The organism is Mixta mediterraneensis, from assembly GCF_014946725.1.
In the GTDB taxonomy this organism is placed as follows: Bacteria; Pseudomonadota; Gammaproteobacteria; order Enterobacterales; family Enterobacteriaceae; genus Pantoea; species Pantoea mediterraneensis.
The window spans coordinates 228,853-286,523 of the sequence record NZ_JACFXY010000004.1; the positions used below are offsets into that span (position 1 = coordinate 228,853).

At 48.8% G+C, this 57,671-nt stretch carries 55 protein-coding genes, 3 pseudogenes and 1 other annotated feature (2 of these 59 only partly in view); of the genes and pseudogenes, 34 read left to right on the forward strand and 24 right to left on the reverse strand.

Going from position 1 to position 57,671, the window contains the following annotated elements:
* A protein-coding gene (locus H2P46_RS09735; RefSeq protein WP_193404889.1) for a phosphatase PAP2 family protein crosses the window boundary here: on the reverse strand, nt 1–91 show its start. The gene continues 524 nt to the left of window position 1, outside the view; only the first 91 of its 615 coding nucleotides appear in the window; it begins with the start codon at nt 89–91; its stop codon lies off the left edge, out of view.
* Between the two features lie 284 nt (nt 92–375).
* Here H2P46_RS09735 and udk point away from each other — a divergent pair, with 284 nt between their 5' ends.
* The 3 genes from udk (at nt 376) to asmA (ending at nt 3,516) form a co-directional block, all read left to right on the forward strand.
* Nucleotides 376–1,017, forward strand: coding sequence for a uridine kinase (gene udk, locus H2P46_RS09740; protein ID WP_193404890.1), 642 nt, complete (start codon nt 376–378; stop codon nt 1,015–1,017).
* 77 nt (nt 1,018–1,094) lie between these two features.
* Complete coding sequence (gene dcd / locus H2P46_RS09745) at nt 1,095–1,676, forward strand: dCTP deaminase (protein ID WP_193404891.1); 582 nt, start codon at nt 1,095–1,097, stop codon at nt 1,674–1,676.
* Nucleotides 1,677–1,692: 16 nt separating this feature from the next.
* Nucleotides 1,693–3,516, forward strand: a complete 1,824-nt coding sequence (gene asmA / locus H2P46_RS09750; protein WP_193404892.1) for an outer membrane assembly protein AsmA — start codon at nt 1,693–1,695, stop codon at nt 3,514–3,516.
* Nucleotides 3,517–3,528: 12 nt separating this feature from the next.
* Here the strand turns inward: asmA and H2P46_RS09755 are convergent, their stop codons facing one another.
* Together H2P46_RS09755 and H2P46_RS09760 are read right to left on the reverse strand one after the other, a co-directional pair.
* On the reverse strand, nt 3,529–5,094 hold the full coding sequence (locus H2P46_RS09755) for a TerC family protein (RefSeq protein ID WP_193404893.1): 1,566 nt from the start codon (nt 5,092–5,094) through the stop codon (nt 3,529–3,531).
* Nucleotides 5,095–5,208: 114 nt separating this feature from the next.
* The gene (locus H2P46_RS09760; RefSeq protein WP_238938981.1) at nt 5,209–5,451 is read right to left on the reverse strand and encodes a hypothetical protein; all 243 of its coding nucleotides are present in this window, start codon (nt 5,449–5,451) and stop codon (nt 5,209–5,211) included.
* On the opposite strand from H2P46_RS09760, the gene H2P46_RS09765 reads away from it, so the two are divergent.
* From H2P46_RS09765 to gndA, 24 genes are all read left to right on the forward strand, one after another.
* Nucleotides 5,371–6,068 (forward strand): IS1 family transposase gene (locus H2P46_RS09765; RefSeq protein ID WP_239952247.1). Its coding sequence is split into 2 segments (ribosomal slippage): nt 5,371–5,620 and nt 5,620–6,068, totalling 699 coding nucleotides; the frame shifts between segments, so codons are not numbered across the junction. The two genes, H2P46_RS09760 and H2P46_RS09765, sit on opposite strands and share 81 nt — an antisense overlap.
* A 587-nt stretch (nt 6,069–6,655) precedes the next feature.
* Nucleotides 6,656–8,089 carry an undecaprenyl-phosphate galactose phosphotransferase WbaP gene (gene wbaP / locus H2P46_RS09770; RefSeq protein WP_193404894.1) on the forward strand — a complete coding sequence of 478 codons (1,434 nt, stop codon included), beginning with the start codon at nt 6,656–6,658 and terminating at the stop codon, nt 8,087–8,089.
* Between the two features lie 286 nt (nt 8,090–8,375).
* Nucleotides 8,376–9,515: a polysaccharide export protein gene (locus H2P46_RS09775; RefSeq protein WP_193404895.1), complete on the forward strand. Its 1,140-nt coding sequence runs from the start codon at nt 8,376–8,378 to the stop codon at nt 9,513–9,515.
* Between the two features lie 8 nt (nt 9,516–9,523).
* A complete protein-coding gene (locus H2P46_RS09780) occupies nt 9,524–9,958 on the forward strand; it encodes an arsenate reductase/protein-tyrosine-phosphatase family protein (protein ID WP_193404896.1) in 435 nt (144 codons plus the stop codon).
* 12 nt (nt 9,959–9,970) lie between these two features.
* Nucleotides 9,971–12,148, forward strand: a complete 2,178-nt coding sequence (wzc, locus tag H2P46_RS09785; RefSeq protein WP_193404897.1) for a tyrosine-protein kinase Wzc — start codon at nt 9,971–9,973, stop codon at nt 12,146–12,148.
* 417 nt (nt 12,149–12,565) lie between these two features.
* Complete coding sequence (locus tag H2P46_RS09790; protein WP_193404898.1) at nt 12,566–13,705, forward strand: EpsG family protein; 1,140 nt, start codon at nt 12,566–12,568, stop codon at nt 13,703–13,705.
* A 342-nt stretch (nt 13,706–14,047) separates the two neighbouring features.
* Nucleotides 14,048–14,965 carry a glycosyltransferase family 2 protein gene (locus H2P46_RS09795; RefSeq protein WP_193404899.1) on the forward strand — a complete coding sequence of 306 codons (918 nt, stop codon included), beginning with the start codon at nt 14,048–14,050 and terminating at the stop codon, nt 14,963–14,965.
* 76 nt (nt 14,966–15,041) lie between these two features.
* Entirely contained in the window at nt 15,042–15,794 is a 753-nt protein-coding gene (locus H2P46_RS09800) for a glycosyltransferase family 2 protein (RefSeq protein WP_193404900.1), read from the forward strand.
* 49 nt (nt 15,795–15,843) lie between these two features.
* A complete protein-coding gene (locus H2P46_RS09805) occupies nt 15,844–16,878 on the forward strand; it encodes a glycosyltransferase (RefSeq protein WP_193404901.1) in 1,035 nt (344 codons plus the stop codon).
* Nucleotides 16,879–16,967: 89 nt separating this feature from the next.
* Nucleotides 16,968–19,184, forward strand: coding sequence for a phage tailspike protein (locus H2P46_RS09810; RefSeq protein ID WP_193404902.1), 2,217 nt, complete (start codon nt 16,968–16,970; stop codon nt 19,182–19,184).
* 151 nt (nt 19,185–19,335) lie between these two features.
* Nucleotides 19,336–20,604: a colanic acid biosynthesis pyruvyl transferase WcaK gene (wcaK, locus tag H2P46_RS09815; protein ID WP_193404903.1), complete on the forward strand. Its 1,269-nt coding sequence runs from the start codon at nt 19,336–19,338 to the stop codon at nt 20,602–20,604.
* A 4-nt stretch (nt 20,605–20,608) separates the two neighbouring features.
* Complete coding sequence (locus H2P46_RS09820) at nt 20,609–21,832, forward strand: glycosyltransferase (RefSeq protein WP_193404904.1); 1,224 nt, start codon at nt 20,609–20,611, stop codon at nt 21,830–21,832.
* On the forward strand, nt 21,829–23,169 hold the full coding sequence (locus H2P46_RS09825) for an oligosaccharide flippase family protein (RefSeq protein WP_193404905.1): 1,341 nt from the start codon (nt 21,829–21,831) through the stop codon (nt 23,167–23,169). Before H2P46_RS09820 ends, H2P46_RS09825 begins: the two co-directional genes overlap by 4 nt.
* A 279-nt stretch (nt 23,170–23,448) precedes the next feature.
* Complete coding sequence (gene galF, locus H2P46_RS09830) at nt 23,449–24,345, forward strand: UTP--glucose-1-phosphate uridylyltransferase GalF (protein ID WP_193404906.1); 897 nt, start codon at nt 23,449–23,451, stop codon at nt 24,343–24,345.
* Nucleotides 24,346–24,393: 48 nt separating this feature from the next.
* Nucleotides 24,394–25,407, forward strand: coding sequence for a UDP-glucose 4-epimerase GalE (gene galE / locus H2P46_RS09835; protein ID WP_193404907.1), 1,014 nt, complete (start codon nt 24,394–24,396; stop codon nt 25,405–25,407).
* A gap of 434 nt (nt 25,408–25,841) precedes the next feature.
* Nucleotides 25,842–26,921: a dTDP-glucose 4,6-dehydratase gene (gene rfbB / locus H2P46_RS09840; RefSeq protein WP_193405010.1), complete on the forward strand. Its 1,080-nt coding sequence runs from the start codon at nt 25,842–25,844 to the stop codon at nt 26,919–26,921.
* Complete coding sequence (gene rfbD, locus H2P46_RS09845) at nt 26,921–27,808, forward strand: dTDP-4-dehydrorhamnose reductase (protein ID WP_193404908.1); 888 nt, start codon at nt 26,921–26,923, stop codon at nt 27,806–27,808. The genes rfbB and rfbD overlap by 1 nt, the downstream gene beginning before the upstream one ends.
* A 43-nt stretch (nt 27,809–27,851) precedes the next feature.
* Complete coding sequence (gene rfbA / locus H2P46_RS09850) at nt 27,852–28,733, forward strand: glucose-1-phosphate thymidylyltransferase RfbA (RefSeq protein ID WP_193404909.1); 882 nt, start codon at nt 27,852–27,854, stop codon at nt 28,731–28,733.
* The gene (gene rfbC / locus H2P46_RS09855; RefSeq protein ID WP_193404910.1) at nt 28,733–29,281 is read left to right on the forward strand and encodes a dTDP-4-dehydrorhamnose 3,5-epimerase; all 549 of its coding nucleotides are present in this window, start codon (nt 28,733–28,735) and stop codon (nt 29,279–29,281) included. Before rfbA ends, rfbC begins: the two co-directional genes overlap by 1 nt.
* A 60-nt stretch (nt 29,282–29,341) precedes the next feature.
* Nucleotides 29,342–30,319: a glycosyltransferase family 2 protein gene (locus H2P46_RS09860; RefSeq protein ID WP_193404911.1), complete on the forward strand. Its 978-nt coding sequence runs from the start codon at nt 29,342–29,344 to the stop codon at nt 30,317–30,319.
* Between the two features lie 21 nt (nt 30,320–30,340).
* On the forward strand, nt 30,341–31,606 hold the full coding sequence (locus H2P46_RS09865; protein ID WP_193404912.1) for a rhamnan synthesis F family protein: 1,266 nt from the start codon (nt 30,341–30,343) through the stop codon (nt 31,604–31,606).
* Nucleotides 31,606–32,406: an ABC transporter permease gene (locus tag H2P46_RS09870; protein ID WP_193404913.1), complete on the forward strand. Its 801-nt coding sequence runs from the start codon at nt 31,606–31,608 to the stop codon at nt 32,404–32,406. Before H2P46_RS09865 ends, H2P46_RS09870 begins: the two co-directional genes overlap by 1 nt.
* An 8-nt stretch (nt 32,407–32,414) precedes the next feature.
* On the forward strand, nt 32,415–33,191 hold the full coding sequence (locus H2P46_RS09875; protein ID WP_193404914.1) for an ABC transporter ATP-binding protein: 777 nt from the start codon (nt 32,415–32,417) through the stop codon (nt 33,189–33,191).
* A gap of 142 nt (nt 33,192–33,333) precedes the next feature.
* Complete coding sequence (gene gndA / locus H2P46_RS09880) at nt 33,334–34,740, forward strand: NADP-dependent phosphogluconate dehydrogenase (protein WP_193404915.1); 1,407 nt, start codon at nt 33,334–33,336, stop codon at nt 34,738–34,740.
* A gap of 34 nt (nt 34,741–34,774) precedes the next feature.
* Here gndA and H2P46_RS09885 read toward each other — a convergent pair whose 3' ends face one another.
* The 3 genes from H2P46_RS09885 to H2P46_RS09895 are packed head-to-tail and all read right to left on the reverse strand — an operon-like array spanning nt 34,775 to nt 37,565.
* Nucleotides 34,775–35,713: a glycosyltransferase family 2 protein gene (locus tag H2P46_RS09885; RefSeq protein WP_193404916.1), complete on the reverse strand. Its 939-nt coding sequence runs from the start codon at nt 35,711–35,713 to the stop codon at nt 34,775–34,777.
* Nucleotides 35,700–36,080: a GtrA family protein gene (locus tag H2P46_RS23395; RefSeq protein ID WP_193404917.1), complete on the reverse strand. Its 381-nt coding sequence runs from the start codon at nt 36,078–36,080 to the stop codon at nt 35,700–35,702. The genes H2P46_RS09885 and H2P46_RS23395 overlap by 14 nt, the downstream gene beginning before the upstream one ends.
* Nucleotides 36,081–36,083: 3 nt before the next feature.
* The gene (locus H2P46_RS09895; RefSeq protein ID WP_193404918.1) at nt 36,084–37,565 is read right to left on the reverse strand and encodes a glucosyltransferase domain-containing protein; all 1,482 of its coding nucleotides are present in this window, start codon (nt 37,563–37,565) and stop codon (nt 36,084–36,086) included.
* A 625-nt stretch (nt 37,566–38,190) separates the two neighbouring features.
* On the opposite strand from H2P46_RS09895, the gene H2P46_RS09900 reads away from it, so the two are divergent.
* Nucleotides 38,191–38,888, forward strand: a protein-coding gene (locus tag H2P46_RS09900) for an IS1 family transposase (protein WP_239952247.1) whose coding sequence is annotated in 2 segments (ribosomal slippage) — nt 38,191–38,440 and nt 38,440–38,888 — 699 coding nt in all. Because the reading frame shifts where the segments join, the coding sequence is not laid out codon by codon here.
* Between the two features lie 119 nt (nt 38,889–39,007).
* Here the strand turns inward: H2P46_RS09900 and H2P46_RS09905 are convergent.
* The 12 genes from H2P46_RS09905 to hisL all read right to left on the reverse strand — a co-directional run bounded on the left by H2P46_RS09905 (nt 39,008) and on the right by hisL (nt 49,382).
* Nucleotides 39,008–40,306, reverse strand: a complete 1,299-nt coding sequence (locus H2P46_RS09905; RefSeq protein ID WP_193404919.1) for a succinylglutamate desuccinylase/aspartoacylase family protein — start codon at nt 40,304–40,306, stop codon at nt 39,008–39,010.
* A gap of 115 nt (nt 40,307–40,421) precedes the next feature.
* Nucleotides 40,422–41,219, reverse strand: a complete 798-nt coding sequence (locus H2P46_RS09910) for an ABC transporter substrate-binding protein (RefSeq protein WP_420846539.1) — start codon at nt 41,217–41,219, stop codon at nt 40,422–40,424.
* Nucleotides 41,220–41,286: 67 nt separating this feature from the next.
* Nucleotides 41,287–41,778 carry a YbaK/prolyl-tRNA synthetase associated domain-containing protein gene (locus H2P46_RS09915; protein ID WP_193404921.1) on the reverse strand — a complete coding sequence of 164 codons (492 nt, stop codon included), beginning with the start codon at nt 41,776–41,778 and terminating at the stop codon, nt 41,287–41,289.
* A gap of 370 nt (nt 41,779–42,148) precedes the next feature.
* Nucleotides 42,149–42,760, reverse strand: a complete 612-nt coding sequence (hisIE, locus tag H2P46_RS09920) for a bifunctional phosphoribosyl-AMP cyclohydrolase/phosphoribosyl-ATP diphosphatase HisIE (protein WP_193404922.1) — start codon at nt 42,758–42,760, stop codon at nt 42,149–42,151.
* Nucleotides 42,754–43,530 (reverse strand): imidazole glycerol phosphate synthase subunit HisF, encoded by a 777-nt coding sequence (gene hisF, locus H2P46_RS09925; RefSeq protein ID WP_193404923.1) that lies wholly within the window; start codon nt 43,528–43,530, stop codon nt 42,754–42,756. Before hisF ends, hisIE begins: the two co-directional genes overlap by 7 nt.
* Nucleotides 43,512–44,249 carry a 1-(5-phosphoribosyl)-5-[(5-phosphoribosylamino)methylideneamino]imidazole-4-carboxamide isomerase gene (gene hisA, locus H2P46_RS09930; protein ID WP_193404924.1) on the reverse strand — a complete coding sequence of 246 codons (738 nt, stop codon included), beginning with the start codon at nt 44,247–44,249 and terminating at the stop codon, nt 43,512–43,514. Before hisA ends, hisF begins: the two co-directional genes overlap by 19 nt.
* Nucleotides 44,249–44,839 (reverse strand): imidazole glycerol phosphate synthase subunit HisH, encoded by a 591-nt coding sequence (gene hisH, locus H2P46_RS09935; RefSeq protein WP_193404925.1) that lies wholly within the window; start codon nt 44,837–44,839, stop codon nt 44,249–44,251. Before hisH ends, hisA begins: the two co-directional genes overlap by 1 nt.
* Nucleotides 44,839–45,906, reverse strand: a complete 1,068-nt coding sequence (hisB, locus tag H2P46_RS09940; protein WP_193404926.1) for a bifunctional histidinol-phosphatase/imidazoleglycerol-phosphate dehydratase HisB — start codon at nt 45,904–45,906, stop codon at nt 44,839–44,841. Before hisB ends, hisH begins: the two co-directional genes overlap by 1 nt.
* The gene (gene hisC, locus H2P46_RS09945) at nt 45,903–46,979 is read right to left on the reverse strand and encodes a histidinol-phosphate transaminase (RefSeq protein WP_193404927.1); all 1,077 of its coding nucleotides are present in this window, start codon (nt 46,977–46,979) and stop codon (nt 45,903–45,905) included. Before hisC ends, hisB begins: the two co-directional genes overlap by 4 nt.
* Nucleotides 46,976–48,280 (reverse strand): histidinol dehydrogenase, encoded by a 1,305-nt coding sequence (gene hisD / locus H2P46_RS09950; RefSeq protein WP_193404928.1) that lies wholly within the window; start codon nt 48,278–48,280, stop codon nt 46,976–46,978. The genes hisC and hisD overlap by 4 nt, the downstream gene beginning before the upstream one ends.
* A 3-nt stretch (nt 48,281–48,283) precedes the next feature.
* The gene (hisG, locus tag H2P46_RS09955) at nt 48,284–49,183 is read right to left on the reverse strand and encodes an ATP phosphoribosyltransferase (RefSeq protein ID WP_193404929.1); all 900 of its coding nucleotides are present in this window, start codon (nt 49,181–49,183) and stop codon (nt 48,284–48,286) included.
* 55 nt (nt 49,184–49,238) lie between these two features.
* Nucleotides 49,239–49,359: a sequence feature (His leader region), on the reverse strand.
* Complete coding sequence (gene hisL, locus H2P46_RS09960) at nt 49,335–49,382, reverse strand: his operon leader peptide (RefSeq protein ID WP_100396937.1); 48 nt, start codon at nt 49,380–49,382, stop codon at nt 49,335–49,337. Its footprint overlaps the feature before it by 25 nt.
* A 180-nt stretch (nt 49,383–49,562) precedes the next feature.
* Between hisL and H2P46_RS09965 the strand changes: the two genes are divergently transcribed.
* Nucleotides 49,563–50,390 (forward strand): SDR family oxidoreductase, encoded by an 828-nt coding sequence (locus H2P46_RS09965; protein WP_193404930.1) that lies wholly within the window; start codon nt 49,563–49,565, stop codon nt 50,388–50,390.
* Between the two features lie 60 nt (nt 50,391–50,450).
* Here H2P46_RS09965 and H2P46_RS09970 read toward each other — a convergent pair.
* The 3 genes and pseudogenes from H2P46_RS09970 to H2P46_RS09975 all read right to left on the reverse strand — a co-directional run.
* Nucleotides 50,451–50,642: pseudogene (locus tag H2P46_RS09970) on the reverse strand (DODA-type extradiol aromatic ring-opening family dioxygenase); the annotation flags it as partial.
* A complete protein-coding gene (locus tag H2P46_RS23400; RefSeq protein ID WP_420846540.1) occupies nt 50,615–50,779 on the reverse strand; it encodes a type 2 periplasmic-binding domain-containing protein in 165 nt (54 codons plus the stop codon). The pseudogene H2P46_RS09970 and the gene H2P46_RS23400, both read right to left, overlap by 28 nt.
* A gap of 3 nt (nt 50,780–50,782) precedes the next feature.
* Nucleotides 50,783–51,262: a LysR family transcriptional regulator gene (locus tag H2P46_RS09975; protein WP_420846541.1), complete on the reverse strand. Its 480-nt coding sequence runs from the start codon at nt 51,260–51,262 to the stop codon at nt 50,783–50,785.
* A gap of 131 nt (nt 51,263–51,393) precedes the next feature.
* Here H2P46_RS09975 and H2P46_RS09980 point away from each other — a divergent pair, with 131 nt between their 5' ends.
* From H2P46_RS09980 to H2P46_RS09995, 4 genes and pseudogenes are all read left to right on the forward strand, one after another.
* Nucleotides 51,394–52,128, forward strand: coding sequence for a PIG-L deacetylase family protein (locus H2P46_RS09980; RefSeq protein WP_193404931.1), 735 nt, complete (start codon nt 51,394–51,396; stop codon nt 52,126–52,128).
* Nucleotides 52,125–52,841: a 4-carboxy-4-hydroxy-2-oxoadipate aldolase/oxaloacetate decarboxylase gene (locus tag H2P46_RS09985; RefSeq protein WP_193404932.1), complete on the forward strand. Its 717-nt coding sequence runs from the start codon at nt 52,125–52,127 to the stop codon at nt 52,839–52,841. Before H2P46_RS09980 ends, H2P46_RS09985 begins: the two co-directional genes overlap by 4 nt.
* Nucleotides 52,841–53,748: pseudogene (locus H2P46_RS09990) on the forward strand (PrpF domain-containing protein). Before H2P46_RS09985 ends, H2P46_RS09990 begins: the two are co-directional and overlap by 1 nt.
* A gap of 10 nt (nt 53,749–53,758) precedes the next feature.
* Nucleotides 53,759–54,631 carry a DUF1932 domain-containing protein gene (locus H2P46_RS09995; RefSeq protein ID WP_193404933.1) on the forward strand — a complete coding sequence of 291 codons (873 nt, stop codon included), beginning with the start codon at nt 53,759–53,761 and terminating at the stop codon, nt 54,629–54,631.
* Nucleotides 54,632–54,661: 30 nt separating this feature from the next.
* On the opposite strand, the pseudogene H2P46_RS10000 reads toward H2P46_RS09995, so the two are convergent.
* From H2P46_RS10000 to puuD, 3 genes and pseudogenes are all read right to left on the reverse strand, one after another.
* Nucleotides 54,662–55,939, reverse strand: a pseudogene (locus tag H2P46_RS10000) (NAD(P)/FAD-dependent oxidoreductase).
* Nucleotides 55,940–55,966: 27 nt separating this feature from the next.
* Nucleotides 55,967–56,521 (reverse strand): HTH-type transcriptional regulator PuuR, encoded by a 555-nt coding sequence (gene puuR / locus H2P46_RS10005; RefSeq protein ID WP_193404934.1) that lies wholly within the window; start codon nt 56,519–56,521, stop codon nt 55,967–55,969.
* Complete coding sequence (gene puuD, locus H2P46_RS10010; protein WP_193404935.1) at nt 56,518–57,279, reverse strand: gamma-glutamyl-gamma-aminobutyrate hydrolase; 762 nt, start codon at nt 57,277–57,279, stop codon at nt 56,518–56,520. Before puuD ends, puuR begins: the two co-directional genes overlap by 4 nt.
* Before the next feature lie 199 nt (nt 57,280–57,478).
* On the opposite strand from puuD, the gene H2P46_RS10015 reads away from it, so the two are divergent.
* Nucleotides 57,479–57,671, forward strand: partial view of a glutamine synthetase gene (locus H2P46_RS10015; protein WP_193405011.1) — the 5' end (the start) only. 1,226 nt of this gene lie beyond the right edge of the window; 193 of the gene's 1,419 nt are visible here — the first part of the coding sequence; it begins with the start codon at nt 57,479–57,481; its stop codon lies off the right edge, out of view.

The window sequence follows — 57,671 nt, forward strand, 5'->3', positions numbered from 1 at the left end:
CGCTTTTCCACGGCAGAATCAGCGCGATGATCACCGCCGTCGGGATCAACAGCATACTGTCGCCAAAGTAGGTCAAGGTTTTCCAGAGCATACGACTCCTTGTGAATACTGGCGGACACGATGATTCCCGCCATCATGCGGCAAAAAGGGTGTTGCCACGGCCGCTTTGTGCAGATCGAAACTGGCCGCTAGTTTATCCATGAAATGATTAGCTTCCAAAGGGGAAATTCTGAAAAGCCGCTGGCGCCATTTCTCTGGCATCAAAACGCCGAAATCCCTATACTTAGCGCCAACTCACCCTCTCCATTTAGGCCCGCAGGCTGGGCGCGTAATCCGTGTACAGTCGCTGGCTCCAGTTATCAGGTCTTTAAAAGTATGACTGACAAGTCTCATCAGTGCGTGATTGTTGGCATTGCCGGTGCGTCCGCATCCGGTAAAAGTTTAATTGCCAGTACGCTCTATCGTGAAATCCGTGATCAGGTTGGTGACGAGCATATCGGGGTGATCCCTGAAGATGCTTATTACAAAGATCAAAGTCACCTCACCATGGAAGAGAGGGTTAAAACCAATTATGACCATCCCAGCGCGATGGATCATGATTTGTTACTGCAACATTTGCGTGCGGTTAAAGCCGGCCAGGATATTCATCTGCCGGTTTACAGCTATGTTGAACACACGCGCACTCAGGAATCTATTCATCTCAAACCGAAAAAAGTTATTATTCTGGAAGGTATTCTGTTACTGACCGACTCGCGCCTGCGCCAGGAACTTAACTTCTCCATTTTTGTCGATACACCACTCGATATTTGTTTAATGCGGCGCATGAAGCGTGACGTTAATGAGCGTGGTCGTTCGATGGATTCGGTCATGAGTCAGTATCAAAAAACGGTGCGTCCGATGTTCCTGCAATTCATCGAACCCTCTAAGCAGTATGCCGATATTATTGTGCCGCGTGGTGGAAAAAACCGCATCGCTATTGATATTCTCAAAGCCAAAATCAATCAGTTTTTTGAATAATCTGCGTCTGACAGGACGTGACGCGAACGGTACGTCATGCTGACCGTTCGCTACACTTAATTCATGGAGTTACGTCAATGAGATTATGCGACCGCGATATTGAAGCCTGGCTGGATACCGGCAAGCTGGCGATTACGCCGCGCCCGCCGATGGAACGCATTAATGGGGCCACGGTCGATGTGCGCCTGGGCAATCAGTTCCGTACTTTCAGTGGCCACACGGCGGCATTTATTGACCTGAGCGGACCGAAACATGAAGTCAGCGCCGCGCTGGATCGCGTCATGAGCGATGAAATTGTCCTGCCGGAAGGCGAAGCCTTCTTTTTGCATCCGGGCGAGCTAGCGCTGGCGGTGACGCTGGAATCGGTGACGCTGCCTGACGATTTAGTCGGCTGGCTGGATGGCCGATCTTCACTGGCCCGCCTGGGTTTGATGGTACACGTCACCGCGCACCGTATCGATCCCGGCTGGCAGGGTCGCATTGTGCTCGAATTTTACAACTCCGGTAAATTACCGCTGGCGCTGCGTCCTGGCATGTTGATTGGCGCGCTGAGCTTTGAGCCGCTCTCTGGCCCAGCCGCGCGCCCTTATAACCGTCGTGAAGATGCGAAGTATCGCGGACAGCAGGGTGCCGACGCCAGCCGTATCGACAAAGACTGAATTTACTGAGGACGTCATGAGAAGAGTGATACCCACGCTGGCCATCCTGTTAGTGGTGGTCGTAGCGGGAATGACCGCATTAGTATTACTGGTGAATCCCAACGACTTCCGTGCCTATATGGTGCAACAGGTTGAACAACGTAGTGGGTATCGGCTCGACCTGCATGGCGATTTGCGTTGGCACGTTTGGCCGCAGATGAGCATTCTTTCAGGCCGCATGAGCTTAACCGCGCCGGGTGCTGCACAGCCTGTGGTCTCAGCGGAAAACATGCGGCTTGATGTTAATCTGTGGCCCTTGCTATCGCATCAGTTAAGTGTCAGCCAGGTCATGCTGAAAAACGCTGTGGTGCGCGTCACGCCAGACAGCGCAGAAAAAAGGCCGCAGAATGTGCCGCAGGGGCCGCGTAATGCAGAGCCGCCATCTCCTTCTGACGGCTGGTCATTTAATATCGGCCAGCTTAAAGTCGCCGACAGTTTAGTCATCTGGCAACAAGCGGGTGGCGACGAATATAACTTCCGCGACTTCAATCTCAATCTTGAACAGGACGATCATAAACAAGCCACGATCACCTTAAGTACCAACCTGACGCGCAATCAACGCAACGCGACGGTGAAGGTAAAAGGTGCGCTGGATGCATCGCAGTACCCGCATCGCCTGAGCGGGCAGATTGATCAGCTTGATTACACGCTGGCGGGTGCCGATATTCAGCCGCAGGGTATTAAAGGCTCGCTGAGTTTTCAGGGAAGCTGGAACGGCGATAAACAGCAGTTTGCCGTTACTGGCCTGCAACTGACTGCCAATGACAGTTCGCTGTCCGGTGAGGCGGAAGGCAGTCTGGCAGAGCCGCCGCGCTTAGCGCTCAATCTTCATGCCACTTCGCTAAACCTTGATAACTTAATGGCGAACGCAGCAAAGCGTATTGGTGAAGGTGAGCAACACGCGACCGTTGCCCGCGCGCCGGTAATTGCCGAGGCGCGAGAGCAAAGTAACGCCGATTCGCCGCTTAAGACGCTCGATCTGGCTTTAAAACTGCGTGCCGACAGCGCGGAGTGGCGCGGGTTAACCCTCAATAATTTACAGCTTGATGCCAGTAATCAGCAGGGCCTGATGCAGCTGAACACGCTGAAAGGCGCGCTCGGCGCAGGCAGTTTTTCTGTTCCGGGTACGGTTGATATTCGACAACCTGAAACACGGGTAACTTTGCAGCCAGAATTGCAGCAGGTAGCGATTCAACCGCTCCTTAATGCGCTGGGGCTGCCAGAATCGTTACAGGGCACGGTGAGCTTATCTGGACAACTGTCAGGTGAAAATCTGTCCGTTGAGGCGGCGAAAAAAGACTGGCAGGGCAGGGCAGCCATTAGCGCCGAGAATCTCAGGCTGGCGCAGATTAATCTGCAACAAATGGTGCGCCGCGCCGTCGCGCGGGTCAGTAACCGCGTCAGCAGCGAAGAAGATGATGAACAAGGTATTAAGCAGATCGCAGGGCAGGTAGCGCTGAATCACGGCGAGCTGACGTTCGACGACCTGAACGGCCACGGCACACATCTGGCGCTACAAGGTAAAGGCAAGGTGGACCTGCAGCAGCAGCAGCTGGATGTCACCCTTGGTTTGAAACTCAGCGGCTGGAGCGGTGACGATAAGCTGGTTGCCGCGCTGACCGATCAGGCTATTCCGTTGCGCATGTTTGGCAACTGGAATAACGTACAATATACATTACCTGTCGATGAGGTCCTGCGTAACCGACTGCAAAATGAAGCCAAATCACGCTTGAATGAGTGGATTGATCGTCAGCAGGAAATGGACAGTCGCCGTGACATGAAAACGTTGCTGCGCCCGTAACGGGCGCAGGTTTCACGCTTCATGACTGGCCTGTTCAGTTATTTCAACTTTTTGCACCCGATGGTTTTCAACCTGTAGGGTGCGTAACAGATAACGGCCAACCTGGAGTTCCTCCCCTTCCTGCGGAATATGTTGCAGGCTGTCCATTAATAGCCCCGCCAGCGTATGATAATTGCGCTTCTCATCCAGCGGCAATTTCACATACATCGCCAGATCCTCCAGCGGCATATGCCCGTTAGCAATCCAGCCGCCAGCGCCGTTAGGTTGAATATCATAACGCGCATCAATTTCAGCCGCTTCATTCGGTAAATTTCCGGCGATAGTTTCCATCACATCGCTTAATGTCATTACGCCCTCCACAGAGCCAAATTCATCAACGACAAAAGCGAAATGCGTATGGGCCTTGCGAAACTGCTCAAGCGCCAGCAGCAAGGTTAAGCGTTCTGGAAAAATCAGCGGTTGACGGATCAGGGCGCGTAAATCAAGGGAATCCTGATGTAAGGATTGATGCAGTAAATCGATAACGTGCACCACACCCAGTGGCTCGTTGGTTTTATCGGTAACCAGCAAGCGGGTGTGCTGATTACGGTCGAGGCGAGCCATGATTTCAGCCGGGTCGTCGCTAAGATCGATATGTTCAACGTCATGACGTGAGGTCATAACGCTATTCACATGGCGCTGCCCTAAGCCCAGTACATGTGCAATCATCACGCGTTCCTGGCGATTAAACAGGACATTTGACTCGCTGTCGGCGATCAATGAAGATGTTTTGGCATCCAGTTCGGCACGTTCAGCTTCGCCGCGTAATAAACGCAGCACCGCCTCGGCGGTACGCTGGCGTAAAGGACGACCCGCGGAAAGTACGCGACGACGATTAAACTGTGCCAGCTGATTCAGCGCCTCGATCACCACCGAGAAGCCAATCGCGGCATACAGATACCCTTTAGGGATGACAAAGCCAAACCCTTCCGCCACCAGACTGAAGCCGATCATCAGCAGAAAGCTCAGGCAAAGAATGACAATAGTGGGATGACTGTTGACGAAACGGGTCAGCGGCTTGCTGGCGAGTAACATTAACAAGATGGCGATAGTTACTGCGGTCATCATAACCGGCAGGTCATTAACCATGCCGACAGCAGTAATCACTGCATCCAGCGAGAAAATAGCATCCAGCACCACGATTTGAGCGACCACGGGCCAGAATTTAGCACCGCTTTTTTGTTGACCCTGATCGTCATCGCTACCTTCAAGGCGCGCATTCAGCTCTGTCGTAGCCTTAAATAACAGAAAAATCCCTCCCACCAGCAGAATCAGATCCCGTGCGCTAAAGGGGTGATGCCACAGCGTCAGCAGCGGCTGGGTCAGCGTAACCAGCCACGAAAGCGAGGCAAGCAGCAACAGGCGACAAACTAACGCAAGCAATAATCCAATAACGCGTGCGCGGTCCCGAAGCGTTTCGGGAAGTTTTTCGACCAGGATAGCGATGAATACTAAATTATCAATCCCCAGCACCAACTCAAGAACGATAAGCGTGACTAATCCTGCCCAAATCGAGGGATCACTAATGACCTCCAACATGCTTTATTCACCTGAATGTTTATAAATGCGTTTAATCTGATGATAGTGGAGGGCAAAGCAGGCGACAAATAGCGCCTCGCCAGATGATTACATCCTGTACGTAAGATTGCTCTGTTATTGAACAACATCGGAAAAATCATATTGTATTAAAAACGTAAGCAAGTCGCGCTGCATAGCAGGAGAAATAATTGACATAAGAAGAGTAATGACATGCAATTCTGGGTAATGCTCCCAACTTACTGATTTAGTGTATGATGGTGATTTTGAGGTGCTTGCGTGGCTTCCATTTCCATCAGATGTCCTTCCTGCTCCGCTACTGAAGGCGTGGTGCGTAACGGCAAAAGCACTGCCGGACATCAGCGCTATCTCTGCTCTCATTGCCGTAAAACATGGCAACTACAGTTCACTTACACCGCCTCTCAGCCCGGTACGCACCAGACAATCATTGATATGGCCATGAATGGCGTCGGATGTCGCGCCAGTGCACGCATTATGGGCATTGGCCTCAACACGGTTTTACGTCACTTAAAAAACTCAGGCCGCAGTCGGTAACCTCGCGCATACAACCGGGCAGTGATGTGATTGTCTGCGCTGAAATGGACGAACAGTGGGGCTACGTCGGTGCTAAATCACGTCAGCGCTGGCTGTTTTACGCGTATGACAGGATACGGAGGACGGTTGTGGCACACGTCTTCGGTGAACGCACTCTGGCCACACTGGAGCGTCTTCTGAGCCTGCTGTCGGCCTTTGAGGTCGTGGTATGGATGACGGATGGCTGGCCGCTGTATGAATCACGCCTGAAGGGAAAGCTGCACGTTATCAGCAAGCGTTACACTCAGCGCATTGAGCGACATAACCTGAATCTGAGACAACATCTGGCAAGGCTGGGACGGAAGTCACTGTCGTTCTCAAAATCGGTGGAGCTGCATGACAAGGTCATCGGACATTATCTGAACATAAAACACTATCAGTAAGTTGGAGTCATTACCCAATTCTAATGCAATTTCCTGAGTTGATGAGTATGGAATAAATCTGAAATTTAAAGATAGCGTACCCGTCATGACTGGCATCAATACTAATTACTGGTAGTCTTTTTCCTAAAATAGTGCAGGGAAGGCAGGGCCTACTTGTAAACAAGCCAGTAATAACTAGTATAGCAACGAGTTAGTAAATGTCTGCGCTAAAGTCGTTATTCGTACAGTGAAACAGCATTGAAAGTTATGAATTGTGATCACGCCCGATAAAGTGGCAATTTGCATGTCATTTATCGGACAACCGGCAAGGAAATATGACGAATAACGGTATTGGCAGCGACAGCCAAGGGCGGTAGCGTGCCTGAATCGCTTTTTTGCTTATTAAACGCACGGTGATTATCTGAGCAAAAGTCAGAGTAATCTGTTGGTATTTATCACGATTTTTTTGGTTTTATTGATAAGGGCATTGGCGTAAACGCCGCAGGAGCTCCCCTCAGCAACGGTTCAGCCTGGAAATTCATTGCCGCTCATTTAATACACAGGCTTGGGGCGTTACGGGTTAAAGGAAATAAAATAAAGAGTTAAATATGCGCGATACAGAATTTACGTTTAAAAGTCTTATCACCAAATTATTGTTAGCTTGCTCAGATTTAATTTGTTTCAACGCAGCCTTATTTATTGCGCTGGCGCTCATTAATATGATGTCTGAATCGCCACTGGCAGATATATCTGAAAAAGAAATCAATTTAAAAATAGTTACGCATATTTGTTTGTCAATTATTTGCGTAGGGTGGTTCTGGGTAAGATTGCGTCACTATACTTACCGCAAGCCGTTCTGGTTCGAATTAAAAGAAATATTTCGTACTATTCTGATATTCTCCATCATCGATCTTTCGATTACAGCTTTATCACAATGGCAAATGTCGCGCTTCGTCTGGTTATTAACCTGGGTTCTGGCAATTATCTTAATTCCGAGCTGCCGCGCACTTTCCAGGCGTCTGTTAAATCAATACGGCTTGTGGAAAAAACAAACCATTATTATCGGCAGCAGTAAAAATGCCCATGAAGCCTGGCAGGCGCTGCAGAGTGAAGAGGGAATGGGTTTTGACGTTATCGCTTTTTACGATGTAGATGGCAGCTGTTCGCAAAGTAGCCTTTCCGGTGTGCCGGTGCTGCGTGACGAACAAGAGTTGTGGAGGCTGACCAATAGCGAAACGCAGTTTATCGTGGCGGTAGAATTCGAACAAAGCCAGTATCGTGACATGTGGCTGAAATCACTGTCGATGCACAACTGCCGCTCCGTGTCTGTTATCCCAACCCTGCGTGGCGTACCACTTTATGGCACCGATATGGCGTATATCTTCAGCCATGAAGTGATGATCCTCCGCGTCCAGAATAACCTGGCAAAACGGACGTCACGTTTTCTGAAACGCGCTTTCGATATTGTCGGCGCGCTCTCCATTATAGTGCTGCTTATGCCTGCGCTGCTGGTGCTTGGCTTCCTGGTTGGACGCGACGGTGGCCCGCCGATTTACGGTCACGAGCGTGTCGGCTTAAACGGACGTAAGTTTAAGTGCCTTAAGTTCCGCTCAATGGTCATCAATTCTAAAGAAGTGCTGGAAGAGGTGCTGCGCACCGATCCGGTCGCGCGTGCGGAATGGGATAAAGACTTCAAACTGAAGAACGATCCTCGTATTACGAAAGTCGGCCATTTCATCCGTAAAACCAGTCTCGACGAACTTCCGCAGCTGTGGAATGTGGTGCGCGGCGACATGAGTCTGGTTGGCCCGCGGCCCGTAATTGAAGATGAACTCTGCCGTTATGCCGGTAATGTCGATTACTACCTGATGGCAAAACCAGGCATGACGGGATTGTGGCAGGTCAGCGGTCGTAATGACGTTGATTATGAAACACGTGTCTACTTCGACTCGTGGTATGTTAAAAACTGGTCTCTGTGGAATGATATTGCCATTCTGTTTAAAACAGTGGGGGTTGTACTGAAACGGGATGGTGCGTATTGATCATGGGGCGAGCAGGGGAGCGTAATGCGGACGCTCTCTTATTAAGGGCCGTTGTTAGGCGTGTCATTAGCAGCCCTGTTCAGGGACGCATTAAGTCGTCATTTATAAATGGTAATAATGTACGTTGACTTATTTCGCCTTGCTGACCGGCAGCTACATAAAAGACAGGAGCAAAGGATAATGAACGACAGGTTCAGTGCTTAATCAGGTAATTTTACTTTTTGTTGGACGCTTACACAGCGGCGTATTCGCCTCTATCAATCAATAACTGATAGCGAAGATCTAAATGATTACAATCAAAATGAAATTGATACCTTTATTGGTATCCGCCACTTTTCTCACTGGGTGTACGATCGAACCGGGTCAACGCCTTTCCACATCGGGAAAAGATGTCATTGAGCAACAGGATAGCAACTTTGACATCGACAAATACGTTAACGTCTTTCCCTTAACGCCACGTCTGGTTGAGCAGATGCGTCCTAAGCCGCTGGTTGCCCAGGCCAACCCGGCATTACAAAACGAAATTCAAAACTATGAGTATCGCATTGGTATCGGCGACGTTCTGACGGTAACGGTTTGGGATCACCCTGAGTTAACCACTCCCGCAGGTCAATACCGCAGCGCCAGCGATACCGGTAACTGGGTACATTCCGACGGGACCATTTTTTATCCTTACATTGGTCGGGTTCGCGTAGCGGGCCGCACCGTGGGTGATGTACGTAATGAAGTTGCGCGTCGCCTGGCTCAGTATATTGAAAGCCCACAGGTTGACGTCAGTATCGCCTCCTTCAAATCGCAGAAAACCTACGTGACCGGCTCTGTTACCACCTCTGGTCAACAGCCGATCACGAACGTGCCATTGACCATTCTGGATGCGATTAATGCCGCCGGCGGCCTGACCGCAGATGCCGACTGGCGCAATGTGGTGCTCACCCATAATGGCCACGAACAGCGTGTCTCCTTGCAGGCGCTGATGCAAAACGGCGATCTGAGCCAAAACCATCTGCTTTATCCCGGCGACATTCTGTATGTGCCGCGTAATGACGAGCTGAAGGTGTTCGTGATGGGTGAAGTGAAACAGCAAACCACGCTGAAGATGGATCGCAGCGGCATGACGCTGGCAGAAGCGTTAGGCAATGCACAAGGCATGGATCAAACCAGCTCAGACGCTACCGGCGTGTTTGTTATCCGTCCGATCCGCGGCACCGATCGTACCAAGATCGCCAACATCTATCAGTTGAATACCAAGGATGCGGCATCCATGGTGATGGGCACCGAATTCCAACTGGAACCTTATGACATCGTTTATGTCACCTCCACGCCGCTCACGCGCTGGAACCGCGTAATTTCGCAACTGTTGCCAACCATCGCGGGTATCAACGATGCGAGCGAGGCCGCACTGCGTGTCCGCAATTGGTCTAACTAGGTTCAACCATGATTACGTCCGTGTTAGTCGTATGCGTTGGCAATATTTGCCGCTCTCCTACCGGAGAGCGCCTGTTCAAACGTGCGCTTCCTCACACCCGTGTGGCCTCTGCAGGACTGGGTGCACTGAAAGGCTTTCCGGCCGATCAGACTGCCAGCGATGTGGCCGCCGTTCATGGCCTGTCGCTGGAAGGTCATCAGGCGCGGCAGTTAACGGCAGAAATGTGTCGTGACTACGACCTGATTCTGGTGATGGAAAAGCACCATGTTGAGCAGGTAAATCGCATCGACCCGGCAGCACGTGGCAAAACCATGTTGCTTGGGCACTGGCTCAATCAACGAGAAATTGCGGATCCGTACAAAAGAAGCCGTGAGGCCTTTGAAGAAGTTTACGGGTTACTGGACAACGCTACCCAGAAATGGGTCAACGTATTAAGCCGATAGTTGGGATTATCCATGAATATAAAAAATAAGGTTATGACCGCGCCGAGAGAGGATTCGAATGGGTGGGATCTGGCGCATCTTGTGGGACAGCTTATTGACCATCGCTGGATCATTGTTGCGGTTACCGCCTTCTTTATGTTGGTGGCAACGCTCTACACACTGTTCGCTACGCCGATTTATCGCGCTGATGCATTAGTACAGGTTGAGCAGAAAAACGCCAGCACGGTGCTGGACGATCTGCAAACCCTTCTGCCAGCAACGCCTGCGTCAGACGCAGAAATTCAGATCCTTGAATCACGTATGGTTATTGGTAAAACCGTCGAAGATTTGGGATTAGATACCGTTGTTGAGCAGAACGATTTCCCGGTTATCGGTAAAGGTTTATCCCGCCTGATGGGCAATAAGCCATTTGACCTGGCGATTTCTCGGCTGGAAATTCCCCGCACGATTGATAAGCGTAACGTCGAGCTGGAAGTGACGGGCCCAGATTCCTACACCGTCTCTAAAGATGGTGACGAGTTATTCAAAGGGAAAGTGGGTCAGCTGGAAAAGCACGGCGAAATTACCATGCTGGTCAGCGATATTAATGCGGATGAAGGCACGAGCTTCACCATCACGAAGCTGAACGAATTGCAGGCGATCAACACGGTGTTAAGCAACCTGTCCGTGGCGGATAAAGGCAAAGACACCGGTGTGTTAGGCCTGGAGTATTTGGGTGAAGATCCTGAAAAAACCAGCGCGACGCTTAATCAAATCGTCAACAATTACCTGCTGCAAAACGTTGAACGTAAGTCTGAACAAGCGGAAAAAAGCCTGGAATTCCTGCGCAAACAGTTACCGCAAGTGCGCGCTAAACTGGATGATGCTGAAAACAAGCTGAATACTTTCCGTCGTCAGAATGATTCCGTTGACCTGTCACTGGAAGCGAAATCGGCGTTAGACTCTTCAGTCAGCGTACAAAGCCAGCTAAACGAACTGACCTTCCGCGAAGCTGAAGTTTCTCAGTTGTTTACTAAAGATCACCCTACCTATCGCGCACTGCTGGAAAAACGTAAAACCCTGGAAGGTGAGCAGGCACAGCTGAATAAGAAAATTTCGCAGATGCCGCAAACGCAGCAGGAGATTTTACGTCTGACACGGGATGTGCAGTCAGGCCAGGAAATCTACATGCAGTTGCTGAATCGCCAACAAGAACTGGGCATTAGCAAAGCCAGCACCGTGGGTGATGTTCGCATCATTGATGGCGCTGAAACGGGCAACTCGCCGGTGGCACCGAAGAAAGCCTTAATCATTGCTGCCAGTCTGATTCTCGGTCTGCTTGTTTCCGTTGGTCTGGTTCTGCTGAAAGCATTACTGCATCACGGTATCGAAAACCCGGAGCAGCTGGAAGAGTTAGGCATGAACGTGTACGCCAGCGTCCCGCTTTCCGAATGGCAACGTAAGAAAGACACCGAAGCCCTGGCGCGTCGGGGCCATAAGGTTAAAAGCGACCCGCACGATACGCTGCTGGCGCTGGGCAATCCAACGGATCTGTCGATTGAAGCAATCCGTAGCCTGCGTACCAGCCTGCACTTCGCGATGATGGAAGCGAAGAACAACATCCTGATGATCACTGGCGCCAGTCCGGGTATTGGTAAAACCTTTATCTGTTCCAACCTGGCAACGCTGGTTTCGAAAGCGGGTCAGCGCGTGCTGTTTATTGATGGCGACATGCGTCGTGGTTATACCCTCGAACTGCTGGGGGCCGAAAACAAGTCAGGCTTGTCAAATGTGCTGACAGGCAAAACTGAATTCAGTCCGGCTCTGATTCAGAAAGGCATTTACGGCTTTGATTTCCTGCCACGCGGCCAGGTTCCACCTAACCCTTCTGAGCTGCTGATGCATCGTCGCATGGGCGAACTGCTCGACTGGGCAAACAAGAACTACGATTTGGTGCTGATTGATACGCCACCGATTCTGGCAGTAACTGACGCGTCAATCATTGGTAAGTTGGCTGGAACCTCGCTGATGGTGGCGCGTTTTGAAACCAACACCACCAAAGAAGTTGATGTGAGCTTTAAACGCTTTGCGCAAAACGGTATTGAGATTAAAGGTGTGATCCTCAACGCCGTAGTACGTAAAGCTGCCAACGCGTATGGATACGGTTACGACTATTACGATTATGAGTATGGCAAACCGACGAAGAGCTGATAATTGAGTGGATAAAGGGAGCGGTGCGACCGCCCCTGAGATTGTTGACAGCAAGCCAGAACTGGTCACACAGGCCGATCGTAAAGAGCAAAAATATCCCTGACCGCCCGGCATGTGTTTCCGCGCTTCAGGTTTGTCAGCACTCTGGAGGCGGTTTTACCGCCCTTTTTTATCGCACCGTTTGAACGACGACACGCAACGATTTGCACAGGTGATTTTGAGTTTAACGCAAAAATCGCGACACAGCTGAAGTCGCAAAGTAAGCGCTAATCAACAGAACACATCAGCAACAGGACTGATGTCCGCCCGTCATCTGCCGTTGGCGTGAGGTGCGAGACACGCTGAAAAATCAGCCGGGAAGGTAATCAGCGCAAGCCACTGTTAGCATGAGAACTTGTGGAATTAAGGAATTACACCATGGCTCCATATTGGTATCTATCAGGGTTTTTGCTGTTGATTTCGCTGGTCGAAATCCTGCTGAAAAAAGACGAAAGAACAACACATATTCTTACCTATCTGCTTTGCATTGCCACCCTTACGCTAATTATTTTTGGCGGCATCCGTGGGCCTGGCACCGGGATGGATGACTACCAATACCGAAGCTTTTTTGATGATTTTATTCAGCGCATTCAGGTAAACGGCTTCTTTAATACGGTGGCTTTCTTTCGCTACGAGCCGTTAATTTTTGCCATTGCCTGGATAACCAGCCTGATCTCGCATAATTCCAGCGCCTTTTTGCTTGTGTTTAGTCTTCTGGCGGTGGCAACCAACGCGACTTTCTTTAAGAAGATGTCGCCTTATCCGATCATGGCGCTGGCGCTTTATTCGGCCCATATTTACATCAATAAGGATATGAACCAAATCCGCTTTGGATTGAGCTCAGCACTGTTCCTTGGTGTGTTATGGACTATTTATGTCAAGCGTTACTGGCTGGCGTTTGGCTTCTTTATTTTGTCATTCCTGAGCCACAATACCGCCGTAATGGTCGTCACCATTATCCCATTCCTGTTTATTCGAGAATCGCGCTGGTGGCCGGTAATCATTATTATTGTCAGTATTCCCCTGTCGAAAATCGGCGGGATGGGATTCGTGAACTTAATTGCCGGGCATTTAGGGTCATTAGGGGAAAGGGCGGCAAGCTATAACCATGATAACTCTGTGGCGGCAGAAACGGGCAGCGTGTTTTCTATTTCCAACCTGAAAAACGTCGCACTGGTATTTATCTTTGTTTATTACATGCTGGGCAATCAGCTCAAACGTGATAATTATGATGTTTTCCGTTTAAACTACCTGCTGATACTGACCTTCGCCATTGGCGGCGGCATCAGGATCTTCTTCTATAACTATTCATCAGGCGCACGCTTGTCGAACTATTTATTACAGGTTGAGCCGATTATTTTAACGTCGTTGATTTATCAGTCAAAAAGAGTCTTGAAGCCTGCTTTTTTCGTGATGTTTGTTTTCTTTCTCGTTTATTATCTCTATTACAACACCATTTCACTTAAGCAGGCCGTTGTCGGCTATGAAGTTGCGCGTGAGTTTAAATTGTTTCATTAATATGAACGGGGTAGGAAAGAAAGCTGGATTGCCATTCAGATGACTGCGCCGCTACTGGCGCAGTCTGTCAGCCATTATGGCCTTTCAATAATGTAATGCTTTTTTGCATGGTTTATTTTACGTGCGCTTTCTTGTCCCAGTGGGATGCCTAATGAAAGCGAGATAAAACGTATTTCCGGCTTGTGCGTATTGCAGACGGCTATCAACGCATCTTCTCGTTTATCCCACGATTACATTTTGGCGATCGCTGTGTCGCCGTCAAATTAGGACATCACCGGTTCCCCTTAATCGTCCAACCATTATATCTTTGACTTTGGAAATTTTTTGAATGAGGTGCTGGCAATGAAGGATATTCGCTTCTCCATCGTAATTCCGGCTTATAACGCATCAGAATCGATCGTGACGACGCTGGATTGCGTCAAGGCGCAAAGTTATCGCAATTTTGAAGTGATTATCGTAGATGATAAATCCATTGATGCAGCGGCGCTGGCTGAGGTGGTTCGCAGTGAGCGCTATCAGGAGCTGGATATTAATCTGGTACTGTCCGACGTTAAGCTAAACGGTGCTGGCGCACGTAACAAAGGCATTGAATTAGCGACGGGTGATTACGTCAGTTTTCTTGATGCCGATGATGAATGGCACGCGGATAAGCTGCTGCGGGTCAGCGAGAAAATCGCTCAGCTGGAAGCGCAGGGCAAACAGAATTTTATCATTTTCAGCCAGGTGAATATTTACCAGGATGGCAGTTTTCTGAAAGTGATGCCGATGCAGCCGCCGGGTAAAGATGAAACTGTCGCTGAATACCTGTTTGGTTGTTACGGTTTTATTCAGACCAGCACCATTGTGTTGAAGCGTGAAGATGCAGCCAAAATCCAGTTTGATGCGCGCTACATTCGCCATCAGGATTATGATTTCTGCATTCGCGCTGACTGCCTGGGCTATGACTTTATTATGATCGCCGCGCCGTTAGCCAATTACCACCTGGTCACCAAATTCGGTTCCAAACACAAAGGTGAATCGGTGAAGTATTCTATTTTCTGGCTCGACACCATGAAGCCGCATCTGACTCCGCGCGACATTCACACCTATAAAGCCTTCAAACTGCCGCTACGCTACAAAATGGACGGCAATTCCCTGATGGCAAGCGTGAGCTTTGCACGCTATTTCTTCCTCACCAACAAAGATAACCGTGCCTATTTTATGAATCGTCTGAAAGACAAGGTGAGGGCACGCTTTGGCGGAGAGAAAGCGCTCTCCTGACGCCGGTTAGCTCATCATTGCTCCTGACCTCGGGAGCACATTCGCTATGCCTTTTTCTTTTTATCCAGGTATGAAAATGAATAATCATGTTGGAACCGTCGGCATTGTTATGCCTATGTATAATGCGCGTCAGACGGTATTACGCGCCGTGCAATCGGTTATCAATCAACGTTACGCAGACTGGCATCTTTACCTGATTAACGATAAATCCACCGACGATTCGCTGGATTATGTGCGCAAGCATTGTCAGGATGCACGCATCACCATTTTGGATAACGCGGTTAACATGGGCGCAGCAGAAACCCGAAACATTGGGCTGCGCGCGGCCAAAGAGGAAATTATCGCTTTCCTCGACAGCGACGACGAATGGCATGCTGACAAGCTACAGCAACAGGTGGCAGCAATAGCGGCCGGTGATGATTTTGTAATTACTGAATATCATTACAAAACGGCTAAAGCCGACCACGACATTACCTACACCAAACCCTACCTACAACAAGAGAACTTTGTGAAGAAGCAGTACCGGATCTGCTTCTCATCGGTCTGTTTTCGCCGTCCTCCGCAGGGGATTTTTTTCCAGCGCAAAGGCCATGAAGATTTTCTCTTTCTCTACGAGTTATTCAGCCATTACAAACAAGCGCGACTGATCCAGTCAATACTGGTGAATTATTACGAATTGGGTGACTCCCTTTCGCGAAACAAAAACAAAGCAGCAAAATGGCACCTCGAATTATTAAGAATTATCTATAAAAACAATCCGTTAAAAATCTATTACTATTACGGCTGGTATATGGTGAACGGTGTGCTGTTTACCCTGAAGCATCGTTAAACTGATCGGCAGGATTGTCTTTTTACTCTTTTGAAGTGGGTAACGTTACATGAAAAAAATTGTCCTGGTGATCAAAGATGCCTATTCGTATGCGGGCACCGAGAACATCTGTAACTTCATGTCAGAATGTCTTGGTGAAACACACGATGTCACCGTGTACTCGCTGGAAGGCAGCGGAAAAACATTCTATCCCTTTGAGCATGTGAAAGAGATTATCAGCTTCGAAGGCCACAGTAATCCGATTAAAAGCGCCGTCAGCCGTATCCATGAGGAACACTTCGATACCGTTTTCCTGATCAGCATGGGCCGCCTGAGCGTGATGTTCGCTTTCTGGAACCTGCTGGCGATGAAGAAAAAGCGAGGTAAGGCCTATGCCTGTGAACATATCGCCATCAACTCCTTCAGTAAGCCTATCAAACTCCTCAAATACCTGCTGCTGCGCTACTACGACCGTGTGATTGTTCTGACTGACAAAGATCACCAGGTTTTCAGCCGTTGGCGCATTCCCAGCAAACAAATTCCTAATCCCGTGGTGTTTAAAGCCTTTCAGCGCCAAAAGCGCAGCCGTCAGGCGTTAGCTGTGGGACGCTTAGATCACCAAAAGGGCTTCGATTTACTGCTCGGTATCTGGCGAGACTTTGTTGAAACCCATCCTGACTGGACACTGGTCATTGCTGGCGATGGTGAACTGCGCCAGCAGTTGCACGATCAGGCCGCGGTATTAGGCATTGCCGATAGCGTTAATTTTGTCGGTAAAGTCATCAATATCAATGATTACTACCGTGACAGCGATATGGCATTGATGACGTCACGCTATGAGGGATTGCCGCTGGTATTGCTTGAGGCTAAAGCGTGGTCGCTGCCGGTGGTTGCATATGATTGCCCAACCGGGCCGCAGGAAATCATTAATCATGGTGAGGATGGTTTCCTGGTGCCGATGAATGACAAAGCCGGCTTCCTGGCGCGGATGGATCAGCTCGCCAGCGACGATACGCTGTTTTACGCCATGAGCGAAAAAACCAAAGAAACCGCACTGAAATTCGACGGTAAACAAATAAAGCAAAGCTGGCTGGCGTTGGTTTAAACAGGGGTAAGAAATGCCCGCTTGCAAAATGCCTCAAGGGACTAAGCCCTGGCCGGTAACACGGCCTCATTAACCACGGGATATGTTGCATGAAAAGAAGAGAAGTATTGCAAACCGCAGCCTCAGCCATCGTTGGTGCTCTCTCCGTGAGTACTTTTTCCAGCTATGCAGCAAGAAGTAATGGTGTTGCACTGAAATCAGTGGATACCGGAGCTGTACCAAAAGGCGATGTGCCGATCCTGACGCCTGAAAATATTTACGCCATGCCACCCCAATTTTGGCAGAGTTTTGAAGGCAAATTGTGGATCGGTAAAGCCGGCAGTGACGCCAGTCAGGCGGGTAACCAAATTCCCGTTTTCCTGCGTGATGCTAATGGCTCAGTCTCTGAAATCAGCCAGCCAGTTATTTTGAATAAAGGCAATCCCACGCAGTTTATTAAAGATAATGCCGCTTTAATTGCCGCACCTGCGCACTCAATGGCGGTAGAAGATAACAGCGGTCATATGCTGTTTAACATTGCTGACGTGAGCCGCCCAGGACACGCTGATTTTAGTCAGCGTCTGACGCAGCCTACGGGGTATCAGCTCATTGGAGAGATTCCGTCAGTAGAGGAGCTGCGTAATACGCGCCCACTGTTTGAAGGCGCAAAGATCAAGCTGAAAAGCTGGCATGCGGGCTTTGAAGTTGGCGGCGGTGAGTTTGTCGGCAGCTTCCAGAATGCAAAAGATGATGGGGGCGTCACTTTTGCCGGTCAGGGATTTCACTGGCGGCGCGTCGTCGAAGATTACAATCGCTTAACGTTGTTTGATTTTGGCGCTATTGCGGACGGTAAAACCGATACGGCGCCAGCTATCAAAGCGATGTATCAGTGGTCGCAACAGGCCGGGCTGCAAATTTGCGTGCAGTTCCCGGCAGGCACCTTTTTTGTCACTGCCTGCAACTTCGGCCCGGATTATATGCGTTTTTTCCGTATTTCAGGCGCAATGGTGAACTTCGGTTATTTTCCTGCGACCACTCTGGTGTCAGATGGCAAGTCGGAGTTTGTCTTTGAAGTGAATACGCGTTGGGTTGAAATCTCTAACCTGATTTTTAACGGCAACACGGATACCCATCCGAATAAGCAAGGCTTGTTCCGTAACATTTGTCCGGGCGGCCAGTATTTTCGGGGTTCCTGTTTGCGCTTTTCGCGGGTCGGCGGCACGGCGTTGAGCCTGCAGGATACGCTGGATTGCAAAATCGACCAGTGGTATGCGTCTCGCTGCACCGGCGATGTGATTAAATCCGGCTGGTCCGGTCAGAAACAAGGTAAGTGGGACCACAGTACTGCGATTGAACTTTCGAATTTTAACGCCCAGCACTGTAGCGGCGGCAAAGTGCTGAATCTGCCACGCTGCGGTCAATCCATTATTCACAACGGCTGGATTGAGCATTGTGACTATCCGGGCGACATCTACAACGGGCAATGGATTGTTGACGCGCTCAGCATCGAAGACTGCAAAAACCCTTTGATTGCGCATAACACGCGTCTGAACATGCGTCAGACCAGCCTGCAATCAGGAAGCTGGATCGATTATTCCGCGCAGGGCGATCGTTTACTCAGCATCTGGGAAATGGGTTCAACCCGGGTCGAATCCTATGGCGTCGCGATTGATGGCAGTCTGAATTACAACTACATCACCTCACGCTGGCGGCTTGAAAATAATACCAATCAACAAACCTGGTTTGAGCTTGGCAGCCTCTATTCACCGGATGTCGGCGACGCATGGGAAATCGAAATCTTTGGCCAGGCGCAATTTAGCAACGGCACTAATAGCCAGTCGTTGATGAATGTGGTCAACGATAAAACCACTGGCGGGCGGGCGGTGATCCATGTTCAACGCAAAAAAGGCAAGTCGGAAGCCAGCTGGTCAGCCGAAGGCAGTTGCCCGGTTGTCGAAGTACGCTATGTGGCGCCTCACGATACCGATGTGCGTATTTTCGTGAAGCTGGCAGGCTGGACGCCAGCAGCCGTAGTGTTGGTAAAAAGCACCGGTAAAACGCGCTTTGACACAGGTCGCTGTGCACGCGTTAACGCCAAAATGGTAAAAGCCAGCCCACCGGGCGGAGACGGCAGCCAGAAGGCACCTCAGCGTTTCAGTTTGCATAACGGTAAGGCGGGCATCGGCGCCAATGAAGAGGGCGATCTGTTACTGGCTTCGCGCGCGCTTTCTGACGATCAGGTGGACACCCGCAAACCCGCCGGTTTTGTTTCGGTGGTGATCAACGGCGAGCGGGTAGCAATGCCTTATTTTGCCATCAAGTCATAGCAGTAAGGGCCGCCATAATGGAGGCGGCCAGCAGCAGATGGAGCAGGGCCTTTTGGCGTTATTGCGCTTATTGCGGTTATTTAACAGAGTTCACTTTGCCAGTTCGGAAGATGGCTGCTTGCAGAATTAAAAAAATTTATTCGGAGTTTTTATGAAAATTTTATTGGTGGGTAACCATACCTGTGGGAATCGTGGGGATGGCGCGATTCTTCGTGGACTGAATGATTCAATACAGTCTGCTCGCAGTGATATTGATATTGATATTGATGTCATTAGTCGTTATCCAACAAGCTCTGGTTATTTGCTTCAACAGAATATTCAGCAAGATTCGCTGTTTTTGCATAACAATAAATCAGCCAAAGGACTGGTGGGCTCGGTAAAGCGTAAAGTGGCGAACCGTCTGATGCCTGACATTATGATGGCGCATCTGGGTAAAGGCGGCTTGTACAAATCTTTCGCCGTGCCACCGCATCTGAAAGCCTTTACGGAAAGCCTGAAACAGTATGATGCGATTATTCAGGTTGGCGGTTCATTCTTTGTCGATCTGTATGGCGTAACGCAATTTGACCATGCGCTGTGTGCGCTAATGGCGAAAAAGCCGATTTACATGATTGGCCACTCGGTGGGGCCGTTTCAAAATCCACGGGTTAACGCCCTGGCAAACTTTGTGTTTGATCGCGTAAACAGCCTGGTGTTGCGTGAATCAGTCAGCCTCGATCTGATGAAGCGCGATGGCGTGACCAGTTCAAAAGTGGCGGCCGGCGTTGATACGGCCTTTCTGGTAAAAGCGCGTGAGGTTGAGAATCCAGGACATAATCTGCTGCACTGGCAGTCGATTATCAGCGCGCGTAAAACCATTGCGATTACCGTGCGTGAACTGGCGCCGTTCGATAAACGTCTCGGTGTCACGCAAAAAGAGTATGAAGCAGCCTTTGGTCGCGTCATTAACGCAATGATTGCTGAAGGGTATCAGGTTGTGGCTTTCTCCACCTGTACCGGCATTGACAGTTATGCGAAAGATGACCGCATGGTAGCGCTGACGCTGCGCGACCATGTCGCGCAGCCAGAGCATTACCACGTGATCATGGACGAATTTAACGATCTTGAGCTGGGGATTCTTTTAAGCCACTGTTATTTGACGATTGGCACACGCCTGCATTCCGCCATTATCTCCATGAACTTCGGCACGCCAGCGGTTGCGATCAACTATGAGCACAAGTCAATGGGCGTGATGAATCAGCTTGGCTTGCCGCAGATGGCAACGGATGTAAAGAGCCTGATGGATGGTTCGCTGATCGACAAGGTCCAGACGGTGCTTGCCGATTACGATAACATCAAGCTCCAGGTCGATCGCGCCGTTGCGAATGAAAGGGAAATTGGCAATCGGATCACTGAAGAGATTCTCAAAGTATTAGGGTAATGAGATGAAACTGACTTTTTTCACCATGCGTTTCCCGGTTGCCTCTGAGACATTTGTTCTGAATCAGGTGACCCATTTTATTGATGCCGGTTACGACGTGGAGATTATTTCGGTATTTCCAGGTGATTTTGTGAATCGGCATGCTGCTTTTGATGAGTACCAGCTGGCAGCAAAAACCCACTATTTGCTGCCGGAAGAGAAAGTCTCAATTGTAGATAAGCTGAACCAGCGTCTTAAGCTGGTGTTGCCAAAAGTGGCGAAACCGTCGCTGCTTCGATCGCTTAACGTGCGCCGCTATGGTGCACAATCCAGCAAGCTGTTACTGCCTTCCATTGTGGCGAATGCAAGCCAGACCTTTACCGCCGACGTTTTCCTGGTGCATTTCGGTTACGCCGGGGCGCTGGCGAATAAGTTACGCGAACTGGGGGTGTTGCGCGGTAAACAGGCGACGGTATTTCACGGTGCGGATATTTCGCGTCGTCACATTTTAGATGAGCATAAACGTGACTACGTCAATTTGTTTAAACAGAGCGAATTAATGCTGCCCATCAGCCACCTGTGGCAGAACAGGCTGATTGAAATGGGATGTCCCCCGGAAAAAATTCATGTCACTCGCATGGGTATGGAACCGGAAAAATTTAACTTTCACCCGCGTCAGGGCTTTCATAAGCCGCTGCGCATTGTCTCGGTTGCCCGTCTCACCGAGAAAAAAGGGCTGGATGTGGCGGTGAAAGCCAGCGCGATCCTTAAACAGCGCGGCGGACAGTTTCAGTACACCATTATCGGTAATGGCGATCAGGGCGAGATGATGCGTGACTTTATTGCCGAAAAGGGGATGGAAGATTGCGTCACTATGCCTGGCTTTAAACCGCAGGACGAGATTCGAAACGCACTAAATGAAGCCGACATCTTTCTGTTGTCTTCTAAAACTGCGGCTGACGGCGACATGGAAGGTATTCCCGTGGCGTTAATGGAAGCGATGGCGGTGGGTTTGCCGGTGGTCTCTACTTTTCACAGTGGGATCCCTGAACTGATTGAACACAACGTTTCCGGCTGGCTGGTGGAAGAGGATAACCCGGAAGCGCTGGCGGAGACGTTGCTGCAACTCTCGCAGGGAAAAGTGGATGTCGCGCCAGTGGTTGCCGCAGCCCGACATAAAGTTGAGACCGAGTTCAATCAGCATGTCGCTTATGGCGAGCTGGCACAAATTCTGGAGCGAATGGTGTGAGTGGATTAAAGTCGCAGGCGATATGGTTATTCGGTAGCACCTGTTTTTCGGCGGTGCTGCAGGTTGCACAACTGAGTATTCTTGCACGTAAGCTGGAAACCCATGAGCTGGGGCTTTTAGCGATCATCAACGCCATTCTGGCGGTGGCTGGTGTGTTGCAGGACATGGGGATGAGCAGCTACCTTGTGCATCGTCAAAATATTACTCGCCGCGAGCAGAGCACCATCTACTGGGTAAACGTATCACTCAGCTTGTGTACCGGTGTGATCATGCTGGCGATTGCTTTCCCGGTGGCCTGGTTCTATCACCTACCGGAACTTGTTGGACTGATTATGCTGACCAGCCTGAACTTTCTTGTGCTGGGGCATCTCTCACAGTATCAGGCGCATTACATCAAAACGAAGCGGATGGTTTCACTGGCGAAGATTGAGATGGGCACCAAGTTGTTTGCTTTTCTCAGCGTCGTCGCCATGCTGGAGTTCACCTCGCTGACGGTTGCGGCGGCGATTCTCGGTCTGTTCATCAACGCCTTTACCCGTATTCTCTGCATGATTGCGTTAGGTGAAAAGTCCTGGCGACCCACCTGGGAGTTCGATAAAACAACTTTCTTTGATGCAGTGCGTTACGGTAGTTATCAGTTGGGCTCGCAGACTATCAACCAGTTGCGAACCCAGGCCGATGCGCTGGTCGTCGGTAAAGTGATGGGCGCCGAAATGCTCGGGGTTTACTCGCTGGCGAAAGAGCTGGTGTTGCAACCGCTGAAACTGGTTACGCCGGTGATTAACCGACTGGCGCTGCCGCGTTTTGCTGAGAAACAGCATGACGTTGAACAGCTGAAAAAACTGTTCCTGAAAGGCACGCTGGTCATCATGCTGTTCAGCAGCACGATGTATCTGGTGATTGGCGTGTTCTCACCCGTCATTGTGCGCGTGCTGTATGGCGCTTCGCATGAACAGGTTTATCGCCTTATTCCGCTGATGCTGCTGTTTGGAATGTTGCGTCCGATGGGGGGACTGACTGGCGCGATTTCTCAGGCCAACGGTCGTACCAACGTGGAATTCTACTGGAACATTGTGGCGAGCCTGGTCGTGATAGCCGTGCTCTCGACAACGTTCCTCTGGCCAAACGTGCTCTATGTGGCGCTGACGCTCTCTATCTCGCAGGTATTGATTTCAACTTTTGCCCACCCGTTCTTTATTAAACCGGTGATTGGCATCCGCTTTATGCCCTACGCACGTCAATGGGTTTCTGTCTCTGTGGTGTTCGTTGTCGCAATTCTGTTGATTAATCATTTCCATTTGTTCGTGATGCCGGAGTGGTTCGCCGGCTGGCTGTAAACATATAGCAGTAAACCGTTCGGGCGACTTTATGTCGCCCGTTTCTTTTTATGGCTGGCCCCAGGCAAGCGGTTAAGCATTTTTGCAAAAAAAGAATTTTATCTGGCGATGAACGCTTGTCTTTCCTTATATTTTGCCTTTTTACCGGATGGGTAAAAAGACGAATTTCCATGATTTGACAGGCGTTTAGTGTAGGATTTTCAGATAAAGATTATACTTGCCGTTCTGGCCGATCCTGCATAATTGATCCATGTTTTTACTTCATTAAACGGAATAAATATGACCAAGCTTAAAGCAGTAATCCCGGTTGCGGGTCTCGGTATGCATATGCTCCCTGCGACTAAAGCCATTCCGAAAGAAATGCTGCCTGTTGTCGATAAACCGATGATTCAATACATTATCGACGAGTGCGTTGCGGCGGGCATTAAAGAGATAGTGCTGGTTACTCATGCTTCCAAAAATGCGGTGGAAAACCACTTTGACGCCACTTATGAACTGGAAGCCTTGCTTGAAGCGCGCGTTAAACGTCAGCTGCTGAGCGAAGTGCAATCTATCTGCCCGCCTGGCGTGACGATTATGAACGTGCGCCAGTCGCAGCCGCTGGGCCTTGGTCACTCTATTTTGTGCGCCCGCCCGATGGTTGGTGATAATCCGTTCGTTGTGGTTCTGCCAGATGTGCTGCTGGATGATTCCACCGCTGATCATCTGCGTTATAATCTTGCCGCGATGGTGGCACGCTTCGAAGAAACGGGTCATAGCCAGGTGCTGGCGAGACATATGCCGGATTCTGACCTGTCTGAATATTCGGTAATCACTACCGAAGAGGCGCTGGACAACCCAGGCGATGTTAGCAGCATCACTAACTTTGTTGAGAAGCCAGAGAATCCGCGTGAACTGAATTCGGATCTGGCGGCAGTCGGTCGTTATGTGCTTTCTGCTGATATTTGGGCAGAGCTGGAGCGTACTGAACCAGGTGCATGGGGTCGTATTCAGCTGACGGATGCCATCGCCAGCCTGAGCAAGAAGAAAATCGTCGACGTCGCGCTGTTAATGGGCCACAGCTTTGACTGCGGACGTAAGCTGGGTTATATGCAGGCATTTGTGTCCTATGGCCTGCGTAATAATGCGCAAGGGCGCGATTTCCGCGCAGCTATCCAGAAGATCCTGGCGAAGTAATCAACAATATGCGCCGCGCTTTGACGCGGCAGACTGAAAGGAGTTCACATGGCTATTTTAGTAACGGGCGGCGCAGGCTATATCGGCTCCCATACGGTGCTGGCGCTGTTACAGCGTGGCGACGACGTTGTAGTACTGGATAACCTGTGCAATGCCTCACGGGAAGCGATTAATCGCGTCGAGAAGCTGGCAGGGAAGAGAGCCACTTTAGTTGAGGGCGATATTCGTGACCGCGCCTGTTTGCGCGACCTGTTCGCATCGAATGAGATTTCTGCGGTGATCCACTTCGCGGCGCTGAAAGCCGTGGGCGAATCGACCCGTATGCCGCTGGAGTACTACGAGAACAACGTAGCGGGCACCGTGGTGCTGCTGGAAGAGATGCGCAGCGCGGGTGTGTGGAACTTTATTTTCAGTTCGTCTGCGACTGTTTATGGTGCGGATGCGCCGGTTCCTTATGTGGAAACCACGCCGATTGGTGGCACGACCAGCCCTTACGGCACCTCAAAGCTGATGATTGAGTTTGTGATGCGCGATTTCGCTAAAGCCGATAAGCATTTCAAAGCGATTGCGCTGCGTTATTTCAATCCGGTTGGTGCCCACGAATCCGGCGAGATTGGTGAAGATCCTACGGGCATCCCCAATAACCTGCTGCCCTATATCGCTCAGGTCGCCATTGGTCGTCTGGACAGATTAGGCGTATTTGGCGGTGATTACAACACGCCGGACGGCACCTGCCAGCGCGATTACATCCACGTTGTTGACCTGGCAGAAGGGCATCTGAAAGCGTTAGATCACTTAGCAAAAGTGGAAGGCTACAAAGCTTACAACCTTGGCGGTGGTAAAGGATTCTCGGTGCTGGAAATGATTAAGGCTTTTGAACAGGCGTCTGGAAAAACCATTCCATTCGACATCAAACCACGCCGCGATGGGGATTTGCCTGCCTTCTGGGCGGATGCCTCCCTGGCAAACAGCGAGCTGGACTGGCGCGTGACACGCGGCATCGATGAGATGATGCGTGATACGTGGAACTGGCAGCAAAAAAATCCGAACGGGTTTCGTTGATTTTCTTTAGGGGCGATATTTATCGCCCTTGAGTTTCTCTGCATAAAACTACTCATCTGATTTTCATAAAATTCTGGTTGCGGAGTATTGACGCATCAGCAACCATCATCTACGCCTATTAAGCGGTTAATACATGAACTAACGCTCATTACTTGAACTCATTTTGTTCGTCATTGTTTAATCCGGGTGATAGAATTTGTGATTATTCTTTGATAATTCTGCTTAATTTTTTATATGTAATAAAGAATTATCTTTCAATGGAATACTGTAGGCTGAAGCTGTGCTCAGCGACAGATTTCACTCTGGCCGAAGATAATCAGCGTCGTGGGGGCTGTGACCCAAGGGCGGTAGCGTGTTTAAAGACTGCTAAAGATTGTCTGTTTTATATACAGGCAGCGATGCCTCAGTTAGCTTGTCAGGATCAACGAAACGTTATGAAGATTTTAATTACTGGTGGTGCAGGTTTTATTGGTTCGGCAGTTGTTCGACACGTTATCAATAATACCAATGATGAGGTTATTAATGTCGACAAATTGACCTATGCAGGTAATCTCGAGTCGCTTAAAGGTGTCAGCCAAAACCCGCGTTATCAATTTAAACACGTTGATATTTGCGATGGGCAGGCCATCAGTAACATCCTGAATGAATGTCAGCCTGACGCTATTATGCACCTGGCTGCCGAAAGCCATGTAGATCGCTCAATAACCGGCCCTGCAGAATTTGTACAGACTAATGTGGTCGGCACCTATGCGCTGTTAGAAGCCTGCCGTCAGTACTGGTCAGCCCTACCTGAAGAGCGTAAAAACGCGTTTCGCTTCCATCACATTTCCACTGACGAAGTTTACGGCGATCTGCCTCATCCTGATGAGGGGGAGGGGGAACTGCCGCTGTTTACTGAAGAAACGCCTTACGCGCCAAGCAGTCCTTATTCTTCGACTAAAGCCGCCAGCGATCATCTGGTCCGGGCATGGGGGCGCACCTATAAGTTGCCTGTTATTGTCACAAACTGTTCCAATAACTACGGTCCATATCATTTTCCTGAAAAACTGATCCCGTTAATCATCAGTAATGCACTTGAAGGCAAACCTTTGCCTATTTATGGCAAAGGCGATCAAATTCGTGACTGGTTGTATGTTGAAGATCATGCTCGTGCACTCTACACGGTAGTAAAACAGGCTCAGCCAGGCAGTACCTACAACATCGGTGGTCATAACGAAAAGAAAAATCTCGATGTTGTGCTTAAAGTATGTGAGTTACTTGACCAGCTCCGCCCGAAAGCTGCGCTTTACAGCGATCAAATTACCTATGTTCAGGACCGCCCTGGCCACGATCGACGCTACGCCATTGATGCAGCAAAAATCGAAAAGGAGCTGGGATGGAAGCCTCAGGAAACTTTTGAAACCGGCTTGAAGAAAACGGTGGAATGGTATCTGAATAACCCAGAATGGGTTGAGCATGTTAAAAGTGGTGCTTATCAAAACTGGATTGAAGAAAACTACGAGAAGCGTAGCTAATGAATATTCTGTTATTCGGTAAAAACGGCCAGGTAGGCTGGGAACTGCAACGTGCGCTGGCACCTTTAGGTAACCTGATTGCACTTGATCGACACTCTACGGACTACTGCGGTGATTTCGAAAATCCCACCGGAATCGCTGAAACGGTGCGTAAGTTACAACCAACTGTGATCGTTAATGCGACAGCTTATACGGCTGTGGATAAAGCGGAATCAGAGCAAGAGAAAGCACAGCTTATCAACGCAACAACACTGGGAGCCTTAGCCGGAGCGGCAGAGACGTGCGGTGCATGGTTAGTACACTATTCCACCGATTATGTATTCGATGGTTCAGGTGATACGCCATGGAAAGAGAGTGATACAACAGCGCCGCTTAACGTCTACGGGCAAACTAAACTTGAAGGCGAGCAAGCTATTGCGCGTAACATGCAACGCTATCTGATTTTTCGTACCAGTTGGGTTTATGCCGCACGTGGCAATAACTTTGCCAAAACCATGATTCGGTTAGCGAAAGATCGCGACACGTTATCGGTGATCAACGATCAATTTGGAGCACCTACCGGTGCCGATTTGATTGCAGACAGCACCGCACATGCAATCCGTGTTGCCTTAGATAAGCCAGAAGTTAGTGGGCTTTATCACCTGATCGCGGCAGGAACGACAACCTGGTATGACTATGCCAGTAAAGTCATTCATTATGCACAGAGCAAGGGGATCGCGTTAAATGTAAAAACTATTAACCCGGTTTCCACGTCGGCTTTTCCTACCCCAGCAAAACGTCCGGGCAATTCACGTTTAGATACACGTAAATTTAGGGAGACCTTCGCGCTCACGTTACCTGACTGGGAGACGGGTGTAACTCGCCTTATTGATGAGTTGTATGCATAAAGCGTGCTCGATGGAATATCTAATTAATTAAAGGGTGAGTGTCGTGAAGAACAGCAAAGGTATTATTCTGGCGGGTGGCTCTGGTACGCGCCTTTATCCAGTGACGATGGCGGTAAGTAAACAGTTGCTGCCTATTTATGATAAACCGATGATCTATTATCCGCTGAGTACGCTGATGCTGGCGGGAATTCGCGATATTTTGATTATCAGTACCCCGCAGGATACGCCGCGCTTTGAAAGCCTGTTAGGTAATGGTTCTCAGTGGGGAATCAATATTCAGTATAAAGTTCAGGAAAGTCCGGATGGGTTGGCTCAGGCGTTTATTTTGGGTGAGGAGTTTATCGGTAATGACACTTGCGCACTCATTTTAGGCGACAATATTTTTTACGGACACGATCTGCATAAGCAACTTGAAGACGCCTGTAAAAAAGAGCAGGGCGCAACGGTATTTGCTTATCATGTACACGATCCGGAACGTTACGGCGTGGTCGAGTTTGATCAGAATGGTAAGGCTATTTCACTGGTTGAGAAACCAGCAGTTCCAAAAAGCAATTATGCTGTGACAGGCCTTTATTTCTATGATAATAGCGTAGTTGAAATGGCTAAGAACCTTAAGCCTTCACCGCGTGGCGAGTTAGAAATTACTGACATCAATAATCTTTATCTTGAAAAGGGCGAGCTTTCAGTCTCAATCATGGGGCGTGGACATGCATGGTTAGACACCGGCACGCACCAAAGCTTGATCGAAGCGAATAACTTTATCCAGACGATTGAAACGCGTCAGGGATTAAAGGTTGCCTGCCCGGAAGAGATTGCTTACCGCATGGGCTTTATCGATCATGAAAAATTAAAAATGCTGGCTCAGCCATTAATGAAAAATGAATACGGTAAATATCTGATGTCGCTTTATGAAGGTAAACTGTAATGAAAGTAATTGATACTAAAATCGCTGATGTAAAAATAATCGAGCCTTCTGTTTTTGGTGATGAACGTGGTTTTTTTATGGAAACCTGGCAGCAGAAAAAATTTGAAGAAATGGTATGTCCACGGCAATTTGTCCAGGACAACCATTCAAAATCTTCAAAAGGCATTCTTCGCGGATTACATTATCAAACTGAAAACACGCAAGGAAAATTGGTACGTGTAATTTCGGGTGAAGTATTCGATGTGGCTGTTGATATGCGTAAATCTTCTCCTACGTTCGGTCAGTGGGTAGGGGAATTCCTCTCAGCAGAAAATAAACGCCAGTTATGGGTGCCCGAAGGTTTTGCCCACGGCTTTTTAGTCACGTCAGATAGCGCAGAATTTGTTTATAAGTGTACGGATTATTACAATCCACAAGCAGAACATTCATTATTGTGGAATGATGAAACCATCGGAATTGAATGGCCAATAGCTAAAGAGAAACAACCTTCCCTTTCTAATAAGGATATGAATGGAGTCTCATTTGAAAAGGCGATTTACTTTAACTAAGTTAAATAGTCAGCACAATTGCTGGCTATATTTATTTTTTAAAAGTTGAAAGTTATTTTAATGAATAATTTTCTTCAAACTAACGTCAAAGCAAACGTGAAAAATTCTGAACTCGGCACTATCAGTATCCTGTTAGGTACGTATAACGGAGAGCTGTACATTCAACAACAACTTGATTCAATACGTGCTCAAACCTATAAAGATTGGGTGTTATATGTTTCTGACGATGGCTCAGTTGATCGTACGCTTGGAATAATCAATGATTTTGCTAAGGAATTCCCTGCTGGAAAAGTTAAGGTTTTAAAAGGGCCTCAAAAGGGATTTGCTCAAAATTTTTTTTCTCTCTTGAGAAATAATTCTATTCATTCTCCTTATTATGCTTTCTGCGATCAAGATGACATTTGGTTAGATACAAAACTGGAAATTGCCATAAAAAGCTTAAAAAGAAATTGTACGGGAAAAAAACCATATCAATTATATGGCAGCCGTACTACCTTAATAGATGAGAGAGGAAAATATTTAGGTGACTCTCCTTTATTCCAACGTGAACTCAGCGTAAAAAATGCGTTAATACAAAGTTATGCTGGTGGTAATACGATGGTTTTTAATCATGATATTAAAAGGTTATTTGAAAATATAGAAGGTAATTTAAATGTTATATCCCATGACTGGTTGCTTTATATTACTGTGGCAGCATTGAATGGTGTCATTATATATGATAAACAATCATATATGCTATACCGGCAACACGACAATAATTTAGTCGGTAGTAATAAAGGGTTGTTATCAAAAGTTGAGAGATTCAAAAAGATTTATAGCGGAGAGTATAAAGCTTGGAATAAAAATAATCATGAAATTCTAGAAGTTATTTCCAGTAATATTGATGATGTAAATAACGAAGTTATTAGGCTTTATTATAGGAAAAGCGATTCACTGGTTGAGCGAGCCCATAATTTTTTGAAGTCTGGGGTATATCGTCAAGCAAAATATGAAACTTTATTTTTCTTTTTGATGGCGGTATTAGGTAAACTAAATTGAATTTAACAAAGTAAGGATAATATGAAAGGATTGATAAATAAAGCTTACGGTTTTTCTTTCAAAGCATCATTATACATGTATTATTTAATGCTTTCGCACAAGGAAAAATTAAAAAATAAAAGCTATGCTAATATCATTTCTCATAATGAATTTGCAGGCGGCAACGTTATGCTATTAGCTCTTTATGAAAAGACTAAACTGCGAAATGATACTATTGAGCTACTCAAGGAAGCTAAAGCTCAGGGCATCTATATTATAGCAGTGAATACTCTTAAAATTGTCAAAGAGAATTACCGGCCTGAATTAATAGATGTTTATATTGAAAGAGATAATTTCGGCCGCGATTTTGGGAGTTATAAAGCGGGGATGGGATTTTTTTTTGATAAGAAAATTTCTGATAAATGTGAACGGCTACTTATTTTAAATGATAGTGTTTTCTTTTCAAAAAGAGGATTGTCTAAGTTTATTCATGATCTTTTTAGCTCGAATATAGATGTGTTAGGAGCAACAGAAAACAGAGAAATTTCTCCTCACTTAGGATCTTTTTGTATATCAGTATCCGGGGATATAGCAAGAAATAAAAAATTTATAGATTATTGGAATAATTATAAACCTTCAAACGTTAGGCCATTAGTAATCAAAAGAGGTGAGTTTACATTAAGCAAAGTGCTAAAATCATTGGCGCGTGATGAGTCACATTTTGCGGCTCTCTATAACGTGACAGCCTTCGAAAACGCATTGATTTCAAATGAGGAATTATTTAAAAATTATTTTAAATTTAGAAGAGAGGGCGAAAGGAGATATTGGTCCAATCAATATCTCATTCAATATTTTGAACATGATTATATTTTAAAGTCATTTTATCAAAAATTCATTGAAGAGAAAAATAAAAGCGAGAAACGGACGGTTTACAAAAATATAAATGATAAAAAAAAAGATGCCATTAATTTCGTGGATTTTGCTTCTTTTCTTTCCTCTGTTGATTATAATACTTTACCGCAAGGGCTACTATTAAAAGAAAGGCTTATGAGTATTTATCTTGATGATTTTACTCGAGGATCTCAAATACATAATAATTGTATTGCATTGCACCATATGGGGCTGCCGATTATCAAATTAGATTTGATGTATCGTTCAGTATGTAACTTTAATGATCTTTTAAAATTAAAGGAGCAGCTTGAACCTTCTCAGCGTGAAGATTTTATGGCCATGCTAACAGCAAGGCTTTCTGGAGAAAAATTCCTTTTTGGATTAAATCGCAAAGCATTCGATTGCGGGATATTATAATGTACACTCATTTTTTTTTAGTAGGTTTGCAAGATTTACTTAGCGCACTCAGATCCTTTCATATTATTCAAGTGATGGGTGGGCAAGATATTCGGCAACGTTATAAAAGATCCCGTTTAGGCCCGTTTTGGATAACAATTAGCATGGCAGTAATGATTACTACCATGGGGCTAGTGTTTGCTAATCTTTTTAAGACGCCTATTCATGATTTTTTGCCTTATCTAACGTTGGGGCTAATTTTATGGGGATTTATACTTAACTCCATTACGGAAGGATGCGATGCGCTAATTTCCTCTGAAGGTATTATTAAACAACTTCCAGTTCCGTTACATGTACATGTTTTACGCGTAGTATGGAAAAATTTTATTATCTTTTTACACAATATAGTAATTTTTCCTTTAGTACTTCTCGCTGTAGGTAAAGGAGTTGATTGGCATGTAGTTCTTGCCATACCGGGACTGGTGCTTTTACTACTGAATATGTCATGGTTTTTAATGGTTGTTTCTCTAATCTGTGCCAGATTTAGAGACATGACGCAGATAATTTTGAGCATTATGCAAGTTGTATTTTATCTGACGCCAATAATCTGGATGCCTAAGCTATTAACGCATCGCGTGGGTGAATTTCTATTGGACTTTAATCCATTTTACCATCTTATAAATTTGGTTCGTTCACCTTTATTGGGTGAGTCTGTGCCTGTAACAAGTTATTGGGTTGCGAGTATAATGTGTGTTTTAGGGTTCGCTTTTTCTATTATCATGACAAGTAAATATAAATATCGAGTCCCATACTGGGTATAGGTTTAACAATGGCTTTAATCAAATTTGAAAATGTTGGGATCGATTTTCCAATATTTAATGCAGCATCTCGGTCTTTCAAAAAGAATTTTATTAATTTTGCGACTGGTGGGAAAGTAGGGGAGCAGAATGGTCGTGTTGTCGTTTCTGCACTCAATAATCTCAATTTTGAAATCATTGACGGAGAGCGAGTAGGTTTGATTGGGCATAATGGCGCTGGTAAAACTACTTTGCTGCGTATGTTTAGCCGTGTTTATCACCCTACAAGTGGAACGGCATTAGTTAATGGAGATATAGGTTCTTTAATATCTATATCTCTTGGTATTAACCCTGAGTTTACCGGTCGTGAAAATATCTATATTCGTGGGGCATTATTAGGCTTAAAGAAACGAGAAATAAATAATAAGATAGAAGAAATAATTGATTTTACTGATTTAGGTGATTTTATTGACATGCCGGTAAGAACCTATTCTTCTGGTATGCAAATGCGCTTGGGTTTTAGTGTGTCGACAATTTTTACGCCGGAAATCCTGTTAATGGATGAATGGCTTTCTGTCGGTGATGAAGGATTCAAAGAAAAAGCTGAAAATAGACTCACACATTTGATTAATTCGACAAAAATTTTAATCCTTGCCAGCCATAGTCATGAGCTTTTACAAAAAACATGCACACGTATATTATGGCTTGAACATGGCACTGTGAAAATGGATGGTAAGCCAGAAGATATATTACCGCATTACTTTAAGAGTCATATAAAAACAGGACTCTCTTACGCCATACTAAAATAATATTATGCGCTTCGTGCATTTCTAAGTTTAGTCTCTATCGCATCAATAACTACCTTTTCTTGTGTTTCATGAGTTAACATGTTTGCCACATTAGTTCGTTTGTCCAGGTGACAGACGAGTGACTTTCAGACAGGAGTATAAAATGTCCAAGCAACAGATCGGCGTTGTAGGTATGGCAGTCATGGGCCGCAATTTGGCTCTTAACATTGAGAGCCGTGGCTACACTGTTTCTATCTTCAACCGCTCACGCGAAAAGACCGATGAAGTCATCGCGGAAAACGAAGGTAAAAAGCTCGCTCCATTCTATACCATTGAAGAGTTCGTTGATTCACTGGAAAAACCACGCCGCATCCTACTTATGGTGCAGGCTGGTGAAGCTACTGATAAAACTATCGCCTCCCTGACGCCGCACCTTGATAAGGGCGATATCCTGATCGACGGCGGTAACACGTTCTATAAAGATACTATTCGCCGTAACAAAGAGCTGTCTGAGCAAGGTTTTAACTTTATTGGCACAGGTGTTTCCGGTGGGGAAGAGGGCGCTCTTAAGGGACCATCAATCATGCCTGGCGGCCAAAAAGAGGCCTATGAGCTCGTCGCGCCTATCCTCGACAAAATTGCTGCCCGCGCTGAGGGTGAAGCCTGTGTGACCTATATCGGTCCAGACGGCGCCGGTCACTATGTAAAAATGGTGCACAACGGCATCGAGTATGGCGATATGCAGCTTATTGCTGAAGCGTATTCTCTGCTGAAAGGCGCGCTGGGTCTGAGCAACGAAGAGCTGGCTAAAACCTTCAGCGAGTGGAATGATGGTGAGCTGAGCAGCTACCTGATCGACATCACCAAAGACATTTTCACCAAAAAAGATGAAGATGGAAAATATCTGGTTGATGTGATTCTGGACGAAGCCGCCAACAAAGGCACCGGTAAGTGGACCAGCCAGAGCTCACTGGATCTCGGCGAGCCGCTGTCACTGATTACTGAGTCAGTCTTTGCCCGTTACCTCTCTTCACTGAAATCACAGCGCGTTGCGGCATCTAAAGTATTGAGCGGCCCTGAAGCTAAAACCTTCACCGGTGATAAGGCTGAATTCGTTGAGAAAGTGCGTCGTGCTCTCTACCTGGGCAAAATCGTTTCTTATGCGCAGGGCTTCTCACAGCTGAAAGCTGCTTCAGATCAGTACAACTGGGACCTGCACTACGGTGAAATCGCGAAAATTTTCCGTGCTGGCTGCATCATTCGCGCTCAGTTCCTGCAGAAAATCACTGATGCCTATGCCGAAGACGCTAGCATCGCAAATCTGCTGTTAGCGCCTTACTTCAAGAATATTGCTGACGAATACCAGCAGGCGCTGCGTGATGTGGTTGCTTATGCTGTACAGAATGGTATTCCAACACCAACCTTCTCTGCTGCTATCGCCTATTACGACAGCTACCGTTCAGCGGTTTTGCCAGCTAACCTGATTCAGGCTCAGCGCGACTACTTTGGTGCGCATACTTATAAGCGTATCGATAAAGACGGCGTGTTCCATACTGAGTGGTTAGATTAATTAAAAAAACACCTGCCATTAGGCAGGCGTTTTTTTATATATCTTCATCTGTAAAATATCGAGGCCTTCGTTTAGATTCCATATATATCTTTCCTACATACTCACCAATCACTCCTAGTGAGAAGAGCTGCACGCCCCCTAAGAAAAATATCCCCGCCGTAATAGATGCCCACCCTGGAAATGTCGTTCCTAAAAACTTTTCAAGTAATATACCAATAAACGCAATAAAAGAAATAAAAGAAATTATAAAGCCGGTGATTGAAATTGCTCTTAGCGGGAAAATGGTATTAGAAGTAATGCCTTTAATTGCAAGAGAGAGCATTTTTGAAAAAGGATATTTAGACTCTCCTGCGGTGCGCTGTAGTCGTTTATAGTAAATGACTTCACTTTTATAGCCAATTTGAGGTATGATCCCCCTTAAATATATTTCCGACTCCTTAAATTGTAACAAAGAAGATACGGCTCGCTTACTCAGCAATCTAAAATCAGCATGGTTATGAATTTGTTCGACACCCATTTTTGCCATTATTTTATAATATAATTCAGCACTGGTTCTTTTAAACAGGGAGTCGCTGTTCCTGTCATCTCGCGCAGCATATACTACGTCACATCCTTGATGATACTTCAAAACCATTTCTCTTATGCAATTTACATCATCTTGTAAATCCGCATCTATACTTACTGTAATGTCAGAGGTTGATTTGGTTAATCCGGCGATTAATGCTGTTTGGTGACCATAATTGCGTGATAGTTTTAATCCACATATATGAGGGTGTTTTTCTTTATATTTTTTTATAAGACTCCATGTCGCATCATGACTTCCGTCGTCAACATACAAAATAGAACTATCCTGGCTAACTAATCCTTCATTGACCATGGACATAAGACATTCAGATAAAGACCTGTTTGTTAAATGAAGCACTTCTTCTTCATTATAGCAAGGTACAATAATTGTAAGGTTATTCTTTCTCATGTTTTGCCCTAAATGTGAACTTTTTATTTAATATAAAACCGACTATAGTATATATAATCATCCCAGCAGCCTGAGGCAACATTTTAGATGGATAAAAAAATGGAACGGTAAAGTAAATAATTAATAGATTAGTAAGGTAGCTGATAAAAACGACGACAATAAACTTAATGAGATTACTAGTTTCAATGCGAACTTTAAAAGTAAATATCGAATTTAAGATAAAACTTAAAATTATCCCAGCCACATAAGCTATAATGTTAGCTCGATAAATGCTAATGTCAATTTTCGTTAGTAGATACATAATGCTTAGCGATATGCAAGTATTTACTAATCCCACAAAAATATATTTAGATAAAATTTTTATCATATGCTACTTACTCAAGTTATCTAAGTAACCTGGAGCGTTACTTAATTTAACTATTACCGTACCATGATAAATGAAAACAGAGCCTTTAATTGGCCATGAAGGTCTTTTGCTCAATTCGTTAAAAGCACTTTCCGCTTGATTAAAGGTAGCAGTTTTAATTGTTGCAAGCATGTTTGTACTATAAAAATGACGAATCCTGTCATTGTTGCCATTATCCCACGAAAAAAAAGAATAGCCATATACATCAGAAAGCGGCGGTTTCCAGGGATTAACACGCTGAAGCGCACCATGGAAATAAACTGGAGTTATGCCGTCTTGATAATTATCGTCAATATTCCTGATGGTTAGTAGTATATCATTGGCTGTTTGCATATCAGCTTTCCAACTCATATAATCAGAAAACATTAAACGACTATAAATATAGCTCCCATGCCATAAAGTAACAACGCAAACTAATATTGAAATGCTTTGATATTTTTTTGTGGTTTCGAATTTTTTTAAAAAATACACTATAAAAAAAGCATATACAAATGATTGGAATGTAAAAGTTCTTGCAGGTAAATCTACCGCCAGGATAATGATAAGCGAGAAAGGAACAAATAAACCAGCAAATAGTAATAGGATTTTTAATAAAGTATTTTCCTTTAAGTTAAACATTAATGTTAATAAAAATGATATAGTTGAAAAAATGAATATGCCAGATCCGTAATAGTCTCTTCCTAGAAGTAATGCTTTTATTTTAAAATAAATAATATTAATGTTTTGCAATAGGCTATTTTTCCCCCAGCCAACTTGGTCTGTCAAATAAGATGAACCAGCGATATTAAAAACGTATTGCCAGAGTTTAGTTAAAAGAAAATAAAAGACAACAGAAAGAACACACCAAATAATAAAGTTAACAAATTTCGACAGGTTGAGTAAATTATTGCCATTTAAAGTGTTATATAAATAAAATAAAATCACTACACCTGGTGCAGTGACAAAAATTGACTGATAAACTGAAATTGAACATGCATATGCTACGATAGATAGGAAAAATAATAGGATTTTAATTTTCTTACTACACAGACTATGGATAGATTTTAAATGTAAACCAGCCGCTAATACTCCTAAAAAAATCCCAATGCTTACCGCATCACTTTGCATATGGAAGTCTGCCTGGTAAAATAGCGATGGAAACGACATAGCCAGAATGCAGAAAATAGAAGAATTGAATCGAGAGAGTGATAATATTTGGCAAAAACTATAATATGATAGCGCCAAAAATAAAACAAAAATCATAGTTGTAAAATAGGGAGCATAGGGACTTGGCAAAATCGTTTCTTTTAAAAACGCTCCCCCCCAACGGCCGATGCTTATTTTTTGTTCAAAAAGGTCAAGATACTCATTATCAATAGAAAGAGTAAAATTGAAAATGGAGTATCCATAAACTATTAAACCTGCTATTACCGACCAAAGAAGAACAATAAGATTATTCTTTTGCATATAAGTTGAGATTGAAGTCATAGTATTGACCATGGATATATAAAAGCCGATATTTTAGCAGTAATTATCACATGTGCAAGATTATTTTGAATCGAAGAAGGTTTCTGGCGTTTGACTTCCTCATATCATTATGGGTTAAATTATCTATTGATACTCTGCATCTAGGTTTGAGATGACAATTGATTCCCCATCCTTTACTACGCATCGTTATTAAGTGGTCATTGTAATTAATACCTAAGAAACAGACATAGTGAAAAACTTCTGTATTTACAGTCTATTTTTATTTGCTCACACACTTATACAATGGCAATAGGCCTTTATATTATCTGTAATACTCTTGAGCCAGTATAATTACCCTGTTTAAACAGTTACAAATGCATATATGATATTTTATCAGGTTTTTTGGTCCTATGAGAATACATATAATATAAATTTAGTTCTATGCTTGATGTTTTTTTATGATGATTAATCAAGGTTAATTACGATAAAAATATTTGCGAAATCATCAAGTTTTTATACGACGCTATTAATTTCATAATTTATGATCTTTCCTTTTTTATTCGGGATTTAGGTAATGCTCCCAACTTACTGATTTAGTGTATGATGGTGATTTTGAGGTGCTTGCGTGGCTTCCATTTCCATCAGATGTCCTTCCTGCTCCGCTACTGAAGGCGTGGTGCGTAACGGCAAAAGCACTGCCGGACATCAGCGCTATCTCTGCTCTCATTGCCGTAAAACATGGCAACTACAGTTCACTTACACCGCCTCTCAGCCCGGTACGCACCAGACAATCATTGATATGGCCATGAATGGCGTCGGATGTCGCGCCAGTGCACGCATTATGGGCATTGGCCTCAACACGGTTTTACGTCACTTAAAAAACTCAGGCCGCAGTCGGTAACCTCGCGCATACAACCGGGCAGTGATGTGATTGTCTGCGCTGAAATGGACGAACAGTGGGGCTACGTCGGTGCTAAATCACGTCAGCGCTGGCTGTTTTACGCGTATGACAGGATACGGAGGACGGTTGTGGCACACGTCTTCGGTGAACGCACTCTGGCCACACTGGAGCGTCTTCTGAGCCTGCTGTCGGCCTTTGAGGTCGTGGTATGGATGACGGATGGCTGGCCGCTGTATGAATCACGCCTGAAGGGAAAGCTGCACGTTATCAGCAAGCGTTACACTCAGCGCATTGAGCGACATAACCTGAATCTGAGACAACATCTGGCAAGGCTGGGACGGAAGTCACTGTCGTTCTCAAAATCGGTGGAGCTGCATGACAAGGTCATCGGACATTATCTGAACATAAAACACTATCAGTAAGTTGGAGTCATTACCCGGGATTTACACAATAAAAAATTGTGACTAACATTTTGAAAATCCTTATGCATAGCATATTTCACAATACCAGTATTATTGCAATATCACGGCGCAGTATTGAATCAAATCACCAACAATTCCCCCTGCCTCACCTCATTCTCCCCAGCCAACCGCACTACCAGCATGCCTGCTGTCGCAAAACTCACCCAATGTCTCGCATATAACAGTCCGCCATATTCCGCCACTAACGGCGTGATCTGATCAGTCACCGGATCGATAATCTCGGCGACCACCTCGCCTGGTCGAACATGCGCTCCTAATGATTTACGATGCAGGATCAAACCTGATACCGGAGAGTGAATGTATTCACAACCCGCCAGCGGTGTCGGTGGGTTTTTCAGGGCGGGGGATGGAGCAACAGAACCTTCGCTATAACGCTCTTTAATCACACTCTGCTCATTTGCCGCCTCAATGACTTCATGCGTGCTCAGGCCAGCTTCATTTTCCACTCTGGCGGCCACATCTTCGCCGTCAGTGGTGGCTGACACCAGCTCATCGCCACCAATCACCGGCGCCGCAACTTCGACCGACACGGCAGGTTCGCTGCCGCTTATATAGCCACTTTCCTGCAATGCGGAAATAATCGCATCGGCATCCTGCTCCGCCTGCTCTGGGCAGACATCCCGCACTCCGCGTAATTCCAGCGTCACTGGCAACAAGCCGCGCGGCATGGGGAACTCGTCGCCAAAACGCTCAGCCAGCGTCAGCCAAGGTTCGCAGCACGCTTCATCAAACGGTTCACCGCCTGAAATCTGCGCCAGCAGCTGTACTTCGCTGCCCAGCCAACGCGCAAAGGGTTCGATGTCCGGCCAGGCATGAGGTGTGGTGTATAAATGTGGCACCGCTTCCCAGTCGCAATGCAGATCGATCATTAAATCGGCCTGACTTGCCATACGCATCAGGGTAAAACGCTGTGCATCCAGTTCGGTTTTTGGAATGGTGTCACGATAGTGCAGGTCAACAGCATCGCGTATCAATCGCTTATTATCATATTCACTTTGCGTGAACGAACCCGCCAGCCTGGCAGCCAGCGTTTCGCCCAAAGAGGGAAACTTACGATTGAAATCCTGGCCGGACAGCGTATGGAATCGGCCTAAATGTGTGCCATGCCAGTGTTGCCCTAATGCTAATGGATTCGCCACCGGCACCAGCGTAAAAGCCGCCTTCAACTGACCTGCACATTCTAATGCCTGCAGTCGCTTTTTCAGAAACCACGCCACCGCCATACCGGGCAGTTCATCGCCATGCAAAGCCGCCTGAATATAGACCTGGCGCTTATTGTCTTCGCCGAAGTGGAAACTAATGATTTCCCGTTGAGTACCCAACGAGGCGCTTAGCAGAGGATGATGTTGTTGATGCATAACGGTCCTGTAATCAGCAGTGGGCGAAAAATGTAACGCCTTTAAATTAAGCAGAAAAAGAGAAGTATAGTGCTGAATTACAACAGGCGGCACAAATGAAATGCCGCCTGCGTTATTACGGCTGAATAGAGATGTCGGTCGCGAAATACTTTTTCTGAATCTTATCAAATGTGCCGTTCTGCTTGATTTCACCGAACGCCTTATCGAGCGCAGTTTTTAATTCAGTGTCATCTTTACGCAGACCAATCGCTGTGCCTGGGCCGATAATCGGATCCTGCACAATCGGACCAGCCAGCTCGAAATCTTTGCCCTGCGGTTGTTTTAAAAAGCCAATCGCGGCCTGCGCTGCGTCAGTGAAAATGGCATCCAGACGACCAGAAACCAGATCGCTTTCAACTTGTGCCTGATCGCCATATGGCACCACCGTTACGCCATGCGGCTGCCATTTGGCCAGCGCGTAGCGCTCCTGCACGGTACCTTGCTCAACGCCGACGGTTTTGTCTTTCAGCGAGTCAGCGGTTGGCAGGATACCGGCACCTTTGCGTGCTATGAGCTGAGTATGCGTATCGTAAAGCGGCACGGTGAAGTTAATCTGCTTCATACGTTCTTCGGTAATGCCCATATCAGAAAGAATGGCATCAAATTTACGCGCTTTAAGTGCCGGGATCATGCCGTCGAACTGGCTTTCTACCCACACACATTTTGCCTGCATCTGCTCGCACAGAGCATTACCCAGATCGATGTCAAAACCGACCAGTTTGCCCTGTGGCGTTTTAGACTCAAAAGGAGGGTAGGTGGGATCAACAGCGAAACGTACCTGTTCTATTTTTGCCTGCGCACTGAAAGCGCAACCCGCCATCATCGCCATCGCCAGCGTCTGACGCAGGCGTGTTTTAGTGAAAAACATTGCCATAAAAAATATCTTCTTTTATCCGTGATGTTGAAGCACGCAGAGTACCTTTCACCTGATGTGATGGCAATTACCGGATTAATTTCACTATGTTAGCATTGCACCATTCACCTCGGCACAAGGCACGATAGTCTTCGGTGTTTAAGATGACAGAACGCTCCAGTACGCCTGCATTAAAGGCAATCTCGCTAAAGCGCTCAAACAGCAGCGGATCGACTACCAGCTTTAAATCGGGGTGAAAGCTAAACGGTGGAATCGCGCCAAATACACAGCCGGTCAGCGTATCCACTTCCGCCGGGCTGGCCAGTGACGCGCGCCGTCCGCCCACCGCTTCTGCTACTTTGCTGAGATCGGCCTGCTGATCGGCTGGCAACACGGCCAGGACATACTGCTTCACGCCGTTACCTTTAACGTGGCACACCAGGGCTTTGGCACCTTGTCCAATATGCGTGCCGCGAATCGCCGCCACAGCTTCACATTTTCCCGTCGCTTCATGCGCCATGAGTCGGTAACGCGCCTGATGCTGGTCGAGCAGGACGATCAGTTTTTCATGTGTGGTCATTCACTTCTCCTTGAGCAGCAAGCTGAGTCAACAACGTCATCTGTGGAATGAAATCGTGCAATGCTTTAGCAATTTCGGTGCCACTGATAATGTCCATTCTCTTCGTCAGGCGAACCCCACTGCGTGGTGCGAAGTGTTTTCTCTGGATCGACTTTCATTGACGCAAAATCATACGCTGGTGCAAGCCACTGGCTTTTGGTTTTTTTAAGGATGGCGCTATTTCAGACATGGCTATCGCCACCTAATTGCAGGGTTACTATTGCACGTCTCGCTTGAGCAATATATTGCGCAATATTAGCGTTACTTTTTTTGAGAAGCATACTGCTCAAAATCGCCAGCCCAGCACAATTTTGAGCAGTATATTGCACGTTTATTTATGGCGGGAACGCAGATTGGCGATGATGGTACTGAGGTTTAAATCCTGATCCTGCAACAAAACCAGCAGATGATAGAGCAAATCTGACGCTTCATTGGTCAGCTCGTGACGATCGTTCACGGTCGCGGCCAGCGCCGTTTCAACGCCTTCTTCACCCACTTTTTGCGCGATGCGTTTGGTGCCGCTGGCATAAAGTTTCGCGGTATAAGAACTGTCAGGATCGGCGTTTTTACGCTCGGCCAGCAGCTGCTCCAGCTGATATAAAAAGGTCCACTCTGGCGCAGCAGGCGAAAAGCAGCTTGAGATGCCAAGATGGCAGGTTGGGCCTGTCGGATTAGCCAGTACCAGCAAGGTATCGTTATCACAGTCTGGCGTGATGCTGACCATTTTCAGAAAATTGCCCGAGGTTTCGCCTTTGGTCCATAAGCGGTTTTTAGTGCGGGAAAAAAACGTCACGTTGCCGTCTTGCAGCGTTTTCGCCAGTGCCTCTTTATCCATGTAACCGTGCATCAGCACTTCGCCAGAGACACTATGCTGGACGATAACCGGCATCATGCCTTGCGTTTTATTCCAGTTGAGTTGAGCCAGTTGTTGAACTGTTAACACGCGCGAATCTCCACACCGTTGTCAATCAGGAAACTTTTCAGCTCACCGATATTAATAATCTGTTTATGAAACACCGATGCTGCGAGTGCGCCATCGACGTTGGTCTGCTCAAAGGCATCAAAAAAATGCTGCATCGTGCCTGCGCCGCCAGAAGCAATCAGTGGCACGTTGCAGACTTCACGTACTTTCTTAAGCTGCACCAGATCGTAGCCGTTACGCACACCGTCCTGATTCATCATATTAAGCACGATTTCGCCTGCGCCCAGCTTTTGCACTTCCTGCACCCAGTCGAGGGTTTCCCAGGTCGTTACGCGAGTACGGGACTCATCGCCGGTATATTGATTGACATGATATTTATGGCTGTTTTCGTCGAACCAGGTATCAATGCCCACAACAATACACTGCACGCCAAAACGGTCGGCAAGGCGGGTAATCAGCGTGGGATCGGCCAGCGCTGGCGAGTTAACAGAGATTTTGTCCGCGCCAAACTCCAGAATGCGCGCTGCATCTTCCGGGGTTTTAATCCCGCCCGCGACGCAAAATGGAATATCGATCACTTCTGCCACGCGTGATACCCAGCTTTTGTCTACCACACGGCCAGCGGATGAAGCGGTAATATCATAAAACACCAGCTCGTCAGCGCCTTCTTCAGCGTATCGCTGCGCCAGCGGTACGATGTCACCAATAATTTCGTGATTGCGAAACTGAACGCCTTTAACAACCTGACCGTCACGCACATCAAGACAAGGAATTATCCGTTTTGCCAGCATGCGATTGCCTCCGAAACTGTGAATTTACCTTCCAGCAAGGCGCGTCCAACAATCACGCCTTGTACGCCGCTGCCGCGCAGTGCGGCGATGTCGCTGAGCTCACCGATGCCACCGGAAGACTGAAAGGCAATCGCGGGATAGCGTGCGGTCACTTCCTGATACAACTCCACATTGGAGCCGCTCAGCGTGCCGTCACGTGAAATATCGGTGCACAACACATGCTTCAGGCCAACCGACTGGAACTGTTCAATGATATCTTCCAGCGTCACGCCCGCCGCTTCCTGCCAGCCGCTGATCGCTACTTCTTTGCGATTATTAGCGTCAATGCGCACGTCTAATGCCAGTACAATCGCCTCGGCACCAAACTCTTCAAACCATTGCTTCACCTCTTCAGGCTGTTTTACTGCGGTGGAACCGACCACCACGCGGCTGGCACCCGCATCCAGCAACGCTTTTACATCATCGCGAGTACGAATACCGCCGCCAACCTGGACAATGGCGTCAACGCCATTCAGTAAGGTTTTAAGCAGAGGGATCTGGCGTTTGGCCGGATCTTTCGCGCCAGTTAAATCCACCAGATGCAGCACAGTGGCACCCTGGCTGGCATAATCCTGCAGACGTGGCAGCGGGTTGCTACCGTAGTCGCGCTGCTGGCCGTAATCGCCCTGATGCAGGCGAACGACATTGCCGTCAATTAAATCTAACGCGGGGATAATCATCACATCTCCAGGAAATTTTTTAGCAACTGCGCGCCCGCTTTGCCGGAGCGTTCGGGATGGAATTGCACACCGAAAAAATTATCTTTTTGCAGCGCAGCGGTGAACGGTAAACCGTAATGGCATTGCGCGATAGTGGCGGCATTCACCGGCATTGCGTAGCTATGTACGAAGTAGAAGTAGCTGCCATCGTCGATGCCGCGGAACAGATGATGACCAGCCTGCGCAGTGATGCGGTTCCAGCCCATATGCGGCAGCGGCAAACCTTGCGTATCCATCAGGGAAACCGGCTCATCAATAATGCCCAGCGTGGAAACCCCGCCGTTCTCGTCGCTGCCACGCCCCAGCAACTGCATGCCGAGACAGATACCCAGCACGGGCTGAGTACAGGTTTTGACCAGCTCGATCAAGTCGCGCTCCTGAAGCTGGTTCATCGCCGCCTGGGCCGTCCCTACGCCGGGCAGAAACAGCTTGTCTGCACGCAACACCACGTCAGGATCACGGCTGACATCCGGGGTATAGCCAAGCCGCTCAACCGCCCACTTTACCGAAGACAGGTTGGCACAGCCGGTATCAAGGATCACCACATTCATCACAGCACTCCTTTCGAACTCGGCAGGGTGTTGCCGTCAACGCGAATCGCCTGGCGTAAGGTCCGGCCAAAGGCTTTGAACAGACTCTCAACGCGGTGATGGTCGTTCTTCCCTTTGGTTTTGAGATGCAGGGTGCTCATCATGCTGTAGGACAGCGAACTGAAGAAGTGCTCGACCATTTCAGTGCTGAGATCGCCGACGCGCTGATAGTTAAACTCTGCTTTGAATTCGATATGCGGGCGGCCAGAAATATCCAGTGCACAGCGTGCCAGGCATTCGTCCATTGGCAGCACAAAGCCGAAACGGCCAATGCCGCGTTTGTCGCCCAGTGCCTTCAATAAGGCTTCGCCCAGCGCTAAACCGGTATCTTCAACCGTGTGGTGATCGTCGATATAAAGATCGCCTTTTACTTCAATATTCATGCGGAAGCCGCCGTGTACCGCGATCTGGTCCAGCATGTGATCAAAGAAACCGACCCCGGTATTGATCTTGCTGCTGCCTTCGCGATCCAGCCATACTTCCACTTTGACCTGGGTTTCTTTGGTATTGCGGTTTACCAGCGCATAGCGATCTCGTCGGGTTAAGCGCTGCTGGATGGCGTTCCAGTCTTCACCGTCGGCACCGTAGCGGATCGGCTGAATGCCCATGTTTTGCGCCAGCTGCACATCGGTAAGGCGATCACCAATCACATAGCTGTTTGCTACATCAATTGCGCCTTCTGCCAGCCACGCGTCGACCATTTTAGTTTTCGGCTTGCGGCAATCGCAGTTGTCGTCAGGCATGTGCGGGCAAATCAGCACGTCATCAAACCGGATGCCCTGCGAGGTCAGGATCTGCATCATCAGGTTATGCGGGCCATCAAAGTCGGCCTGCGGAAAACTGGTGGTGCCCAAACCATCCTGATTGGTGATCATCACCAGACGATAACCGGCGGTTTGTAGCGCCAGCAGCGTTGGGATGACATTAGGCTCAAACGCCAGCTTGTCCATGCGATCCACCTGGAAATCTACAGGCGGCTCAGAAATGATGGTGCCGTCGCGGTCAATAAAAAGGGTCTTTTGGCTCATGCTTGCTCCACTGATATGGCTTGCAGCGCGGTGATCACACGCTGGCACTCTTCCCGCGTGCCGATGGAAATGCGCAGGCATCCCGACAGGCCCGGATTTTTGTTTTGGTCACGCAGGATAATGCCCTGATCCCACAGGGTTTTAAAGACGCGTGGTGAATCTGCGAAGCGCGCCAGCACATAATTGGTGTCGCTGGCAAAGGTCTCCACGACGCAGGCGCACTGATCCAGCTGCGTCAGTAGCCAGTTGCGGTTGTCGTTCAACTGCGCAACGTGTTCACGCATCAAGGCAATACCTTGTTCGCTTAGCGCCTGGGCCGCAACATCCGCAACTGGCGTTGCCAGCGGATAAGGGGCAATGACCTTCAGCAGCAGATCGATCACGGGCTTATTCGCGAGCGTAAATCCGCAGCGCAGACCAGCCAGCGCAAAGGCTTTGGACAATGTGCGCAGCACCACCAGATGTGGATAATCTTTCAGCCAGCCTGTCAGCGTCGCTTCCGGGCAGAATTCAATATAGGCTTCATCGGCCACCAACAGTGCTTTTCCAGCGGTCATGTCCAGTAACTGGCGTATATCGTCTGGATTGATCAGGTTGCCAGTGGGATTGTTGGGACTGCACAGGTAGACCACTTTCACGCCATCCAGCTTGTCGGCAATCGCAGGCAGATTAAGCTGCCAGTTATCTAAGGCCGGAACAGTGCGATATTCAATGCCAATGGTTTCGGCACTGACGCTATACATGCCATAGGTTGGCGGGCAGAACAATATTGCGTCTTTGCCGGGTTCGCAGAATGCGCGCATCAGCAGCTCGATACCTTCATCTGCCCCGCGGCTTGCCAGTACCTGATCAGGCTGCAAGCCGGCATAGGCGGCGTAGCGCTCAATCACTAATTTTGGCTGACATTCGGGATAACGATTCAGCGTCTGCTGCGACAGTTCAAACGGCACCGCGAGCGGAAATTCGTTGGCATTCAGCCAGACATCACCGTTACCACCAAGGCGACGCGCCGACATATAGGGCGTCAATGCACGTACATTTTCGCGCGCCAACGCTTCAACATTCAGACTCATGCTTGCTCCTTTAATGCGGCAACGCGCAAGGTAACGGCATTTTTGTGGGCATCTAACTGTTCTGCGGCGGCCAGCGTTTCAATGGTGGCGGCCAGGTTAAGAAAGCCTTGTGGCGTCAGCTCTTGTACCGTCATGCGTTTCTGAAAATCAGCCAGCCCCAGGCTGGAGCAGGTCGCGGTATAGCCATACGTCGGCAATACGTGATTAGTGCCTGACGCATAATCGCCCGCTGATTCCGGTGACCAGTCGCCAAGAAATACGGAACCCGCGCTGGTGATGGAATCCACCAGATCGCGTGGCTGGCGCGTCTGAATAATCAGATGCTCCGGGCCGTAAGCGTTGGAGATTTCAACGCACTGTTCCAGGTCGCGTGCCACGATCAGACGACTGCTTTCCAGCGCCTGGCGTGCGGTAGCCGCTCGCGGCAGCTGTGCCAGCTGTTGTTCCACCGCGTCGGCGACGCCTTGCGCCAGCGCCGCAGAAGGCGTCAGCAGAATAACCTGTGAATCCGGGCCGTGTTCGGCCTGCGACAGCAAATCAGAAGCCACAAACGCCGGCGTTGCGCCTTCATCGGCAATCACCAGCACTTCTGACGGACCCGCTGGCATATCAATCGCTGCGCCATCTACACTCTGGCTGACCTGACGTTTAGCTTCAGTAACGTAAGCATTGCCCGGACCAAAAATCTTATCAACGCGCGGCACGGTTTCGGTGCCAAAGGCGAGGGCAGCAATCGCCTGCGAACCGCCAACCTGGAAAACCTCCTCCACGCCGCAAAGTTTTGCCGCATACAGGATTTCATCGGCAATCGGCGGCGGTGAACACAACACCACGCGACCACAACCGGCAATGCGTGCGGGCGTGGCCAGCATTAACACCGTTGAGAACAGTGGGGCGGATCCGCCAGGAATATACAGACCCACCGATTTTACCGGACGAGTCAACAGTTGGCAGCGCACGCCGGGTTGGGTTTCAATATCGACAGGCGCGAGAATTTGCGCTTTATGGAATGTCTCAATATTGCTGACAGCAATCGCCATCGCTTGTTTTAGCGTCTCGCTTAAACGTGCGCAGGCATCGTCGATTTGCTGCGGCGTGACGCGCAGATTTTCAACCTGCACTTTGTCAAAGCGTGCGCTAAACGCGCGCAGTGCTTCATCACCGTTGATTTTGACCTGCTCCAGAACCTCGCGCACGGTTTGGGTAATGCTTCCAGAAGCGGCGATTGCCGGGCGCATTAACAGTGCCTGCTGCTGTTCTGCGTTGCACTGTTGCCAGTCGATTGGGGTTGCAAAGGCCATGACTTACTCCATCATCTTCTCAATCGGCAGCACCAGAATGGAGCTGGCACCTAACGCTTTTAGTTTTTCCATGGTTTCCCAGAACAGCGTTTCGCTGCTAACCATGTGCATGGCTACCCGGGCCTGATCGCCGCCTAATGGCAGCACGGTTGGGCGTTCGGCACCTGGCAGCAGTTGAATCACCTCTTCCAGACGATTGCTGGGGGCATGCATCATGATATATTTAGACTCGCGCGCTTTGATGACGCCCTGAATACGTGTCATCAATTTGTCGATCAGTTCTTGTTTCGCACCCGGCATTTCACCATCGCGCTGGATCAGCACCGCTTTGGAGCGATAAATCACCTCGACTTCACGCAAACCGTTCGCTTCCAGCGTCGCACCTGTAGAAACCAAATCACAGATAGCATCGGCCAGGCCAGCTCGCGGTGCAACTTCAACCGAACCATTTAGCATACAGGTCTTGAAGCTGACGCCTTTTTGGTCGAGGTATTTTTTCAGCAGATGAGGATAAGAGGTCGCGATACGGGTGTTGTGCAGACATTGCGGGCCGGTATATTCGTCATCAACCGACATCGCCAGCGACAGGCGGCAACCGCCGAAATCAAGGCGACGTAGCGTGAAATAACGCGGATCTTCGCCCTGCGCGCGGCGGGTCAGCAGCTCTTCTTCCAGCACGTTCTCGCCGATAATACCGATATCGACCACGCCATCCATAACCAGGCCAGGAATATCGTCATCGCGCACCCGCAGGATGTCGATAGGCATGTTCTCCGCAAACGCAATCAGGCGTTGCTGCTGAAGGTTAATCTTAATGCCACAGCGCGCCAGCAGTTCACGTGAATCATCACTTAAACGGCCAGATTTTTGCATAGCTATGCGTAAACGGGTGTTATCTAACATGGTTCCTGTCCTCTTATTGAATCCTGTCTGCGAAACGGTCTGGTTGCGTCAGCCCATAAAAAAACCCCCGGAAGATAATCTTCCGGGGGTTCTTTTGCGTTCGCACCACTGGAAGATCTTGAACGTCTCCCAGCACACATCGCCTGAAAGACTAGTCAGGATGATGGTGATGATGGTGGTTGAACTGAACGCGTGTCATATAAATTCCAGATGAATGAGTATTCATTTATGTGCTGATTAACCTAACCAGGATAACGTTAAATCGCAACCCTTTTTTAACTTTACGTTCAGAAAGAGTCGAAACAGTTTTACGCTGGTTTGCAATCGGGGCTAGCACTAGTATGAATAACATCTGGATGCGCACAGTCGGAGGACAAATATGAAGAAGGTCGCAATCGTGGGGCTGGGATGGCTGGGAATGCCGCTGGCGATGGCGCTGACCGCACGCGGCTGGCAGGTCACGGGCAGCAAAACCACGCCGGATGGGGTAGAAGCGGCACGCCGCTGTGGCATCGAGGCATTTCAGTTAGAACTGACGCCGGAAATGATCTGCGAAGCGGAAGATCTGGAGCCGCTATTAAGCGTGGATGCGCTGGTGGTAACGTTGCCCGCCAGCCGCACCGCTGAAGGGGGAGAAAAATATTTGCAGGCGGTACAAAACGTGGTGGACAGCGCGCTGGTGCATCACGTTCCGCGCATTATCTTCACCAGCTCTACCTCGGTATACGGCAACGGTTCTGGTGTGAAGAAGGAGAACAGCCCGCTTGAACCAGAAACCCAGGCAGGAAAAACGCTGGTAACGCTGGAAAACTGGCTGCATGACTTACCCGGTACCAGCGTGGATATTTTACGGCTGGCAGGGCTGGTGGGGCCGAAGCGTCATCCAGGGCGTTTTCTGGCCGGTAAAAAAGAGGTGACAGAGGGCGCGCAGGGCGTGAATCTGGTGCATCTGGATGATGTGGTAGAAGCGATAACGCTGCTGCTGCGAACGCCGAAAGGCGGGCATGTGTATAATCTGTGCGCGCCGAAGCATCCGACACGCGCGGAATTTTATCCGGGCGTCTCACGCCAGCTAGGGCTGGAGCCGCCACAGTTCTTACCAGACGAAAGACAGCAGAGCGGTAAGTTAATTGATGGCACGCGCATTTGTAGCGAGCTGGGATTCGACTATACCTATGACGATCCGGTTAAGATGCCGCTGGAATGAGGAGAAGCTGGGCTGAGGTTCATACCAGCCCAGCCCGACATCACTCTACCTTCTCTTTTCCTGCAACGGAATGACTTTGGTTGGCCAGTCTGGTTTAAACGGGATCAGCGCCGAGAGCGGGGAAAACAAGCCATGATCCAGCGGGGTATCCATAAAAAACGACATATCAAACTCATCGCTCATCAAACTGGTGCCGATGTGACGCGACAGCGCTGCATCGCCTTTCACGGGCGGCAAATCGCGTGGGCCGCCATCATATCTGAGTTAAGCAGCAGGCCGCGCACTATCGCCAGGTCACCGCTTTCCACGACCGGCTGCGGCGTTTGCATACCTGACTTCTGAAATACCTGATTCAGCAAATGGCGTGACGGGGTATTATCGCGCGGCAAAATCTACTGCGTTTGCGCCAAATCGAAAGGAGTAATTTTACGATCCGCCAGCGGATGATCGGGACGCGCCAGCAGAATCAATTTTTCTTCAAATAACACCTGATTATGAATATCCAGCACGCCTTTATCCTGACGCAGCGCACCAAGGATAAAATCAATATCTCCCGCGCGCAGCTCTGTCACTAATGCACTGAAGGCACTTTCATTAGTCACCACTTTGACGCCGGGATGCCGTATCACCAGTTGCGCAATTGCCTGTGGCAGCACGCATTTTCCCATCTCGGTTAACAGCATTCCGCTGGCATGACGCTCAAATAGTGGTGTCGATAAAGTGTGCTCAAGATCACGAATAGAACGGGTGTTAGCAGACTGAGTGCGAAATAAATTGTTTGCCGCTTCCGAGACCATGCCACGTTCAGCAATCATGCAAAACGCACGTATTTGCATAATTTTTAACGGATATTCATCATGTGATTTTTTCATTTTTATCCGGGCGAAGAGGGAGATCTAAGTCACAACATAAATAAAATTCATAGATCACGCAATGAAAGGCATTATCCGCCTGGTGATCACCATGGCAGGATGAAAAAAAACGCAAAACGCAGGAACCTGAAATGGAAAAGATGAAGAAAAGTGCTTTAGTGGTCAGCGCGCATTCCGCAGATTTTGTCTGGCGTTCAGGTGGCGCCATTGCGCTGCATGCCTCACAAGGTTACGACGTGCATGTGGTGTGTCTTTCCTACGGCGAGCGTGGCGAATCGGCCAAATTATGGCGTAAAAGCAACATGACTGAAACCCTCGTCAAGCAGAACCGACAGGCTGAAGCCGAAGCGGCCGCTAAAATTTTGGGGGCCAGCATTGAGTTTTTTGATCTTGGCGATTATCCGCTGCGTGCAGACAAAGAGACGCTGTTTCGCCTTGCCGATGTGTTCCGTAAAGTACAGCCGCACTTTGTCCTGACCCATTCGGTAAACGATCCGTATAACTATGATCATCCACTGGCCGCTAATCTGACCCAGGAAGCGCGAATCATCGCCCAGGCCGAAGGCTATCGTCCGGGTGAACAGATCATCGGCGCACCGCCGGTTTACTGCTTTGAGCCACATCAGCCAGAGCAGTGCAACTGGAAGCCGGATGTCTTACTGGACATCACGTCGGTGTGGGACAAAAAATACGCGGCCATTCAGTGCATGGCGGGGCAGGAGCATCTGTGGGAATACTATACGCGCGTGGCATTACAACGCGGCGTACAGGCCAAACGTAATGTCGGGATCGCCTCGCCTAAAGTGATCAGTCATGGCGAAGGGTATCAAAGCCTGTTCCCCCGCGTGACGGAGGATTTGTCATGAGCCTGGTGAATAAAAAGGGCGTCGTAGTCAGAAACATTGCCCGCGCCGAAAGCGACATACTGTCCCGTTTTGCTCGCTATGGCGTGGCGACAACGCATGAAGCGCAGGGACGCAGCGGGTTGCTGGATGTGCGGATACGGCCGATTCAGCAAAACCGTACGGTCGCGGGCAGCGCCGTCACCGTGCTGGTTTCGCCCGGTGATAACTGGATGTTCCACGTTGCGGTCGAGCAATGTCAGCCTGGCGATATATTGCTGGTCGCTCCGACGTCCGATTGCCATGATGGTTTTTTTGGCGATTTACTGGCGTCATCGCTACAGGCTCGTGGCGTGGTGGCGTTAGTCGGCGACATCGGTATTCGCGATAGCCAGACATTACGCGAGATGAATTTCCCGGTGTGGTCGCGTGCCGTTTATGCGCAGGGCACAGTGAAAGCGACACTGGGATCGGTGAACGTGCCGGTGACCTGTGCCGGGCAGCTGGTCAATCCCGGCGATATTATCGTTGCGGACGATGACGGCGTAGTAGTTGTGCCACGTGAGCAGGCCACGGCGGTGGCAGAGGCCGCGCAGAAACGTGAGGATGCGGAAGAGGGAAAACGTCAGCGGCTGGCGGCGGGGGAACTCGGACTGGATATTTACCAGATGCGTCCGCAGCTGGCCGAAAAGGGGCTGCGTTATGTTGATTCTCTTGATGAGTTGAAAAATAGCTGATGAAACAAACGCTTCTGCCTTGCGTAATAAGGCGTGGCGGCACGTCAAAGGCCGCCTGTTTTCTGGCGTCAGATTTGCCAGCCGACCTTGCTACCCGCGACCAGGTGTTATTGGCGGTGATGGGATCGCCGGATGCGCGGCAGATTGACGGCATTGGTGGTGCCGATCCGCTCACCAGCAAGGTGGCGATTGTTTCCCCGTCATCACGCCCGGATGCCGACGTCGATTATGGCCAAAACTGCGGCAATATTCTTGCGGCAGTCGGTCCCTTCGCGCTTGAGAAAGGGCTGGTGACCATTAAAGGCGCGCTGACCCCGGTGCGAATTTTATGGTGAATACCGGGCAGATCGCTGAAGCACAGATCGCCACGCCAGACGGCGCCGTTGAATATCAGGGCGATGTGCGCATTGATGGCGTGCCGGTAGTACTGATCCGGGCTGCCGATCTTCAGCGCAGCGGGCTGGAAACACGCGAGCAGTTAGATAATGACGATGAGCTGAAGGCGCGGCTGGAAACGATTCGTCTCCAGGCCGGTTTATGTATGAACCTGGGGGACGTCTCGCAGCGTAGCGTACCCAAAATGACCCTCGTTGCGGCACCGACCCAGGGCGGTAGCATTAGCACACGCACTTTTATCCCGCATCGTAGCCATGCATCGATCGGCGTGCTGGGCGCGGTCAGTGTAGCAACCGCCTGTTTGATTCCCGGTTCAGTGACTGACCAACTGGCACATGTCAGTGATGCACGCCAGCAACGACTGGCGGTGGAGTATCCAACCGGCGAATTCAGCGTGATGTTAACCCGCGATGTGGAAGGCAGAGTGATCAACAGCGGTCTGATCCGCACCGCACGGTTACTGTTTGATGGCCGGGTGGCGATTCCGGGCTCGCTGTGGTCCGGCAACTAAGGAGAATAGAATGACGCGTATTGCAATAGTCGGTTTTGGCGAAGCGGGGCAGATCTATGCCCGGGATTTGGCTGGTGTGGCAGACGTAAGCGTATGGGACAAAAAATTCTCTGGCACCCAGGCGGAGCATCTGCGCGAGCTGGCTGTGCAGGCTGGCGTACAGCCGACGGGGTCGTTGGCTGAAGCCCTGGACGGCGCTAATTTGGTGTTCTCGCTGGTGACAGCGGCCAGCGCGCGGGAGGTCGCAGAACAAGCTGCGCCGCTGCTGGGTTCAGAGCAGGTTTTTCTCGACTTTAACTCCGTCGCACCCGAGACCAAGCGTGCAGGCGCAAAAGCGGTAGCGGCGGGCGCCGGAACCTATCTGGATGTTGCGGTAATGGCGCCCGTACCGCCAGGCCGACTCAGCACGCCGTTGCTGCTTGGCGGGGCGGCGGCATACCGCGTTGCGGAAAGTCTGTGTGAGCTGGGCTGTAATGCACGAGCCGCCAGTGAACGTATTGGTGATGTTTCGGCGATTAAGATGTGTCGTAGCGTCATGATCAAAGGGCTTGAGGCCCTGACAACGGAATGCCTGAGCGCCGCCCGACAGTACGGCGTGGAGGACGCAGTGCTGGCTTCGCTGCACGCGAGTTTTCCGTCACTGGGCTGGGATGCACAATTTCCGCACTACCTGATTAGCCGTGTGGCAGAACACGGCGTGCGCCGCGCCGAAGAGATGGGTGAAGTCGTTAAGACCTTGCGGGATGTGGGTGTGATGGCGGCAATGAGTCAGGCTACGCAATCTGTACAGGAAGATCTACCCGCCAGGCTGGCGCAGAAAAACCTGCATTATCGCGATGTCACGCCGTTTGTCTGGCAGGATGTGGTAGATAAGCTGAAATAGTGCAAAGGGAATAGCCCAGCGCGGGCTTCTCTAAACGCCCAGTCGATCCCGTATCGCATACCATACCGCGCCCATTGCCGTCAGTGGCACTTTAAAGCGTCTTCCGCCGGGGAACGGCAAATGCGGCAGATTAGCAAAGGCGTCAAAGCGTTCGGCATCGCCGCGTAGCACTTCGCTGATCAACTTGCCAGAGAGATGGGTGCAGGTCACACCGTGACCGCTGTCACCCTGCATAAAGTAAACGTTGTTCTCTAACCGGCCAAACTGCGGCATACGCGACAGGGTTAACAGGAAATTGCCGCTCCAGCCAAACTCCAGTTTGACATCATGCAACTGTGGAAAGGTGCGTTGTAGTTTAGGACGAATCAATGCCTCAATATCGCCCGGCTCACGCGCTCCGTAAACCACGCCGCCGCCATACAGCAGGCGGTTATCGGCGGTCAGCCGGAAATAATCCAGCAGGTAATTACAGTCTTCTACACAGTAATTATTTGGCAGCAGCGTCAGCGCCTGATCGCGGCTCAGCGGTTCTGTCGCCACAATTTGTGAGCCACACGGCATGCTTTTACCGCTAAGGCGCGGTTCAATGCTGGTCGGTAAATAGGCATTACCGGCAAAAATGACATAGCTTGTCGTCACTTCGCCTTGCGCTGTTTAGACGCGATTCGGCGATCCGTAAACTACGTTTACTGCCGCGGACTGTTCATAGATACGTCCGCCGTGACGGCGTATCGCTTCTGCTTCGCCTAATGCAAGGTTCAGTGGATGCAGGTGTCCGCCACGCTTGTCCAGCAGGCCGCCAACATAACGCTCTGTTGCCACTTCCCGGCGAATGCCGCGCTCATCCAGGAGTTCGAGATCGTGGTTGCCGTAGCGGGTCCACAGCTTTTTCTGGTTGCGCAAGTGGCCCATTTGCCGTGCATTTAACGCGGCGAAAATTCCGCCGGGGCGATAGTCACAGGCAATGGCATAACGATCAATGCGATCACGTATGATCCCGGCGCCTTCAAACATCATGCTGCCCAGCATACGCGCGCTTTCCTTGCCATAATGTTGTTCAATCACATCAACGTCGCGGCTGTAGGAGTTAACCACCTGACCGCCATTGCGCCCGCTGGCCCCGAAACCCACGCGTGCCGCTTCCAGAACCACCACGTCATAACCTGCTTCGGTCAGGTAAAGCGCGGCGGACAAACCGGTAAAGCCACCGCCAATAATGCAAACGTCACACTGAATGCTCTCCTGCAACTGCGGCCACGGTTCATGAGGATTGGCTGTTGCAGCGTAATAACTCTCAACGTATTTCATCTCAACCTCCTCAACGCGCAATTTTTATCAGAAATTAGCTGGCGTATGGGCACTGACAATGCGACAAGTTTGGTCTGCCGTGTTGGTAAAGCTGTGCGGCAAACCGGTGTCGATGACATAACTTTCACCGGCGTACAGATGAAAACTTTGTCCATTCACTACCAGTGTGATTTCCCCTTCCAGCAGCGTGCCGGTCTCTTCGCCGGGGTGCCGCAGTTTCTCACCGGTGCTGGCGCCGGGTTGATAGGTTTCTAAAAGCATGTCCAGCTTGCGGGCTTGACCGTTATCAATCAGCCTGAGCGACACGCCCTGGCTGCCGATCTCCACTAAATCGTCCGGTCGAACGATCACTTTCGGCATTGCGCCCTGTTTCGGTTCGGAGAAAAATGCCGACAGCGATAAGCCATACACGTTTAACAATTTCTGTAAGGTGCTTATCGCCGGACTCACTTTATCCTGCTCAATGGTACTGATGGCGCTGTGTGTTAAACCTGCCAGTTCAGCGACGCGGCGCTGAGACAATCCCAACTCTTGCCGGATCTGCGATAAACGTCGTCCGGGTGCCAGAGTGGCATCATTCATGGTGTCTTTTCCTTGTGATAACGGATTGCTGCGTGGATAAACCCATCGAACAACCGGCGCGATGCCGCCGACCTTTCCGGGTGCCATTCAGGATGCCACTGCACCGCGAGTGCAAACGGATGATGTTGCAGACTGACCGCTTCTGTCAGCCCGTCGGAGGCACGTGCTTCGATGCGCAATTGTGGACCCGGCTCGCGGATCCCTTGTTGATGCAATGAATTCACCGTCAGCGTGGCGCAGTCAAGAAGGGTGCTGAGCAGTCCGTCTGGCTCAATCGTAATCTCATGCACGGGTGCATATTGTTGATCGAGCGGTTGGGAGAGATCTTCATGATGACGCTGAAACTGACGATGCTGGCTAAGCTGGCGATAAAGCGCGCCGCCGTTAGCGACGACTAACTCCTGCATTCCGCGGCAAATACCGAAGATCGGCATCTTTTTGCCAATGGCGTGCGTAATCAGGCTGAAGGCCAGACGATCGCGCCCCGGATCGGCATGCTGCTCTTTGCCTTCCTCACCATAGTGCCAGGGCTCGATATTGCTGGGGCTGCCGGTCAGCAGTACGCCATCCAGAATTGCCATTGCGTTTTCTAACTGATGAGGGGTCTGGATTAAATGGTGGGACAAGGCAAGCGGGACGCCGCCAGATAACGTCACGGCGTCGAGGTATTTGTTGTGCACCATCTGCGTAGGGTGGCCGCCCTTGTCGATTTGGCACATCACCACGCCAATCAACGGGTTGTCAAAAACAATGCCCATCTTCTTCCTCATCGCTGTTCGAAATATCGACCGAAAAGGCACAACTGACGTTTAAATGTGCAATATTTTGTCAATCTAGCAATCCGCTGCTCGTTCTTCAAACAGATTTGTTACGTTTGCACACTTTTTGTGTTGGCGCTATGTTAGATAAGTGGCGGTTATTTTGAGCATTGCGCAAACCAATTACGGGGCGGGTGAGATCATGACAAACCTGGTAGAAGTAGAAGACTTTACGCGACACAGCGAAGAGAGACGAACCAGCGCGTTCCAGCTTGAGGTGAAAGCCTGGCTGGAGCGCCATCCTGGAACGCAGTATGTCGATGTTTTGTTAAATGATTTAAATGGTGTCTTTCGCGGTAAACGTATTCCGGTCGCCGCACTTCTTAAGCTTG

Excerpts from the sequence above, each read along its gene's own strand:
- udk (WP_193404890.1), top strand. The coding sequence starts at position 376 with ATGACTGACAAGTCTCATCAGTGCGTGATTGTTGGCATTGCCGGTGCG.
- dcd (WP_193404891.1), top strand. The coding sequence starts at position 1,095 with ATGAGATTATGCGACCGCGATATTGAAGCCTGGCTGGATACCGGCAAG.
- asmA (WP_193404892.1), top strand. The coding sequence starts at position 1,693 with ATGAGAAGAGTGATACCCACGCTGGCCATCCTGTTAGTGGTGGTCGTA.
- H2P46_RS09755 (WP_193404893.1), bottom strand. The coding sequence starts at position 5,094 with ATGTTGGAGGTCATTAGTGATCCCTCGATTTGGGCAGGATTAGTCACG.
- H2P46_RS09760 (WP_238938981.1), bottom strand. The coding sequence starts at position 5,451 with ATGTCCGGCAGTGCTTTTGCCGTTACGCACCACGCCTTCAGTAGCGGA.
- wbaP (WP_193404894.1), top strand. The coding sequence starts at position 6,656 with ATGCGCGATACAGAATTTACGTTTAAAAGTCTTATCACCAAATTATTG.
- H2P46_RS09775 (WP_193404895.1), top strand. The coding sequence starts at position 8,376 with ATGATTACAATCAAAATGAAATTGATACCTTTATTGGTATCCGCCACT.
- H2P46_RS09780 (WP_193404896.1), top strand. The coding sequence starts at position 9,524 with ATGATTACGTCCGTGTTAGTCGTATGCGTTGGCAATATTTGCCGCTCT.
- wzc (WP_193404897.1), top strand. The coding sequence starts at position 9,971 with ATGAATATAAAAAATAAGGTTATGACCGCGCCGAGAGAGGATTCGAAT.
- H2P46_RS09790 (WP_193404898.1), top strand. The coding sequence starts at position 12,566 with ATGGCTCCATATTGGTATCTATCAGGGTTTTTGCTGTTGATTTCGCTG.
- H2P46_RS09795 (WP_193404899.1), top strand. The coding sequence starts at position 14,048 with ATGAAGGATATTCGCTTCTCCATCGTAATTCCGGCTTATAACGCATCA.
- H2P46_RS09800 (WP_193404900.1), top strand. The coding sequence starts at position 15,042 with ATGAATAATCATGTTGGAACCGTCGGCATTGTTATGCCTATGTATAAT.
- H2P46_RS09805 (WP_193404901.1), top strand. The coding sequence starts at position 15,844 with ATGAAAAAAATTGTCCTGGTGATCAAAGATGCCTATTCGTATGCGGGC.
- H2P46_RS09810 (WP_193404902.1), top strand. The coding sequence starts at position 16,968 with ATGAAAAGAAGAGAAGTATTGCAAACCGCAGCCTCAGCCATCGTTGGT.
- wcaK (WP_193404903.1), top strand. The coding sequence starts at position 19,336 with ATGAAAATTTTATTGGTGGGTAACCATACCTGTGGGAATCGTGGGGAT.
- H2P46_RS09820 (WP_193404904.1), top strand. The coding sequence starts at position 20,609 with ATGAAACTGACTTTTTTCACCATGCGTTTCCCGGTTGCCTCTGAGACA.
- galF (WP_193404906.1), top strand. The coding sequence starts at position 23,449 with ATGACCAAGCTTAAAGCAGTAATCCCGGTTGCGGGTCTCGGTATGCAT.
- galE (WP_193404907.1), top strand. The coding sequence starts at position 24,394 with ATGGCTATTTTAGTAACGGGCGGCGCAGGCTATATCGGCTCCCATACG.
- rfbB (WP_193405010.1), top strand. The coding sequence starts at position 25,842 with ATGAAGATTTTAATTACTGGTGGTGCAGGTTTTATTGGTTCGGCAGTT.
- rfbD (WP_193404908.1), top strand. The coding sequence starts at position 26,921 with ATGAATATTCTGTTATTCGGTAAAAACGGCCAGGTAGGCTGGGAACTG.
- rfbC (WP_193404910.1), top strand. The coding sequence starts at position 28,733 with ATGAAAGTAATTGATACTAAAATCGCTGATGTAAAAATAATCGAGCCT.
- H2P46_RS09860 (WP_193404911.1), top strand. The coding sequence starts at position 29,342 with ATGAATAATTTTCTTCAAACTAACGTCAAAGCAAACGTGAAAAATTCT.
- H2P46_RS09865 (WP_193404912.1), top strand. The coding sequence starts at position 30,341 with ATGAAAGGATTGATAAATAAAGCTTACGGTTTTTCTTTCAAAGCATCA.
- H2P46_RS09870 (WP_193404913.1), top strand. The coding sequence starts at position 31,606 with ATGTACACTCATTTTTTTTTAGTAGGTTTGCAAGATTTACTTAGCGCA.
- H2P46_RS09875 (WP_193404914.1), top strand. The coding sequence starts at position 32,415 with ATGGCTTTAATCAAATTTGAAAATGTTGGGATCGATTTTCCAATATTT.
- gndA (WP_193404915.1), top strand. The coding sequence starts at position 33,334 with ATGTCCAAGCAACAGATCGGCGTTGTAGGTATGGCAGTCATGGGCCGC.
- H2P46_RS09885 (WP_193404916.1), bottom strand. The coding sequence starts at position 35,713 with ATGAGAAAGAATAACCTTACAATTATTGTACCTTGCTATAATGAAGAA.
- H2P46_RS23395 (WP_193404917.1), bottom strand. The coding sequence starts at position 36,080 with ATGATAAAAATTTTATCTAAATATATTTTTGTGGGATTAGTAAATACT.
- H2P46_RS09895 (WP_193404918.1), bottom strand. The coding sequence starts at position 37,565 with ATGCAAAAGAATAATCTTATTGTTCTTCTTTGGTCGGTAATAGCAGGT.
- H2P46_RS09905 (WP_193404919.1), bottom strand. The coding sequence starts at position 40,306 with ATGCATCAACAACATCATCCTCTGCTAAGCGCCTCGTTGGGTACTCAA.
- H2P46_RS09910 (WP_420846539.1), bottom strand. The coding sequence starts at position 41,219 with ATGGCAATGTTTTTCACTAAAACACGCCTGCGTCAGACGCTGGCGATG.
- H2P46_RS09915 (WP_193404921.1), bottom strand. The coding sequence starts at position 41,778 with ATGACCACACATGAAAAACTGATCGTCCTGCTCGACCAGCATCAGGCG.
- hisF (WP_193404923.1), bottom strand. The coding sequence starts at position 43,530 with ATGCTGGCAAAACGGATAATTCCTTGTCTTGATGTGCGTGACGGTCAG.
- hisA (WP_193404924.1), bottom strand. The coding sequence starts at position 44,249 with ATGATTATCCCCGCGTTAGATTTAATTGACGGCAATGTCGTTCGCCTG.
- hisH (WP_193404925.1), bottom strand. The coding sequence starts at position 44,839 with ATGAATGTGGTGATCCTTGATACCGGCTGTGCCAACCTGTCTTCGGTA.
- hisB (WP_193404926.1), bottom strand. The coding sequence starts at position 45,906 with ATGAGCCAAAAGACCCTTTTTATTGACCGCGACGGCACCATCATTTCT.
- hisC (WP_193404927.1), bottom strand. The coding sequence starts at position 46,979 with ATGAGTCTGAATGTTGAAGCGTTGGCGCGCGAAAATGTACGTGCATTG.
- hisD (WP_193404928.1), bottom strand. The coding sequence starts at position 48,280 with ATGGCCTTTGCAACCCCAATCGACTGGCAACAGTGCAACGCAGAACAG.
- hisG (WP_193404929.1), bottom strand. The coding sequence starts at position 49,183 with ATGTTAGATAACACCCGTTTACGCATAGCTATGCAAAAATCTGGCCGT.
- H2P46_RS09965 (WP_193404930.1), top strand. The coding sequence starts at position 49,563 with ATGAAGAAGGTCGCAATCGTGGGGCTGGGATGGCTGGGAATGCCGCTG.
- H2P46_RS09975 (WP_420846541.1), bottom strand. The coding sequence starts at position 51,262 with ATGAAAAAATCACATGATGAATATCCGTTAAAAATTATGCAAATACGT.
- H2P46_RS09980 (WP_193404931.1), top strand. The coding sequence starts at position 51,394 with ATGGAAAAGATGAAGAAAAGTGCTTTAGTGGTCAGCGCGCATTCCGCA.
- H2P46_RS09985 (WP_193404932.1), top strand. The coding sequence starts at position 52,125 with ATGAGCCTGGTGAATAAAAAGGGCGTCGTAGTCAGAAACATTGCCCGC.
- H2P46_RS09995 (WP_193404933.1), top strand. The coding sequence starts at position 53,759 with ATGACGCGTATTGCAATAGTCGGTTTTGGCGAAGCGGGGCAGATCTAT.
- puuR (WP_193404934.1), bottom strand. The coding sequence starts at position 56,521 with ATGAATGATGCCACTCTGGCACCCGGACGACGTTTATCGCAGATCCGG.
- puuD (WP_193404935.1), bottom strand. The coding sequence starts at position 57,279 with ATGGGCATTGTTTTTGACAACCCGTTGATTGGCGTGGTGATGTGCCAA.